The following is a 57,671-nucleotide window of genomic DNA, read 5'->3' as shown; positions in this document are numbered from 1 at the left end:
CAGATGATCCGCCGCGCTTCGGGCAGGAAGACCCGCCCCGCCGGGGTCAGCTTGACGCTGCGACTGGTGCGCTCGAACAACGGCACGCCGAGAATACGCTCCAATACCTGAATCTGCCGGCTGAGCGGCGGCTGGGTCATGTTCAGCCGCGCCGCTGCCCGTCCGAAGTGCAACTCTTCGGCAGCGGTGACGAAGCACCGTATCTGACTGAGTTCAAACATGTTTCCCTGTAGCGGCTTAACCGGCTGTATTTGTATTGAAGCTAACACGAGAAATGGCCTTTACCAATGAAAAGAGCCACGTCTGCGGTAGGGCAGCCGTGGCTTCGAGCGCATGCCAAAAAGTGCGAAGCGGTTTTTGGACATACATGCGCGACCAGATAAAATGAGCCCGTCCCGCTCGGATTGAGCGAGACGGGCTAAGTACGAACCTAGCCTCGGGGGGAAGGAGGTCAGGCCGTCTGGCGCAGTGACTACGCCGCACCTGTTCGTTCTGGGGGGAACAAACCGGCGTAAGAGGAAATTTTTAGTCGCGCATCTGATCCCAAAACCGCTTCACATTTTTGGGGTGCGCTGAGGGTTAGAAACTATATCGCGCGCTGACGAAGAACTGACGCCCCGTATGGCTGCGCACGTTCAGACGGTTGGTGGCGTCGACATACTGGTCGTTGAATTCGTCGGTCAGGTTGATGCCCTCAACGCTCAGCTTGAGTTTCGGCGTTAGATTATAGGAGGCCTGCATATCGAAGTTCAGCGTCTCGTTGGTGCCGGCGACCGTATTGCCGTCGTTGGACGGCACCGCGGTCAGATAGCCTTCGCGATAGGCGACCGAGCCGCGCACCGAGAACTTCTCGACTTCGTAATAGACAGTGAAGTTGGCGGCATTCTTCGACAGCCCGACCAGGGTTTCCGAAATGGTCGGCGCACCCGGCGTCGTCGAGGTCAGATAATCGATCGTCGAGTCGACATAGGTGTAGTTGGCCAGCACGCCGATATTCGACCAGAAGCCCGGCAGGAAGGTCAGTTGCTGCTGGACATTGACCTCGAAGCCCTTCAGATCGCCGCCGGGCGAATTGACCGGCTGGCTGACGGCGAAGATATCGCTGGTCGTGGCGGTCGTGCCGACCAGTAACGAGTCGGGCAGGCCCAGTTGGTTGAACGGAATGTCCTGACGCAGGGTCTGCACGAAGGTGTCGATCTTCTTGTAGAAGAACCCGAAGGCGTAGAGCGAATTGGGAGCCGGGTACCATTCGAGCGACAGGTCTAGATTTTTCGACTTGGTCGGATTGATGTCCGGATTGCCGCGCGAATAGGAGCGGTTGGCGCCCTGAATGCCGACGTCGCCGCCGGGGGTCAGGCTGGAGATCGACGGCCGCGCGATGGTCTCGGCGGCGCTGACGCGGAAGACGAGATCGTCGGTCAGGTCGGTCGCGATATTGAACGACGGCAGGGTCATGTCATAGGTGCGTTCCGCCGTCACGAGCTTGATCGTGGAGCCTACCGCCGCATAACCGCTGGAGCGCTGATTGGTCTTGAAATAGCGCAGGCCCGCATCGCCGCGCCAGTTCAGGCCCAGGGCCGAGAAGCGATAGTCGGCTTGCAGATAGCCGCCGCTGTCGGTTTCATCGACCGTGATCCACTGCCCGCGCGCCGACGAATTGTTGATGTCGGTCAGGGCATAGATGCCGCAATTGCAGTAGATATTGTACTTGGCGGCGAACTTGTTGAGATCGGGCGCCAGCCACGACGTGGCATTACCCGACGGTTGATCGAGATTGCGTCCGAAGCCGGTGAACACCTCGGATACCGCCGCCAGATCGGTGGCCGACAGGGTATCGACCTTGGTTTCGGTGGTGCGGTAATAGCCACGCGACTTGAAGCCGAATTCGCGGTTATCCAGCCCGCCTTTGATGGTCAGGTGTTCGTTGACGTCGAATTCAAGATAGGCCTTTACCGTGCTGAACGTGTTGGTGACGAAGTTCGGACGGATACGCACTTCGGAAGTGCCGTCGATCATCGACCAGTTGGCGGCGTTCGTGGCGTCGAAGTTCAGGCCGATGGCCGGCAGGCGCGAGCGGAAGTCGTAGCTGTAACCCTGCGAATTGGCGCGGTCGAAGGTGATGATGGTCGAGACCGGGTTCGAGAAATCCGACTTCGAGTGACCGGCGACCAGACCGCCGCGCAGCTTGTCCGAGAACCTGTGCGTCAGGGTCAGGGTCATCTGCGAGAACTCGGTCTCCATCTCGTCCCACGCCGTTTGGGTGCGCAGATCGACATTGTCGAAGACGCCCTGAACGATGTTCTTGCCCTCGACCGTGCCGCTCTTGATGATGGTCTGCGGCTTGCCGGTCCCGGCGCGGCTGAATCCGATGGCCTGAATCTGATGCTCGCCACGCGTGGTTTTGACGTCAGAATAGAGGACGTCGAGCGTGATCAGGGTCGCTTCGGACGGGCGCATCTGGAACGCGCCGGTCAGGCCCAGGCGCTCGGAATTGATGTCGTAGCTGACATAGGACGGAATGCGCGGGTGATAGAGCGCGGTGGCCGTATTGGTGTCGTTGATCTGGGCGATCGTATAACCGTTGATGGTCGAGGCCGCATTGAAACCGCTATTGGCGCCGCCATAGGTCCAGCGCGTGATATTGGCGCCTTCTTCGAGAATGTGGCGCTTTTCGTAGGCGAGCGAGAACAACGCACCGAGGCGCCCGTCGGCCCAGCGCTTGCTGGCCATCATCGTCACGCGCGGCGTAACTTCGCGCGCCAGATCGTTGTAGCTGGCCTGCGCCGACATGACGAGTTGATCGCTCTTGTAGTCGAACGGACGGGCGGTTTGCAGATCGACGGTCGCGCCGAGAGAACCTTCCTCGACTTCGGCGGACGCCGTCTTGCGCACGCTCAAGCTATTGAACAGTTCCGAGGCGAACATGTTGAAATCGAAGCCGCGCGTCCGATTGGTGCCGCCGGAATTGACCGTGCCGCCCGTGGTGGCGATAGCTTCCATGCCGTTAACGCGGACGCGGGTATATTCGGAGCCCAGACCGCGCACCGAAATCTGACGCCCTTCGCCGTTGGCGCGGGTGATGGTGACGCCGGGGATGCGTTGCAGGGATTCGGCGAGGTTCAGATCGGGAAAGTCGGCGATATCTTCGGCCTTGATGGCATCGACGACGCCGCTTTCGTTGCGTTTGGTGCGGATCGCGCTTTGCAGAGAGCCGCGAAAGCCGGTGACGACGACCTCGATCGGTTCGTCACTGGACGCCTGCGCGGCTTCCTGCGCCATTACCGGCGCGCTCAGCCCCAATAAGGCGAGCATCGATGCGCCGCACGTCAGGCTCCGACGAGCCCTCATCCCTGATTTCGTCATGGTGTTTTTCCTTGCCTGTTGAGACAGGATTCACTGCCGTTACGGCATCCCTGTCATCTTGTTATGCGAGGATCATAGGCCGATTAGAAAAGGACGCGAATTCCAATCCTGCATGAATCGATGCGCGAAGTGGAATGAAGCGCATGCCACCGCTGCGCCCAATTCTTAACAAAAAGCAACTTGACGCCTGCAAACGAAGGTGATGGTCTCAAACGAAACCGCGTTAAGCTTTTTGGGGGCTGAGCCGGTACCGAATTCACCCTAGTCATCCCTATTCCGGAGAGACGCCTTGCACAGACGAGACTTCCTTGCCTTGACCGGCTTCACCGCGGGCAGCGTGCTGATCCCGTCCCTGTACGGGCGCGCCATCGCCGCCGAAGACCTGCAATCGAGCCTCGACGTCAAGGTCAAGAAGACCCTTGCCGACGCGGCTTTAGGTGCCGCGACCGGGTCGGGCGCCACCTATTGCGACGTGCGCGTGGGCCGTTATCTGCGTCAGTTCGTCATCACCCGCGAAGACCGCGTCGAAAACGTCGTCAACACCGAATCGACCGGCGTCGGCATCCGCGTCATCGCCGACGGGGCGTGGGGCTTTGCCGCCACTAATGAACTGACGACCGATGCGGTGGCCAAGGCCGCCAAGCAGGCCGTCGCCATCGCCAAGGCCAATGCCACGATCCAGACCGCGCCGGTACAACTGGCGGCGGTCAAGGGCGTCGGCGAGGTGTCGTGGAAGACGCCGATCAAGAAAAACAGCATGACCGTGCCGATCAAGGAAAAGGCCGACATGCTGATCGACGTCAATACCTCGGCGCTGAAGGCCGGGGCCGATTACGTCAATTCGATCCTGTTCCTGGTCAACGAGCAGAAATATTTCGCCTCGACCGACGGCTCCTATATCGATCAGGACATCCACCGCATCTGGGCGCCGATGACGGCCACGGCCATCGACAAAACGACCGGCAAGTTCCGCACGCGCGACGGCCTGTCGGCCCCGATGGGCCTCGGCTACGAATATCTCGACGGCGACAAGGCGCAGAAGTTCACCTCGCCCAACGGCGTCGTCAATTACGGCCTCAGCTACGACCTCAAGGAAGACGCCATCGCTGCCGCCAAACAGGCGCGCGAAAAGCTGAAAGCCCCGTCGGTGAAGCCCGGCAAGTACGACCTCGTGCTCGATCCGTCGCACACCTGGCTGACCATCCACGAATCGGTCGGTCACCCGCTCGAACTCGACCGCGTGCTGGGTTACGAGGCCAATTACGCCGGGACGTCGTTCGCGACGCTCGACAAGCGCGAAGCCCACTTCCAGTATGGCTCTGAGAAGGTCAATATCGTCGCCGACAAGACCCAGTACGGCAGCCTCGGCGGCGTCGGCTACGACGACGAAGGTGTCAAGACCAAGGAATGGGACCTGATCAAGGACGGCAAACTGGTCGACTATCAGGCGATCCGCGATCAGGCGCACATCCTCGGCAAAAAGGAATCCGACGGCTGCTGCTACGCCGACTCGTGGTCCAGCGTGCAGTTCCAGCGCATGGCCAATATCTCGCTGAAACCCGGCAAGGAAAAGCTGTCCGTCGCCGACATGATCAGCAAGGTCGAAAACGGCATCTATATCGTCGGTGACGGCTCCTTCTCGATCGATCAGCAGCGCTATAACGCCCAGTTCGGCGGTCAGCTCTTTTACGAGATCAAGAACGGCAAGATCACCCAGATGATCGAGGACGTGGCCTATCAGATCCGCACGCCGGAGTTCTGGAACGCCTGTACGGCCATCTGCGACGAAAGCGATTACCGCATGGGCGGCTCGTTCTTCGACGGCAAGGGCCAGCCGGGGCAGGTTTCGACCGTCTCGCATGGGTCGTCCACCGCCCGTTTCAACGGCATCAACGTCATCAACACCGCCCGTTCCTTAGGCTGATTTCAGGAGATATAAACCCATGAGCATGCTCACTGAAGCCGAAGCCAAGGCGATTCTCGACAAGGTCATCAAGCTGTCGAAAGCCGACGAATGCACGGCGACGCTGGACGGTTCGGTCAACGGCAATATCCGTTTCGCGCTGAACAACGTCTCGACCAGCGGCATCATCACCAACACGCAACTGGGGGTGCAGGTCGCCTTCGGCAAGCGCGTCGGCATCGCCACGATCAACGAGTTCGATGACGCCGCCCTTGAACGCGTCGTTCGCCGCGCCGAAGACCTGGCCAAACTGGCGCCGGAAAACCCGGAATTCATGCCGGCGGTCGCCAAGCAGACCTATACGCCGACCAAGACCTTCTCGGAATCGACCGCCGCCGTGACGCCGGAGATGCGCGCCAAGGTCGCCGCTGCTTCGATTACGCCGTGCAAGCAGGCCAAGCTGATCGCGGCGGGCTTCCTGTCGGACGGCCAAAGCTTCGCCGCCTTTGCCAATTCCAACGGCAATTTCGGTTACCAGAAGTCGACCGGCATGGACTATACCTGCACGGTGCGCACCGAAGACGGTCGCGGATCGGGCTGGGTCGCGCGCAACCTTCAGGACGTCAGCGCCTTCAAGCCCGACACGGAAATCCAGATCGCCATGAAAAAGGCTGCGGAATCGGCCGAAGCCAAGGCGCTGGAGCCCGGCAAATATACGGTGGTCATGGAACCGGCGGCCTCGGCAGGCCTGATTTCGTTCATGATGGGCTATTTCGACGCCCGTCAGGCCGACGAAGGCCGCAGCTTCCTGTCGAAAAAGGGCGGTGGCAACAAGCTGGGTGAACAGGTCTACGACCCGCGCGTCACGCTCTATGCCGATCCGTCGCATCCGGAAGCCTCGGTTCTGCCGTGGGATGGCGAAGGCCTGCCGCGCAAACGTCTGCCGATCATCGACAAGGGCAAGATCGCCAATCTGCAATATTCGCGCTTCTGGGCGCAAAAGCAGGGCAAGACCGCCGATGCGTCGCCGGGTAACCTGATCATGGAAGGCGGCACCAAGTCGACCATGGACCTCGTCAAATCGACGCAGAAGGGCATTCTGGTCACGCGCACCTGGTACATCCGCATGGTCGATCCACAGACCGTGCTGCTGACCGGCCTGACGCGCGACGGCACCTTCTATATCGAAAACGGCGTCATCAAGCATCCGGTGAAGAACTTCCGCTTCAACGAGTCGCCGGTCATCATGCTCAACAATATCGAAGAGCTGGGCAAGCCGGTGCGCGTCGGTGACGACGAATCGCCGTTCGTCATGATGATCCCGGCGATGAAGCTGCGCGACTTTACGTTCACGTCGTTGTCGGATGCCGTCTGACGGCGCACCAGTTTCCCCCTCTCCCCGTGGGGGAGAGGGTTGGGCGCGGGCCTGCGAGGCTGAGGGGGGCGTAACCCGGTCGTCCCAGATATTGTCGCATAGTGTGCCCCCTCACCCGTCCCGAAGACTAAAGTCTCCGGGCCACCCTCTCCCCGATGGGGAGAGGGGATTGAATCGCGCCACATTTGTGCGTCTGTTGCTCGGTGGACTCTTGGGGACAACCCTCCCCGCCCGTGCCGCCGCCTACGATTTCTGGTTCACGCGCCTGAAATACGATTCCGGGGACTGGGACGTCGATCAACGCATGCCCGCCAACCTGATCACCTCTCTGATCGACTACACCACCCTGCGCGTCGATCCGAAGGAACACGTCCTCGACCTTTCGGACCCGAAGATGCTGACCGCGCCGTTTTGCTACCTCGCCGGACACAAGCTGGTCGAGTTCAATCCGGCGGAACGGCGCAATTTCGAGGCCTATATCCGCAACGGTGGCTTCGTCTTCGTCGATGACTGTAATCACGATATCGACGGCCTGTTCGCCAAATCCTTCGAGCGCCAGATGGCCTCGATTTTTGGTAATTCCGCGCTTAAGGTCCTGCCGAAAACCCATGGAATTTACAAAAGTTTCTTCACCTTCGACGGGCCGCCGAACACGTCTTTCGAACTGAACGGCTGGGGCGACGACCTGATACACGACTACCTGAAAGGGATCGAGATCAACGGTCGTCTGGGCATTCTCTATTCCAACAAGGATTATGGCTGCGAGTGGGACTACGACTGGCGCAACAAGCGCTTTCTCGCCGAAGACAACACCAAATTCGCCGTCAATATCGTTATTTATGCTTTGAGTAATTAAGGGGGCTTCCGTGTCGATCACCGAAAGCGAAATCAAAGAACTGCTGTCGCGGCTGGGTCATCTGCGTCAGGCCATCGCCCAAGCCATCGTCGGTCAGGCCGATGTCGTCGAACAATTGCTGATCGGTCTGTTGGCGGGCGGGCATTGCTTGCTCGAAGGCGTGCCGGGGCTCGGCAAGACGCTGCTCGTGCGGTCGCTCAGTCAGGCGCTGGAGCTGCAATTCCGCCGCGTGCAGTTCACCCCCGACCTGATGCCGAGCGATATTCTCGGCACCGAGTTGCTCGAAGAAGACCACGGCACCGGCCACCGCCATTTCCGTTTTCAGCCGGGGCCGGTCTTCACCAACCTGCTGCTGGCCGACGAACTGAACCGCACCCCGCCGAAAACGCAGGCCGCCCTGCTTGAGGCCATGCAGGAAAAGACGGTCTCCTACGCCGGCGTGACGCACACCCTGCCCGCGCCGTTTTTCGTGCTGGCGACGCAGAACCCGCTCGAACAGGCGGGCACCTATCCTTTGCCTGAAGCCCAGCTTGACCGCTTCCTGCTGCATATCCGCGTCGACTACCCGACCGAAGCCGAAGAGCACGACATCCTGAAACAAACGACGGGATCGGCGTCGGGCGTTGTGCCCAAGGTCATGCACGCCGAGGACATTCTCCTGCTGCAAAAGCTGGTCCGCGATGTGCATCTCGGCGAAGACCTGCTGATGTGGATCACGCGACTGGTCCGCGCCACGCGACCGTCGGACACGTCGCCGCAAGAAGTTAAAACCTATGTTAAATGGGGCGCCGGACCGCGTGCCGGGCAATCGCTGGTGCTGGCGGCCAAGGCGCGCGCCCTGTTGCAAGGCCGTCTGGCGGCGACGCGCGAGGATATCATCGCGCTCGCGGCACCCGTCATGCGTCACCGCCTGCTGCTGTCCTTCGCCGCCGAGGCCGAACAGGTCAGCGCCGATGCCGTCGTTGCGGCGCTTTTGCGGTCGGTAAAGCTGTAGTCCATGACGTTTGACCCGATCCCGCCCGACGTGCGCCACAGGCTGAAAGGCCTGCGCCTCACTGCGCGTCGGGCGTCGGGGGCGTCGGGGATCGGGTTGCACGCCAGCCGGTCGCGCGGCGCAGGGCTAGAGTTTGCGCAGTACCGCGCCTATGAGCCGGGCGACGAATTGCGGCAAATCGACTGGAAGCTCTATGGCCGGTCGGACAAGTTTTTCGTCCGCGAATCCGAGCGCGAAAGCCCCTTGGCGGTATGGATCATCGTCGACGCTTCGGCCTCGATGGGGCAATCGGACACGACCCGTGCGGACTATTCGCGCCTTGATGCCGCCAAGGCCATGGCGGCCTGTATCGCCGAACTGGCCCTGCGTCAGGGCGACCGGTTCGGCCTGATCAGTTTAAGCGACAAAGGTTTGCGCGTTGCCGATCCGGCCAACGGTTTGCGGCAACGCGACCGGCTGCGGCTGGAACTCTACGGCCTGAAACCGGCCGGCGAATTCCCGTCGGCCCCTGCCCTCGCCCCGGTGTGGGAGCGCATCCGGGCGCAGGATCTGGTCATCGTTATCAGCGACGGCTTCGACGAAGCGTGCATCGCCCTTATGGAACGGTTGTCCGCCGCAAGCCGCGAAGTTCTGTTCATTCAGACCTTTACCGCCGAAGAGCGCGACTTTCCTTTCGACGGTGGCTACCGCTTCGAAGACCCGGAATCGTGCACCGAGTTGCTGGGTGACGGCAAGGCTTTGCGTGCCGACTTCCTGCGCAAATTCGCCGCCGCCCGACAAACGCTGGAAGCGCGCCTGACCGCGTCCGGCATCCGCCACACGCACCACTGGCTCGATGAGGTCGTCGATGCGCCCTTGTGGCGTCTGTTCGGCGGAGGCGTCTGATGCCCGGTCTGCTGTTCCCGCTCGGTCTGGCCACGCTGGCCGCCGTCATCCTGCCGCTGGTCATCCACCTGATGCGCCGCGACGAGGCACGACCGGTCGTGTTCGCCGCCCTGCGCTGGTTGCAGGCCAAACCGAAACCGCGCCAGCGGATTCAGTTCAGCGAATGGCTGCTTTTGCTGACGCGGCTATTGCTGCTCATCCTGCTGGCGCTGTTTCTGGCGCAACCCGTTTTAAATCAAGCAGTTGATCAAACGCCCTATATCGCCGTCATGCCCGGACTTGATCCGAAGGCCGCCGTGTCGGACGACAAGGCGCGCGTCCACTGGCTGGCCGTAGACTTTCCCTCGACCGAGACATCCGCCCCCAAAGCGCCAACGGATTTTGCCAGCCTGATCCGGCAACTGGACGCCGACCTGCCAAAGGGCGTTAAACTCACCGTCGTCGTGCCGGAAACCCTGCAAGGGGCGGATGCGGAGCGCCTGACACTTTCGCGCAACGTCGAGTGGCGCGTTGTGCCGGGAGCCATGCCCGCCGCGCAACCGGTTGTCAGCCGCCCTCCAACCCTGTCTATCCGCGCCGCGCCGGATCAGCCGGGGGCCCGCTATTTCCGCGCCGTGGCCACGGCGTGGGAACGCGACGCGACAATCGCGGCTCCGACCGATGCCTTGCCGCCGAAAGATACGGCGCTGGTCTGGTTAAGTGCCGGCCCGCTGCCGGACAGTGTGACAAACTGGGTTAAAACCGGCGGCACGATCCTGCTGTCCAAAGACGTGCAAACGCCCATATCCGACACGCAAACCGTCCTGTGGCGTGATGATGTCGGTGCCCCTCTCATCGAAGGTGCATATCTAGGCAAAGGCCGCTGGCTGCGCTTCACGCGCGGGCTGGCACCGGCGCAGGTACCCGAACTGCTGGAAGCCGACTTTCCCGACCATCTGAAAGCCCTGCTCACCACCCCACCCGCTCCGTCGCGCGTTGCCGCGCGCGACTATGCCCCCCTGAGCGGTCGCGCGGCGTTCGCTCAAGCCGCGACAGAGCTTCAGCCGTGGTTGGCGGTATTGATGGCGCTGCTGTTCGGACTAGAGCGCTGGCTGGCGACATCCTCCCGGCGGAGGGCCGCACCATGAGGCTTTCCCGCTTCACCCGCGCGGCGCGGGGCCAAAGTTTTCTGAACAGTCTGCTGACGGGACTGCCGCTCGTCGCGGTAGCCGGATACATTGCCAAGCGATACGGCGGTCTGGTGTCGGGCCTGACTCTGGCCGGAATTGTCCTCGCCGTCACGGTATTGATCGGCCTGTGGCGGCTGCGCCGGTTTGACCGGGCGTGGGCGGTTCGACAACTGAATGCCCAGCGACCCGACCTCGACGACAGCGCCGATTTGCTGTTCACACCTGACGCGCACCTGAACCCCTTGCAACGTCTTCAGCGCGCCCGTGTTGCCGAACGGCTGGCCACAGGTCATACCGATCTGTGCGAACCATGGTCGGGGTTGCCGATTGCCTTCACAATCGGTCTGTCGGCGCTGTTGATGAGCGCTTACGCGTGGGTTTTGTTGGCCACGTCTCCGTCGCACGTGACACCCGCCGCCACGTCTCACAGCACCGGCGTTCCTGTGAAGTTCATCGCCACACAGATCGCCGTCACGCCGCCCGCCTATACCGGACAAAAACCACAAACGGAATCCGCGCTCGACCTCAAGGCCCCGCAAGGGACGCGTCTGGTCTGGCGGTTGCGGTTCGTGCCGGATACCGAAGGCGTCGAACTGGTCCTGCTCGACGGGCGCAAGATCGCCCTGACGCCAGATAAAGGCATATGGACGACGCAATTGACGCTCGACAAATCAATGCTTTACCGGATTGTGTTCAAAGGCCAGACCGGCACGGCGCCGCTGCACAAACTGGAAGCCACATCCGATCTGCCGCCGAAGATCGAGGTCGTGACCCCGGACCGGTCGCTGTCCATCGTCACGGAAAATCAGACCGTCTGGCCGCTGGTCTTTGCCGTCAGTGACGATTACGGCGTCAGCTCAAGCGCCGAACTGCACCTGACTCTGGCGCAGGGTGAAGGCGAAAACATCACCGTGCGCGAAAAGGTCGTGATCCTGACCAGTTCCGGCGGCGTGAGGGAAAAGCGCTTCGCCACGCAACTGGACCTCAAAAGCCTCGGTTTTGCCAAGGGCGACGACCTGATCGCGCAACTGAGCGTGCGCGACAATCGCGCGCCCTCACCGCAAGGTGTGCGCTCACCCAGCCTTATCCTGCGCTGGCCGTCGGATCTCGGCAACGAAAGCACCGGCCTCGAAGGTCTGGCGCGCAAGACCCTGCCCGCCTATTTCCGCAGCCAGCGTCAGATCATCATCGATATCGAAGCCCTGCTGAAGGAAAAGAAAAAACTGTCGCCGGAAGCCTATCTTGCGCGGTCGGATTCCATCGGCGTCGATCAGCGGCTGTTGCGCCTGCGCTACGGGCAGTTTCTCGGCGAAAGCGCCGAAGGCGAGCCCGAAAACCCGACGGGGGACGGCGATGAACACCACGAAAACGACGGGCATGACCATAGCAACGACAGCGCCACCGCCTTTGGTGACGGGGGTAATGTCGCCGCGACCTATGGCCACATCCACGACGAGGCCGAGGCGGCGACCCTGCTCGATCCGGAAACGCGCGCTCTGCTCAAAAAGGCGCTCGACGCCATGTGGCAGTCGGAACTGCACCTGCGTCAGGGGCGGCCCGATCTCGCCCTGCCCTACGCCTATACGGCGCTCAACTATATCAAGCAGGTGCAGCAGGCGACGCGCATCTTCCTGTCACGCGTCGGACCGGAACTGCCGCCGATCGACGATACCCGCCGTATGACCGGCAAACGCGAGGGCATAATCGGCAATCGTCTGGGCCTCGATCCCGCCCCCGGTCCCGATGCGCCGGTCGTTGCGGCGTGGAGCGCCCTGGCCGAAGTGCCGGGCCGTCCAGCTGACGTGCCGCTCGGCCCGCTGGAGGTGTGGCTACGCGAACACGAAGCGCGGGTCAGCGATCCCTTGAGCCTGTTCGCCGCCATCGACGCCGTGCGGGGCGATCCGGACTGCGCCAGGTGTCGCCATACCCTGCGCGGTCTGTTGTGGGGGGTGCTAACGCGGCCTCCGGCGCAGGTGGTGCGGCGTGACGGTGTAACGCCCTCCGGCGGGCGCTATCTGGATGCCCTGGAGCGACAGCCATGACCCCGTCGCTGATCACCGCGTCTGTTTTGAGCCTGATCGTCCTGATCGGAATGGGCCGCCTGTTGGGGTGGTGGCGAAAGACCCCGCGCGACCGCCGATCCGCTGGGCGGCTGGGCGTGTTGCTGATCGGGCAGCCGCTGTGCGCAGTATTGCTATATCTGACCCTGTTTCCGCCGCCGCTGGCCTCGGCCCCCGGCACGCTGATCGTGGCGACCCACGGCGCGCGGAATATTGCCGCCAAGGCCGGAGACCGGCTGATCGCCCTGCCTGAAGCGACCATCAGCGGCGCGGAGCGCGTGCCCGATCTGGCGACGGCGCTGCGCAAATACCCGGCCACGCGGTTGCTGATCGTCGGTGACGGGCTCACCGCGCGCGACCGGGATGCGGTCAAGGGCCTTAAGGTCGATTTTGACGCCACTCCCTTGCCGCGCGGCCTGATCCGGCTGGATTTACCCGCGCGTGTTTCGCCCGGAGGACGATTCCGCATCGGCGGACAGGCGCACGACCTCAGGGGCGGGACGGTGGAACTGCTCGACCCGGCGGGCCAACTTGTTGACACGCAAACCTTGGCCGCCGACGGAAATTTTGTCGTGAGCGGTACGGCGCGCGCCGGCGGTCCGGCCACCTTTACGCTGCGTCTGCGCGATGCCGGGAAATCGGTCGTGCAAACGCTTGAGGCCCCCGTATGGATCACCGACGGCCCTCCGCCACGCGTGCGCGTCATCGCTGGTGCGCCGGGGCCAGAAGTCAAATATCTGCGCCGCTGGGCGACCGATGCCGGGGTGGCGCTGCACGCTCAATTGACGCTGGGCGGCGGTGTGGAGGCGGGCGATCCGCCTTTGCCCGTCACGGCGGCGGCGTTGCGCGAGGTCGATCTGCTGGTGCTCGACGACCGTAGCTGGGAGGCGATCGGCGCGCCGGGTCGTGCGGCGGTATTGGAGGCCGTGCGCGGCGGCATGGGTCTGCTGTTGCGTCTGACCGCGCCGGTATCGGCGGAGACGCGCGGTCAGTGGGCGGCGCTGGGCCTGCGCCTGAACGGTGCGGGCGACGCGAAGACGGTTACCTTGCCGCAGACGGGGAAGGACACGAAACCCCTACCTCTGACGCGGCTCGATTACCGCATTGACGGCGGAGATACCGCCCCCTTTATCGCCGATGCCGCTCCGCTGGGTGTGTGGCGCGCCGAAGGCCGGGGGCGCGTCGGGGTGTGGACCGTGACCGACAGTTTTGGCCTGACGCTCAGCGGACAGGACGGCCACGATACCCTGTGGGCGGCGTTGTTCACCGCTCTGTCGCGGGCGCCAACCGATAGGCCGGTCCGTTTTTCGGGTCTGGCGAGGGTCGATGAACGGCTGAGCCTGTGCGGTCTTAACGGCACGCTGGAATGGCTGGATAGCGCGGGCGGTTCGGTGACGCCGGTGATCGATCAGGGAACCGGGCCCGAACGCTGCGCCGCCCTCTGGCCGCGTCAGGCGGGCTGGCATCTGTTGCGTCAGACGACCGAGGCCGGATCTTCGGTGCAACCGGTCTTCGTTCATACTGCGGACGCTCTGCCCGGTGTGAGGGCGCAGGAAACCCAGACCGCGACCCGTCGGTTGGTTGCCGACACTCCGGTGAAAGCCGCCGTCACGGTCGGGGCAAGCCGACGAGGTGCCTCATGGCCGTGGTTTATAGGCTGGCTGATCTTTGCGGGCGGTTTGTGGTGGTTCGAACGACGTCGGGCAAAGATAATTTTGAAATGAAAGTAATTTTTATAAAATAAAATATTGATTATTATAATTTAATATTAATTGCAAATCGCAATTTTTATGGAAATCATTATAACTTGCAAAACGCAAATAGCCCGGTCACTTTACGTGGCCGGGCTATGCTTTTCAGATCTTAGTTTTGCGCGGGTGTCTTGCGCGAGACGCTGGCCTTGCCGGAACCGCTGGCATTGGCCGAGACCTTGCCGTCCTTCGCCGAGGCGTCGCCGTTGCCTGAACCGCTTACCGAAGCGTCGATCGTCCCGGCGTCGTTGACGCGGTTCTTCGCCTTGGCCGCGGTGGAGGTGACGGTATCGCGACCCGCATCGGCGGTATTGCGGGCCTTCTGCGCGGCGTTACCTGCCGTTTGTTGGGCGGTCTGGGTCGTGCCGCGAACCTTGCTCTTCGCCGCATTGGTGGTTTGCGAGGCATCGATGGTGGCGTTGCCCCCCAGATCCCCGCTGCCTTCGCCCGAAGCGCTGTTGCCGAGTAGCGAGCCGTTCAGGCCGCCATTGCCCGACGCATTGCCGCCGATATTGCGCGGCTGGTTGGCCTGGTCTACGGCGGACGACCCCGTGCCTTTCACCTTGTTGATGCCATTTCCGGCGAGGGTTTTCGCGTCAGACGTCTTATCGCGCGCCTGTCCGTTCAGGTTTGAGGCCGCGTCGCGAGCCTTGCCCGCCGTCTGCGCACTATCAAAGGCCGCGCCGCCGGTCAGGTCGGCATTGCTCGAGCCCGTCAGAGAACCGGTCAGATTGCCACGTTCCGAAGCCTGATTGCGCAGGGTGTCCGATGCGCCACCCGCCTTTTCGCGGGTCTTTTCGGCGGCGCGGGCGGCCTTGTCGGTCTGACGCTGGGTGCGCTCGGCATCACGTTGCGCGCGTTGGGCGGCGCGATCCACGGTGCCGAGCGTATCCGGCGCACCGAAGGCACCATTCCCGCTGCCTTGCAGAGTGCCACCGATATTACCGGTACCCATGCCGTTACCGAGGCCACCGCCCAATCCACCGTTACCGGTCAGGCCGCCACCACCACCCAGCAACTGTGCATTGGCGCTAAAGGCAACGAAGGAAATGAGAGCGGTCGTGGTGAGGAAGGTCTTGATCTTCATGTCGGTATCTCCTGTGCGTTATGGCCCGCCCAAATCGGGCTATATTGGCGGCCTCACTGGAAACAACGATGCGGTCGCGGAGTTTTCTCCCGACGGTATGAAATTTTTTGAATTATTTTCTTAAACTATTATTTTTATTAAAAATATTTTCACCGACAAATCCGACGCCATAGGTCGTGTCGCGTCCTGCCTTGCCCAGATCGACGGCTTGCGCGCCCAGATCGTTGACGGCCTGTACCGCCTTCGCCGGGTCCGGGGCGGTCAATCGGCGCGACAACAGCCCGGCAACCAGCGGGGCGGCGAACGACGTGCCACGTACCGCGTCGATGCGTCCACCGGGAGCGGCGGCCCATATATCCGACCCCGGCGCGGCGAAATCGACCTGAGGCCCCCGTCCCGCCTCGATCAGCACCTTTTGCCGCGCATCGACGCCGGTCACGCCAATCACCCCGTCGAATGCGGCCGGATAGAGCGGCTTGGCCGCCGGACCGTCATTGCCGACCGCTGCCACGATCAGATGCCCGCGTTTGACCAGCGACCCGATCGCCGCCTTGAGCGGTCCGTTGGCCGGCCCGACGAGGCTGATGCTGATGACCGCCACTTTTTCCCGCGACATCCAGGCCAGCGCCCCTATGATCGCCTCGGTCGAGCCGCCGGTGGGGCGGTTGCCATAGACGTCGGCGACCCATAGTTCGCTGCCGGTGGCCGCGCCGCGGCCATCGGGCCGCGCGATCAGCAGCGCCGCCGTCGCCGTGCCATGCGGGCTGGGGACGGCATTGCCGCCGAAACCCTTCTGAGTCAGTTTGACGCCACGAAAGAGCGGATGGGCCGTATCGATCCCACCGTCGATCAGACCGACGCGACCGGCACCGGCACCACGCACCACACCGGGCGCGGGCGCGCCTGCACCGCCCGACCCCAGATAGATGTGGTTATAGTCATAGACGCCTTGCGGATCGATGCGCGTCAGGCGTTTCAAGGCCTCGCGACCCGACATCCCCTTCGGCGGTGACAGGACGACGACCTCGGCATCCAGATCTTCCAGCGGCGTGGTCCGCAGAAGCGTAAAGCCTTGCGCCTGCGCGGCCCTGATCGTTTCGGCCGACGGTGCCCAGACGACGACCTCGCCGCGCACGGCGACATCGCCTTGCGGCGTGCGCTCCAGCACGTCGGGGTGCTGACGCAATAATCCCCGCGCCAGATCGAGCCGTTGCTGCGTGAAATCCGCCACGCGATCGGTAACCTCGCCGACGCGACCGACGACGCCCTCCAGCGGTCTGACCACGGGCAGGTCGGCCCGCGGCACAGGCAAACCGCCCAACTGCGCCGAGGCCGATCCCGCCGCACCTAACAGCATCATAATCAACAGGCGTCGCATAACGTTACTCCGAGGGTTTCTCATTTAACGCCCGGACGCGGCAACTTGCTGCAATTTTTTTTACAGGTTACGAAGAAAAGTCCGTTGGCCGTTCGTTGATGTCACAGGAGCCCTGAGATCGATCCTCATGCCACCCGCGCCGGAATCGTTGCGCTGCTGCCGCGCCTGCGGCGGTTTGCGCGCGCCCTGACCGGCACTGTCGCCGACGCGGACGACCTTGTCCAGACCGGCGTCGAGCGGGCCTTGCGCCATATGGATCAGTATCAGGACGGCACGCGTCTCGACAGCTGGCTGTTCAGGATCGTCAAGAACAGCTGGATCGACGAGACGCGCAGTCGTCAGCGGCGCGGGCGTGTCTTCGCGCCGGAAGAGGAAGGCGAACATATCGCCGGAACGGGCGCTGCCGCCATCGAGGCGCGGCGCGAATTACAGGAGGTCGAGATCGCCATGCAAACCCTGCCCGAAGACCAGAGACTGGCCATCGCGCTCATCTGCGTGGAAGGTCTGTCCTACACCGAAGCCTCGGCGATTCTGGATGTGCCGATAGGCACCCTGTCCAGCCGCCTGACGCGCGGCCGCGAGGCGCTGATGGCGGCATTGGGAGGACGGCCATGACCTTACCCGAAAAAATCATCGCCTATGTCGATGGCGAACTGAACGACAGCGAACGCGCCGAAGTCGAGGCGCTGGCAACCGGCGATCCGGACATCGCGGCGCAGATCGAGGCGCACCGGGCCTTGTCGGCGCGCTTGTCGACCGCGTTTGGGCCGGTGGCGGATGAGCCCGTGCCCGCCGGTCTGGCCGCCCTGCTGGCCGCGCCGGAGGAACCCAAGGCCGATAATGTCGTCGCCTTTGCGCCGCGTAAGCTGCGTCCGGTCTATATGCAGGTCGCGGGCATGGCCGCCTGTCTGGTCGCCGGGGTCGCCATTACGCTGTTCCTGACGCCGCAGGGCGATTTCCGCCAGACGCATGACGGCCTGATCGCGCGTGGCGGGCTGGACAAGGCCCTGTCCACCCAGCTGGCCGCCGATGTGGATGGCCCGACGCGCATCGGCCTGACCTTTGCCGACAAGGGCGGCAGCCTGTGCCGGACCTTCGCCACCGCCGCCAACGAAGGCATGGCCTGTCGTCAGGACGGCAAATGGCATATCGAGGTCGCCGCCCGCGCCACGACACGTACCGAATTCACCCAGGCGGGTTCGCCCCTGATCCTTCAGGCGGTCGATGCCCGGCTGGAGGGCGATGTCTTCGACGCCGATCAGGAACGCAGCGCCCGCGACAGCGGGTGGAAGTAATATTGCGGGACGGCGAAGCTTTTATTGCGCGGCTGAAATTCTGTTAAGCTCGCGACATTTAAGCGTCCAACTTCCTTCCCACTCTGCCTTTACCAGCTTGACGACATTCATCCCCGCTGAAAGTCGATCATGCGCCCTTCCCGTCTACTCACGGCTACCGCTTTAGGTCTTATATTCGCCTACGCCCCGGCGTTTGCCGACACGACGATTTCCACCGCGACCACGACACCGGTCAAATCGGCGACGATCAACAGCGGCGCGGCGGACAATATCGACATGACCGCCGACGGCTCGATCACCCTGACCAGCGGTACGGCCATCACGGTCAATTCCGACAATACGCTCATCATGAACGGTACGATAGAGATGTCGGGGGCCGAAAGCGGCGCGACCGGCATCCTCATCGACGGCGCGCGCACGACGAAGCTGGAACTGGCCGGGACGATCACCGTCACCGACGACTATACGGCCTCCGATACCGACAGCGACAGCATCGTCGACGGCCCCTTCGCCGAAGGTACCGGCCGCTATGGCGTCCGTGCCACGGGCCGGCTCACCGGCGACGCCGAAATCAGCTCGACCATCACCGTCCACGGCAACCAGTCGAGCGCCATTGCCTTCGAAGGCGGTCAGGTCGGCGACTTCCTGTTCGACGGCACGATCAGCGTCCTGGGCGAAGACAGCACCGGCATCGCCCTGACCGGCCTTCAGACCGGGCAGGTCTATCTCAGCGGCACGATTGGCGTGTCGGGCAAGAATTCTCAGGCCGTGACCCTGTCGGGCGGCATCGACGGCGCCCTGATCATCGATGCATCTATTTCGGGCACAGGCTACCGTTATACCAGCATCGGCGACGACTATCTCGACCTGCTCGACGAGGACGATCTGTACCAGAACAAGGCCTTGGTCAGCGTCTCCGGCAATGTAACGCAGGGCATCCTCATCGGCGGGGCGGTGACCGGCGAAGACGACGATAATGACGACGAAAACGGCAACGGCATCGACGATTCCGAAGAAGGCACGGCGTCTCTGGTCCAGTACGGCAGCAATGCCGCCCTGCTGATCGGCTCGGACTCCAAGGCCATCACCATCGATCCCATCGTCGTCAACGACAGCGCCATCGATCCGGACGAGGTCAATCACGCCCTCGATATCCGCGGTTCCATCGCCAGCTACGGCTATTATGAAGGCGTCGACGCCACGGCGGTGCAGATCTCCGGACTTGGCTATACGACGACCCTGGTCAACGGAATCAGCCTGTCGGGCAGCATCGCGGCCTCGTCCTGGGAAGGCACGGCGCGCGGTCTGTCGCTGCTGAGCGGTGCGGAGGTCGGACGGCTGGACATGTCCGGTGCCCTGACCGCCAGCGTGACGACGACAGATTACGATACGGCCTACGGCCTCGATATTGCGTCGGGGGCCAATCTGTCGGCGCTGACGGTGCGGACGGGCGGTTCGCTGTCGGCCTATGGTTACGGTACGACCGCCAATGCCACGGCGGTGCGCGATCAGTCCAATACCCTGAGTCAGATCACCGTCAACGGCGCGATCTTCGCCAGCCTCACCGCCGGCGATGAGGACGAGGACGACGTCACCGACACCCTCATCAACCGCCCCATCGCCATCGACCTTAGCGGCAATACCATCGCCACGACGCTCGATCTGGTCGACCTCTATCCGGACGATGACGACTACGCGACGCCCTATATCAGCGGCGATATCAAATTCGGTTCCGGCAACGACGTCCTCAATCTGAGCGGCGGCTATATCTACGGCAATATCGATTTTGGCGCCGGTGCCAACAGCCTCAATATCGACGATGGCGGCATCATCATCGGCAAGCTGAGCGCCGCAGGCACCGTCGCCGTCGATGTCGAGGATGGCCGATTGGGTCTGGCCGCCGGGTCTCAGCTCAATGTCACCTCTCTGCATCTGGGCAGCGAGGCGGAACTCTACATGGTCGTGCAGACCGCCAGCCCGACCTCGGCCCTGCTGATCAATTCCGGTGCCACGACCTTCGATGACGGTGCCAGTGTTTACCTGTCGCTCGACAAGATCATCCAGACGCCGACGCGCTTTACGCTGATCACCGGCAGCAACATCGATTACGGTAATCTCGATCTCGATAATCTCGACGGCAATGTGCCGTGGATCTACAAGGCGACGCTGGCGACCGGCACCAACAATACCAATCTCTACGCCGATTTCCGCCTGCGCACGCAGGCTGAGTCAGGCCTGTCGGTCAATGAATATACCGCTTTGTCGGCCGTCCTGACGGCGGCAGCGACCAATAGCTATACCACGGCGACCATCCTCAATACGACGGTGCAGGCCGACTTCATTCAGGCCTATGCCGCCTTCCTGCCCGACTATTCCGGCGAAAACCTGCTCACCCTGTCGCGCGGCCATCAGGCCCTGGGGCGGACTCTGGAGCGTCAGGCCTATCTGCCGGTCAATGGTGAGACGCAGTACTGGCTTCAGGAATTTGGCTACAAGACGACGCGCGATCGCGGCGAGACGACCGGCTTCGACGCCACGGGCTTCAGCTTTGCCGGCGGAGCTGAACGGGCGGTCGGCGAACATCAGGCGGCAGGGGTGTTTATCTCCTATACCTCGACGGCGCCGAAGGACACCTACGCCACGGCTTACGAGACCACGACGGCGCAGGACATCACCTTGGGCGGCTACTGGCGCGTACAGGCCGGGGATTTCCGCGGCTGGGCCACCGCCGGGGCGGGCCGGACCTTCTTCAACAGCGACCGGCAATTGATTTCGTCATCGGTCGCGCTGATTTCCGAGTCCAAGTGGAACGGCTACAGCATCAACGGCAGTGTGGGGGCGTCATATCGGGTTGGCCTTGGTCCGATCAGCCTCAAGCCTCTGGTCTCGGTCGATTTTTACGGCCTCAAGGAAGACGCGCGGTCCGAGTCGGGCGGCGGTTCGGCCTTCGACCTGACGATAGAGGAGCGCACCAGCCACATCGCGACCAGCAGCGCCCTGCTCTATCTGGGGCGCGGCGACAAGACCGGCCTGTTCCAGCCCGAAGCCTGGGTGGGTTACAAGAACAACTTCTCGGTCAAGGCGGATGATACGACGGCCAGCTTCACGGGCGGAACGCCGTTCACGCTCACGGCAGGCAATCTGAAAGGCGGTGCGCCGGTGATCGGCCTGCGCATGTCGGCGGGCAACGAATATGGCTATCTGTCGCTTGAGGCCGAGGGCGAAAAATACAGCGAGTATTCAAACTATTCGCTGAGTTTGCGAACCGGATTCCGGTTCTAAATATGACGAAAGTTGGATGTACTCCCTCCTCCCTACGTAGTGGGGTATAGCGCCAGCGAAAGTATAGCTTTCGCAAGCGGTGGCCGAGACGCGGAGCGTTGAGGCGGAGGGGTATTGCTCCAGACTATTCAACGCGCTGAGACTTTCGGAGTCGCCCCCCTCCGTCACGCCTTCGGCGCGCCACCTCCCCATCTTCGCCCAGTGGCTCGATAGGGAGGAGGGAGTAAATTACTGATTTTTAACAGGACGCACCGCCCATCGCAGCGGCATCTTACGGGCGCAGCGCTATGATCCCCGGATTTCCCGAGGATAAAACATGGCCCTGCGTCCCTACTGGAGCGGCAATCTGCGCCTGTCGCTGGTCACCTTGCCGGTCAATGTCTATTCGGCGCTGAACCGCTCGCGCCAGATTCCGCTCAAGGAAATCTACCGCAAGACGGGCGAGCGCGTGCATCGGCTCAACGTCACCGAAGACGGGACCGAGGTCGATCGCGACGAGATCATCAAGGGCTACGAGGTCGAAAAAGGCGAATACGTCCTGCTGGAGCCCGACGAGATCAAGGATCTGAAAATCCCGTCGTCCAAGACATTGAATATCGTGCAGTTCGTCCCGGCCGAAGATATCGACGACATCTATTTCGACAGCCCCTATTTCGTCGCGCCGCAAAAGGATTCCGACGAGCAGACCTTTGCCGTCATCCGCGACGCTCTGCGCGGGTCGAAGACGACGGGGATCGGGCAACTGGCCATCGCCGGGCGCGAACGTCTGTGCGCGGTCAAGCCGTGCGGGTCGGGGCTGGTGCTGCAAACCCTGCGCTACGAGGACGAACTGCGCGACAGCGATCCCTATTTCGACGACATCACCAAAAAGGCGGCGGCGTCGGAAGAACTCGACCTCGCCAAGGAACTGATCAAGCGCAAGACGGCGGCCTTCGATCCGGGCAAGTTCCATGACCACTACCGTGAGGCCTTGCAGGAACTGATCGAGGCCAAGATCGAGGACCGCGAACCGGTGGCGATGGAGGAGGAGAAACCGACGGCCAAGGTCATCAACCTGATGGACGCCCTGCGCAAGAGCCTGAAAGACCCGGAACCGGCGCCACCTGAGAAGGATAATCCAGAAAAGAAAAAACCGACGGCCAAAAAGCCTGCCGCTAAGAAAGCCGCACCTCGCAAGAAGGCGAGTTAATTCATGGATAATCTTGATCTTTATAACCAAAAGCGTGATTTCACCAAGACCGCCGAGCCCGAAGGCAAGGTCGATCAAAATGGCGGATTTCGCTACCTGATCCAGAAACACGCGGCCACGCGGCTGCATTACGATTTCCGGCTGGAACTGGACGGCGTGCTGAAATCGTGGGCCGTGACGCGCGGCCCAAGTCTCAATCCCGACGACAAACGGTTGGCGGTCGAGGTCGAAGACCATCCGGTGTCATACGGCGGTTTCGAGGGCACCATCCCCAAGGGCCAGTACGGCGGCGGTACGGTCATGATGTGGGACGAAGGGACGTGGGAGCCGCTCGAAGACCCGCACAAGGGGCTGAAGGACGGCAATCTGAAGTTCCGGCTGCACGGCGCACGCCTGAGCGGCGACTGGGCGCTGGTGCGCATGAAGCCGCGCCCGCAGGATCGGGGGCGACACAACTGGCTGCTGATCAAGCACGAAGACGATGTCAGCACCGACGGCGATGCCGAGGCTTGGCTGGAGGATAACGCCGTCAGCATCACCACGGGCCGGACGATGGACGAGATCGCCGACAGCAAAAATTCCGTCTGGAATTCACGCCCGAAGGACGAACCCGCCAAAAAAAACGTGGCAAAACCCACGCTCGACTTTATCGAGCCCGAACTGGCGACGCTGGCGGTATCCCTGCCGACCGGCAAGACCTGGGTGCATGAAATCAAGTTCGACGGTTACCGCACTATGGTCCTGATCGAAAACGGTCAGGCGCGGTTACTGACGCGCACGGGGCTCGACTGGACGCACCGGTTTCGTCCTCTGCCCGATTTGCTGGCGCGTCTGCCGGTCGATAGCGCCATTCTCGACGGCGAAATCGTCACGGTAAACGACGAGGGTCGCGCCGATTTCAAGAGCCTTCAGGCGACCCTGAGCGGCGAGGCCGACGCCCCGCTGCAATATTATGCCTTCGATCTGCTGTACCTGAACGGCAAGGATCTGCGGCCCCTGCCGTTACTGGAGCGCAAGGCCGAACTGGAAAAGCTCTTAAGCGGTAAAAAGCTAGACGACAGAATACATTACAGCGAACATTTCACGCGCGATATCGTATCGTTCAAGGACCGTCTATGCGCGCTTGATCAGGAAGGTGTGATTTCCAAACGCGCCGATGCGCCTTACCAGTCTGGTCGCAACAAGATGTGGCTCAAGATCAAGTGCCATAAGCGGCAGGAGTTCGTCATCGGCGGCTTCACTCTGCCGAAAAAGGACAATCGCGGGCTCGGCGCCCTGCTCATCGGCTATTACGAGGGCGAGCGGTTCGTCTATGCCGGAAAGGTCGGGACGGGTTTCACGCACGATACGACGCTTGATCTGCGGCGGCGGCTGGATGTGATCGCCAACAAGACCAACCCCTTCCACGATATTCCATCGGAATACAAACGCGGCGCGCACTGGGTCGAGCCGAAACTGGTCGCCGAGGTGCAGTTCGGCGAATGGACCTCGGACGGACGGTTGCGCCATCCGTCGTTTCAAGGGTTACGTGAAGACAAACCGGCTCAGGACATCGAACGCGACGAAGCTATCCCCAAATCCGAGGTCAAGGCCGCGACCGAGGCGCCGGTCACCCCGCCTAAACGCGTCGCCAAGAAAACCGACAAGGAAGAGGTTGGCGGCGTGGCGATCTCCAGCCCCGATCGTGTGGTCTTTCCCGGCACCGACATCACCAAGAAGGACGTGGCCGAATATTACGACAGCGTCGCCGAATGGATATTACCGCACATCGCCGGACGGCCCATTTCGATGATCCGCTGCCCCGAAGGCATTGGCGGGCAATGCTTTTTCCAGCGCCATCTGGCGCAAAGTCACATCCCGCATCTCAAGGACACCGGCATACACGTCAACGGGCGTGACGAAGACTACGTCATGATCGAAGACGAAAAAGGCCTGATCAGCCTGACACAATGGGGCGTGATGGAAATCCACCCGTGGGGCTGTATGGCTGATAATCCCGATAAACCCGACCGGATGATCTTCGACCTCGATCCCGATCCGGAAGCGAAATGGGGCGACGTCATCGCCGGAGTCGAAGAGATCCGCTCGCGTATGAAAGAGTTCAAACTCGAAAGCTTCCTCAAGACGACCGGCGGTAAAGGCCTGCACGTCGTCATTCCCATCAAACCGCAACATAACTGGGACGCTATCAAGGCCTTTACGCGTGCCGTAGCGGATTCGATGGCGCATGACAGCCCGGACAAATTCGTCGCTCAGGCCTCCAAAGCCAAGCGCAAGGGCCGGATTTTCGTCGACTATCTGCGCAACGACCATACCGCGACCGCCGTCGCGCCCTATGCCTTGCGCGCACGGCCCGGTGCGCCCGTCGCCATGCCCCTGCCGTGGTCGAGCCTGTCGGACAAGTTAGATCCGGCGGGCTATACGCTTGAAAACGCCGTCGCCCATCTGCGTCAGCGCAAGCGCGATCCGTGGGCCGAGATGCTGACCTCGGATCAGGCCTTGTCGGGTAAAATCCTGACTGCCCTTGGCATCGCAAACGATTGAACTCGTGTTTTAGGCGACATAATCGCCCCATTTCGGCCTCATCTTGCCAGTAGAGGGCGAGGCGTGTTAGGCTCTCGTTAATAAACGAAGCCGTATAAAACCGGACCGCTACCTTCAACAGACGCATCAAAGGCATCAGACCTCCTTCCGGAGACCGTCTGACAGCCTGCGCAAACGCGGTGGCCAACCCCAGACTTAAAATCAGACTGCGCCTACCCTCATAGATTTCCTCCCGCGTTCCCGACAGACGCGGCCCACTCAGGAAAAGTAATGTATCCTTCGCGTATCAGAAGCCCTCGCCCGGCGATTGCCCGGCGTGTGTCGAACCTCCTTGTCATAGCCTCGCTCGTCCTGCTCAGCGCCTGTGGTGGCGGGGGTGGAGGCGGCGGCGGCAGTTCCGGCGGCAGTGGCACGACCCCGCCCCCGGTCGTCGTCAAACCGACCGCCGCCGAGGCCAGCCGGTTTCTGGCGCAGGCGACCTTTGGCGCCAATGACGCCGATATCGCGGCGGTAAGTAGCGCGGGCTATAGCGACTGGATCAACGCGCAGATGGCCCTGCCGATCGGTACGACGCACCTGGCGCAGATGGATACGCGCCTGATCGACCTGCGTACGACGACGCCGACGGCGACGCTGTCTTCCACACACTTCTACGAATCCTTCTGGATGCAGTCGGCGACCGCACCGGATCAGCTGCGTCAGCGCGTCAAGTTCGCCCTGTCGGAAATCTTCGTCGTCTCCTTCACCAGCAGCATCGATGCACGCGGGCTGGCCTCCTATTATGACATGCTGGGCCGCGATGCGTTCGGCAATTTCCGCACCCTTTTGGAAGACGTGACCTATCACCCGGCCATGGGCCTGTACCTGACCTATCTGGCCAACCAGAAGGAAAATACGGCGACCGGGCGCAATCCGGACGAAAACTACGCCCGCGAAGTCATGCAGTTGTTCACGCTGGGGCTTTATCAGCTCAACACCGACGGCACGGTCAAGACCGACCTGCTCGGTGCGACGACCCCGACCTATGCGACGTCTGATATTCAGGGCCTGGCCAAGGTCTTCACCGGCCTCAGCTATTATCACCCGACGCCCACCAACTCGACCTTCGGCGGCGGCAGCCGCGATGCCGAAGCCTATACCAAGCCCATGATCGGCTATAACAATTACCACTCGATCTCGGCCAAGAGCTTCCTTGGGACGACGATCCCCGCCTCGACGGTCGCCGACACCAATGGCGATGTGAAGGCCGCGCTCGACGCCCTGTTCAACCATCCGAACGTCGGACCGTTCATCGCCAAACAGCTGATCCAGCGTCTGGTCACCTCCAACCCGACCCCGGCCTATGTCGGGCGCGTGGCGGCGGTGTTCAACAATAACGGCTCGGGCGTGCGCGGCGATATGGGCGCGGTCGTTCGCGCCATACTGCTCGATTCCGAGGCCCGCACCGCCGCCGACGGCGACTACGGCAAGCTGCGCGAACCCGTCGTGCGTCTGGCCAACTGGATGCGGGCGTTTGAAGCGACCTCGACCAGCGGCAAATGGCTGATGGGCTCGACCAGCGCCAATACCTCGCTCAACCAGTCGCCCCTGACCTCGGGCTCGGTGTTCAACTTCTTCCGCCCCGGCTACGTGCCGCCCAACACCCTGATCGGCAACAAGAACAAGGTCGCGCCGGAAATGCAGATCACCGACGAGGTGACGACGGCCAGCTACATCAACACCATGAACACGACGATCAATACCGGGATCGGGACCAGTTCGGACATCAAGGCGACCTATCCCAAGGAACTAGCGCTGGCTACCGATCCGGCGGCTCTGGTCGATCGTCTGGACCTGCTGCTGTTCGGCGGAAGGATGTCAGCGACGCTGAAAGGCAAGATCGTCACGGCGGTCGGCACCGTCGCCATCCCCGGCGGCACGGCCACTCAGGCGCAGATCGATGCCGCCAAGCTCAATCGCGTAAAACTGGCCGTCCTGCTCAGCATGGCCTCCCCCGAATATATAGCCCAGCGTTAGTAGGAGTAAAACAATGACCGCTTCTCTCGACAGACGTCAGTTTCTCCGTTTTGGCGCGGGCCTCGCCGGCATGACCACAGCAGGCTCCTTCGGCCTGCAACTGGCCGCCGCCGGTTCCGCCGCCGGGCAAAGCGCCTCGGACTATAAGGCCATCGTTTGCGTCTTCCTGTTCGGTGGCAACGACGCCAACAATATGGTCATGGCCACCGACACGGATTCGTGGGGCCGCTATTTCTCGGCGCGTAATCAGGGCGCTGACCCCATCGCCCTGATGCCGGTCGGCACTCCCGCCACGGCCATCGGTGCGATCAATCCGGTCACCGGTCGCGCCTCGGCGCTCGGTAAGCCCGAACACTGGGGCGGTGTCCTGCCCATCGCGCCGAAAACCGCTCAGGCCATCCCGGCGGGGACCAGTGCGTCGAGCCGGACCTTCGCCCTGCATCCGCTGATGGCGCCGTGCAAGACGCTGTTCGATCAGGGCCGTCTGGCGGTCATGGCCAATGTCGGCACCCTGATCCAGCCGGTGACCAAGGCGCAGTACAATGCCCGCAGCGTCCCCCTGCCCGCCAGTCTATATTCGCACAACGACCAGCAATCGACCTGGCAGGCCGGGGCCGCCGAAGGTGCGCGCATCGGCTGGGGCGGTCAGATGGGCGACCTTCTGATGTCGATGAACGGGACCAATACCATCTTCACCGCCATCACGGCGGGCGGCACGGCGGTTTTCCTGTCGGGCCGCAATGTGGTGCAGTATCCGCTATCGACCAATAATTCTCCCGCGATCATGGTCAACGGCATCACCTCGACCTCGCTTTACGGTTCGACGGCGGCCCCGGCGGCGTTGAGTGACATCATCACCAACACGGCCGCCACCAGCGACTTCGCCAACGATTTCGGCAGCGTCGTCAACCGCTCGGTCGGTGCAGCCAGCGTGGTGAACGAGGTCTTCGGCCGGACCGTGGTGACCAGCGTGCCTTCGCCCGCCAACTATACCAACCCGGCGACCAATGCGGTGGAAACCAACAGTCTCGCCCTGCAATTGCGCACCGTCGCGCGGATGATCGCGGCGGGCCCCTCCTTCGGCCTCAAGCGTCAGGTGTTTATGGTGTCATTAGGCGGCTTCGACAGCCACGATACCCAGAACCGCGATCAGTCGAACAATCTGGCGAAAATCGCCCACGCCTTCGCCTATTTCGACCAGACGCTGAGCAATATCGGCGGCATCGATATGCGCAACAGCGTAACGACCTTTACCGCCTCGGACTTTTCGCGCACCTTCTCGACCAATGGCGACGGTACCGACCACGCCTGGGGCGGCCACCACCTGATCATGGGCGGCGCGGTCAAGGGCGGCGACATGTACGGACAATTTCCGACGGTCGGCATGGACGTCAGCGGTTTCAGCAACCCCGGCATGGTGGGCGCGTCGTTCATTCCGACGACCTCGGTCGATCAGTATGCCGCGACCATGGGCGCGTGGTTCGGTGTCGGAAACTCCGATCTCAACACCATCTTCCCCAATCTGCGCAACTTCTCGACACCCAATCTCGGCTTTGTCTAACCGGCGATTGAGTCCGTCGCCTTTAGGTTATATGACAGTCGGCTATGGGACTGTGGATCGAATCGCGAGCATAACATCCGTATTCGGATCACTGGCGTAGTAGCTGTAACAAATCTGACAACTTTAGCTGTTAGAGCCCCTGTGATTGTCATAAAACGGCGTCAGAACGGCGTGGTGGGAAAAGGAGTTACCCGTGCGGGTAGGCTTGAAGGCAGCGGCAACGATAGCGGCGATGATGACGCCGGGGCTTGCCGCCGCTCAGGTCATGGAACTGAGCGGCGATGGCGAATATCGCACGATCTGCACCTCTCTTGCCCCGGTAAGCGTGACCCTTCGCACGACGGCCAAGGTTCCCTATGAAAGCGCCATTCAGCGCGCCGCCGACACCTATGGCCTCAGCCCCGATTTGCTCATCAGCGTCATTCGTCAGGAATCGGGCTTCAACCCCAACGCTGTCTCGCCGCGCGGGGCCATCGGCCTGATGCAGCTCCTGCCGTCGACCGCCGCCGAACTGGGTGTTGATCCCTACGATCCCGCGGCCAATATCATGGGCGGTGCGGCCTATCTGCGCCGTCAGCTCGACCGTTTCGACGGGCGTATCGATCTGGCTCTGGCGGCCTATAATGCCGGGGCCGGGGCCGTCGCCCGTCACAAGGGCGTCCCGCCCTATACAGAGACCCGTACCTATGTCGCCCGCAACCTCGATCGCCTCAGCGACGGGGCGGGCGTACCCGCCGATCCCCCGCCGACCCAGACCTGTGGTTAAGGATAAAACCGAATGAAAACCGATCGTTTCACCGCATTCTTCGCGGCCCTGCCCGCCCTGTTCATCGCCGCCTCGGCCTCGGCCCAGACCGCCGGTCAGAACCCCGCCGGGTCCGGCCCCATCGTTAACGCCCTGAGCTGGATTCAAGGCACCCTGCTCGGCAATGTCGCCACTGCCGTCGCCGTCATCGCGGTGGCCTGTATCGGCTTCATGATGCTGTCGGGGCGCATGAACTGGCGCTTCGGCGCGACCGTCATCCTCGGCGTCTTCATTCTGTTCGGTGCCGCGACCATCGTCGCCGGCATCCAGTCGGCGGTCTAGGATATGGCCGAACTGGTCAAGGCTCCGGTGTTTCGCGCCCTGACCCAGCCGCAGATGCTGGGCGGCGTCACCTATTCGTATTTCATCCTCAACTTCATGATTACGACCGAAGCCTTCCTGATCACCCGCTCCTTCTGGGCGCTGGCGATCGCGCTTGTGGTACACGCGATAGGTTATCTGGCCTGTCTGCGTGAGCCGCGTCTGTTCGACCTGTGGTTCACCAAGGTGAGCCGCTGCCCCCGCATCCGGAACTATAAGTTCTGGCGCTGCAACTCCTACCAGCCGTAAGGGCGTTTATTGCATGAGTGGTTTCTTAGGCTTGGGTGCGAAAGAACAAAGGATCGGCGACCGCCTGCCCTATGCGCACCTGTATAATGACCACACGGTGACGCTGCGCGACGGCTCGCTGATGCAGGCCATCTATATCGACGGCTTCGGCTTCGAGACGGCGGACACGACGGACCTCAACAGCCTGCATGCCTTACGTGAGAGCGCCCTGCGCGCCATCGGCGACTCGCGTCTGGTCCTGCACCACCATATACTGCGCCGCAAGGTGTCGGTGTCTACCTCGGGCAGTTTCGACGACCCCGTCGCCACCCATATCGATGAACGCTGGCAGGCCCGTCTGTCGTCGCGCGAACTGTTCGTCAACGACCTGTTCATCACCATTCTGCGCCGTCCGGCGCGCGGCAAGGCCGGTCTGGCCGAAGCGCTCGGCAACCTGTTCGGCGGCAAGTCGGGCACCGACCGCGAAGGTCTGGGGGCGGAACTGCGCGAACTCGATGCCGCGCGCGACGCCCTGATGGCGGCGCTGGGCCGTTATGGTCCGCGTCTGCTCGGCGGTTACGACAGCCGTGACGGGCGTTGTTCGGAACCGCTGGAGCTTCTGTCGGCCCTGTTCCACGGCGAGATGCGCCCGGTCCTGCGCCCCGATCCCTTGGCCAGGGACGATGCCGGTCATTACATCCCCTATCAACGCCTGAGCGTTGGCGTCGATGCGCTGGAACTGAAAAGCGCGGGCGCATCAAAGTCCTTCGGGGCGATGATCTCGGTCAAGGAATACCCGCCGCAGGCCGCACCGGGGATGCTCGACGCCCTGCTGCACCTGCCCTATGAAATGACCCTGTCGCAGAGCTTTCAGTTCGTCGATCGTCAGATTGGTCTTGAACGCGTTAATCTGGCGCTGCGCCGCCTGCGCGCTGCCGACGACGACGGTATCACGCTGCGCGCCGGGCTGATGAACGCCAAGGACGAGCTGGCTTCGGGCCAGACGGCGCTGGGCGAACACCATCTGACCGTTCTGGTCCGTGCGCCGGGTCTCAGCCAGCTCGATCAGGCTGCCGCTCAGGTCGCCTCGACTCTGGCCGATACCGGCGCGGTATCGGTGCGCGAGGACATCAACCTCGAACCGGCTTTCTGGGCGCAGTTTCCCGGCAACGAGGCCTATATCGCGCGCAAGGCCCTTATCTCGGTCTCGGCCTTTGCCGGCATGGCCAGCCTGCACGGTTTCGCGCTCGGTCGCGCCACCGGCAACCATTGGGGCGAGGCGATTACGGTGCTGGAAACGACCGCCGCGACGCCGTACTTCTTCAACTTCCATTCCGGCGATCTCGGCAACTTCACCCTGATCGGACCGTCGGGTTCGGGCAAGACCGTGGTGCTCAACTTCCTCGCCGCTCAGGCGCAGAAGGCGAAGCCGCGCACCGTCATCTTCGACAAGGACCGCGGGTCCGAGTTGTTCGTGCGCGCCATCGGTGGCCACTATGCCGCCCTGCGCGCCGGGGAGCCTACCGGTTTCAACCCGCTGCAACTGCCCGACAACGCGATTAACCGCGCCTTCCTGCGCGACCTGATCAGCCGCCTGATTTCCGGCGACGGCCCCGCGCTCGCCCCCGAAGATGAGGCGATCCTGACCGAGGCCATCGACGCCATGTACGCGCAGGCCCCGGCCTATCGCCGCCTGCGTTATTTCCAGGAACTGCTCGGAGGCCTGCGCCGCCCCAGCCACACCGATCTTGCCGCGCGTCTGGCGCCGTGGTGCGGTCGCGGCGAATGGGCGTGGCTGTTCGATAACGAGGCCGATCAGCTCGACCTCTCGGCGCGCGTCCTCGGTTTCGACATGACGCAGTTCCTCGACACGCCGGTCCTGCGCACGCCGATCATGATGTACCTCTTCCACCGCATCGAAGAGCGTCTGGACGGCACCCCGGCCATGATCCTGATCGACGAGGGCTGGAAAGCGCTCGACGACGAATCCTTCTCGGCGCGCATCCGCGACTGGATGAAGACCCTGCGTAAACGCAACGCCATCCTCGGTTTCGGCACCCAAAGCGCCAGCGACGCGCTCGACAGCCGTATCGCGTCGGCGATCATCGAACAGGCCGCGACGCAGATATTCATGGCCAATCCGCGCGCCCGCATGGAAGATTACGGCGACGGCTTCGGCCTGAGCGAGCACGAGGTCGGCCTCGTCCGCGCCCTGCCGCCGCATGCCCACGCCTTCCTCGTCAAGCACGGCAACCATTCGGTCGTAGCCCGCCTCGACCTGTCGGCCATGCCGGATCTGCTCAATATCCTGTCGGGCCGCGAATCCAGCGTGCGCAAGCTGGACGAACTGCGCGCCACGGTCGGCGACGCCCCCGAAGCGTGGTGGCCGGAGATCGCCGGCACGCCGTGGCCGGGTAACGTCACCCGTCAGAAGCTCAAGGTGACCGCATGACGCCTTGCCCGTCCATGCCCCTCGACGGCAATTCCGGCATTTCCGGCGCGCTACTCAGCGTCGATTGCCAGATCAGCAACGTCGTGGAAGACAGCTTCGGCCGTCTGTTCGGTACGGGCGGCTATCTCGGCGTGGCCCTGACCATCTGCCTGACGCTGTATATCGCGTTTCTGGCGTTCGGTCTGATCACCGGGCGGACGCGCCTGACGCTCACCACCATGACGCCCAAGGTGCTTGCCATCGGGCTGGTCCTGACCTTCGTCACGGCGTGGCCCGCCTATCAGACGGTTGTCTATAACCTGCTGACCAAGGGTCCGGACGAGATCGCCGCCGCCTTGACCGGTTCTGGCGAAGGGGCCAGCGTCGCCTTCGCCAAACGTCTCGACACCCTGTTCGTCCACTTCGCCGATGCCGCCACCGCGTTTGAGAACACGACCGCGCAGGTCGCGCAAAACAACCAGGCCCAAAGCGTCGCCATGCCGATGCGCAATGGCAAGTCGTCGGCATCCGACATGTTGTGGAGTTCGGGTCTGATCCTGCTGCTGTCGACCGTCGGCGTGCTGGTCCTGTCGCGCCTGATCCTGACGCTTTTGCTGGCGCTGGGGCCGTTGTTCGTCGTCTTCGCCCTGTTTTCGCAGACACGCGGCCTGTTCGAAGGCTGGTTGCGCACGGCGATCGGTTTTGCCTTCATTCCCATGCTGGTGACCTTGGGCGGTTCGGCGGCGCTGGCGCTGCTGACCCCGCCTATTCTGGCCATTTCCGGCGATCCGCTGCAAACGGTGCGCGACATTCAACCGATCGTCATTTTGTTCATGGGTTCAGTCATTTACGCGGCTTTCCTCATCATGCTGATGGTCGTGGCGTTCAATATCGTCAAGAACTGGAACCCGCTCAAGGCTCGCCCTGACGCGCCCTCGACGGAGACTCAGGTCGCCGCCACCTCCGCCGCGCTTCTGGCCTCCAGCCGTAGCGTCACCACGGTTCAGGGCGGCAACGCCACGGCTTCGGCCAATGCCTCCGCCGCCCGCGACGGCCGCGCCCAGACGGTCGCCACGACCCTCAGCGCCGCCCCCTCCGCGCTCGGCGGCAACGCCCCCTCTTCTTCCGCCAATGCGCGCCGTCAGGGTCTGGGACAAAGGTTCCGAACCGCCGCTGCGCAACCGACGAAACCCCTGTCAAAGACCGTAGGTTCATGAAGTCCGTTCTGCTCACCACCCTGATGCTGGCTGCCTCTGGCTCGGCTATGGCCGATGGCCGTATCCGCACCATCGACTATACCGACGGCGCGGTCGTACGGCTCGACACCTGCCTCGGCTTCCAAACCATGATCACCTTCGGCGACAGCGAGAAGATCGAGAACGTCGCCATCGGTGACGCCGCCCAGTGGCAGGCAACGCCGAACAAGCGCGGCAATCTGATCTTCATCAAGCCGTTCACCAAAAGCGCCTATACAAACCTGTCGGTCGTCACCGACCGCCGCGCCTATGCGTTCGAGTTGAGCGCGAAGGACACGGCGGCGTGCAAGCGCGGCGAAGTGCTGTACGATCTGCGGTTCCGTTACCCGAACGACCCGGTCGAAAACCCGGCCCCGCCGCCGCCCGAAGACACCGCTTCGACCTTGCCGGAAAAGCGCAACACCGCCTACACCTATGCCGGTGAGCCCGCCCTTGTGCCGCTGCGCATGTTCGATGACGGCCAATCGACCTATCTGATGTGGGCCGAAGGCGTCGCCTTTCCGGCCATCTATGCCTTGGCCGACGGCAAGGAAAGCCTGATCAACTTCGGCTATCGCGAGGGCTTTATCGTCATCGAGCAGGTCGGCCCCGCCTTTATTCTGCGTCGCGGCGATCTCAAGGCGACCGTCTATAACGACGCCTTCGTGCCGCCCGCGCTCGACGCCTTGTCGCCGCAGCCGCGTCCGGCTGAGGAGCAACCGAAGCCCAAAAAATCCGGCTGGTTCGGCCGGAAGGAACAGTAAGATGCGTAACGCGCTCGACGCCGACCCGAAGTCGCAGAAAGACCCGCGCACCACTCTGCCGCCGTCCGATCTGGATGCCGCGACCACACGCGCCCTGCCCGCCGTCGCCGCCACCTCGACACTGAAAGACAGCCTCGTGCTGGCCGGCGGTATCATGGGCGCCGTGTTCCTCGGTGCCCTGACCCTGATCTTCATGGGCAACAGCCGCCGCGACGCTGCTCAAAACGCCACCAATTCGCCCCCGGTTCAACAACAGGTGCCGCCACCGGGGCAGAACCCGCCCGGCACGGTAATGGAACTGCCGCCGGTTGCCTTGCCCGAAGGCCCGATTCAGCCCGTGCCGCCGCAACCCGGTGCGCCGCCCCCGGTTGCCGCCCCCGACAACAGCACGCGCGCCAATGCGCTGGTTTACGACGTCAGCGCGCCGGACCCCGCCCCTGCTGACGCGGCCAATGCAGCCGCCGCTGCCGGAAAGGCCGCGCCGAAGGAAAACGTCTTCGACGGCAATAATCTGGCCGACGCCACAGGCTTCGATGCGAACCGTCAGGTCCGCGCCACCCGCATCGCCAACCCGGCCTCGACCGTATCGCAGGGCACCCTGATCCCCGCCGTGCTGGAAACCGCGCTCAATTCCGACCTGCCGGGCTATACCCGCGCTCTGGTCGCCCGCGACGTCAAGAGTTTCGACGGTCGCCGCGTCCTGATCCCGCGCGGTTCGCGCCTGATCGGCTCCTATCGTTCGGGCCTGCAAAGCGGCCAGAAGCGCCTGTTCATCACTTGGTCGCGCCTGATCCGTCCCGACGGCACCGCGATCACCCTCAGCGATCCGTCGACCGACAATCTCGGTCAGGCCGGTCAGACCGGCGAGGTCGACAGCCACTTCTTCAAGCGCTTCGGCTCGGCCATGCTGCTGTCGATCGTCGGCGGCCTGTCGAATTCGCTCGGCGACGGCAATAATTCGACCATCGTCATCGGTACGGCGGCGGGCGCCAACAGCGCCGCCACCGGGGCCTTGTCCAGCGACTCAAAAATCTCGCCGACCGTCAAGGTGGCGCAGGGCACGCCGATTCAGGTCTTCGTCTCCCGCGACCTCGATTTCTCGCTGTAAATCATGGCCGACCTGCTCCCCACCGAAGGCGTCTATCTCAAGGCCTATCTCCAGCCGTTCCGGCAATGGCTGGATCGCGCCGAGGTGACCGAGGTCATGGTCAACCGCCCCGGCGAGGTCTGGGTCGAGATCAGCGGTCAGGCCCATATGCAGCGCTTCGACGCGCCGGACATCAACGATGACCTGCTCAGCCGTCTGGCGGCGCAGATCGCCCGCATCAGCCATCAGGGCATCAACCGCGAAAACCCCCTGCTGGCCGCGACTCTGCCGACCGGCGAGCGGGTGCAGATCGTCGGCCCGCCCGCCACGCGCCGCCATTGGGCCATCGCCATTCGCCGCCACCTGATGGTCAATCGCCCGCTCGACTCCTACGACCGCGGTCCGATCGCCGCGCCCGCCTACGCCAATATGGCCGACGAACAGGCCGCCGCCCGCGCCAACCCGGTCGCCTTCCTTACGGCAGCGGTTGAGGCGCGTAAGACGATCCTGATTTCCGGCGGCACCTCGTCCGGCAAGACGACCTTCCTCAACGCGCTGCTGGGTGCCGTGCCGCAGCACGAGCGCGTCATCCTCGTCGAGGATACCCCCGAAATCGCCGTCACCCAGCCGAACGCGCTGGGCCTCGTCGCCGTCAAGGGCGAACTGGGCGAAGCCAAGGTGGCGGTCAACGACCTGTTGCAAGCATCCCTGCGCCTGCGCCCCGACCGCATCATCGTCGGCGAAATCCGGGGTGCCGAGGCCGTTACCTTCCTGCGCGCCATCAATACCGGCCATCCAGGCTCCTTCACGACGGTCCACGCCAACACGCCCCAAGGGGCGCTGGAGCAGATCGCCCTGATGGTCATGCAGTCGGGTATGAGCCTGTCGCGGCAGGAAACCATCGCCTATGCCTGCGGTCTGATCGACGTTGTCGTGCAACTTTCCAAGGCGGGCGGCGAACGCGGCATCAGCGACATCTGCCTGCCGCGCACCCTGCTCTGATTATTTCACTTCCGAAATACAGATAACGCGTCAGACATAACCGCGTTACGATATTCGCCGCATTCGGTCCCTACGTCTCGTCTTGTTCCCTCGATGAAGTGGCTTCAAGAGAAGCCCTTTCATCGGTTTATATCCTGTCGCGATATGATCGCCGAACTTCGTTTCGGCATATCGCTCGGGCAAGAAAGTGAGCGCGTATGACCCAGCCCCATTCCTCTGAAGAACCGTTCCACAAGGACGAAGGCAGCCTTCAGGACCTCATCGCCTCGCTGTCGCGACGCCGGACCCTGGCCATGCTGGGAACCATGGCCTTTGGATCGAGCTTTGTCGCGGCCTGCGGTGGCGGAGGCGGCGGCAGTTCCACAACGACTACCGTCGCCTCATCCTCTTCCAGTGCATCATCCTCAAGCAGCAGTGCATCATCGTCCAGTTCGTCGACCTCGTCGGCCTCGGGCACCTGCACCACCTACCCGACCGAAACCGAAGGCCCCTATCCCGGCGACGGCTCCAACACCGTGTCGGGCAGCGTGGTCAATGCCCTGACTCTGTCGGGAATCAACCGCTCGGATATCCGCGCCTCGGTCGGAAGCGCGTCGGCCACGGCGCCCGGCCTGCCGGTGCAACTGACCATCACGCTCGTCAATTCCGGCGCGGGCTGTACGCCCATGGCGGGCTATGTCATCTATCTCTGGCATTGTACCCGCGACGGGCTCTATTCGCTCTATTCCAGCGGCGTCACGGCGCAAAACTATCTGCGCGGTATTCAGGTCACCAATGCCAGCGGGCAGGTCACCTTCACGACGATCTTCCCCGGCTGCTATTCGGGCCGGATGCCGCACATTCACGTCGAGGTCTATCCCAGCCTGTCGAGCGCGACCAGTTACGCCAACAAGATCAAGACATCGCAGTTCGCGCTGGATCGCAGCATCTGTTCGACGGTTTACAGCACCGTCACCGGCTACAGTGCCTCGGTGTCCAATCTGGCGGCCATCAGCTTTGCCACAGATAATGTGTTCAGCGACAATACGTCGGCGCAACTGGCCGCCCAGACCATTGCCCTGACCGGCGACACGACCAACGGTTATACCGGAACCGTTACGCTGGGAATGACGCTTTAACGAAGCCTCACCTCACGTATCGCTTTTAAAGTGATGCGTGAGGTTCGGTTAAGAATCTCTTTTATTTAATTTAATTAAATTATTGATTTTAATCAATATATTTACATTCGTTTAAACTAGATTTTAAACCTCTCTATAGCGATAAATCATCAGGCCCGGCACCAACATGAATAGCGTCGACGCCAGTCCGAATAGTCCGGCACGCCACAGGTCTTCGCGAATAAAGAAGCTCAGGAACCCGACAATCATCCACCCGGCGGCAGGCCACAGCAGCCAGGTCCGCGCGCTCGAAGCTCCCATGACGGCGGTCACGAGGCTGAAAATCATGGCGCTGAACACGATATTATAGGTCGCATTGGCTTCACCGCTGAGGGCCGCGCCGACGCCGATAACCAGAAAGACCAGGCCGGCAAAGCCCCACGCCATCGAAATAGCGTGCGATCGCCAAGACTTGAGCAACGGCTGCGGGTTGAGCCAGCGGTCAATGGCGAAGCTGCCCACACACCCGAAAATCGTCGGCAGAGGCCCCAGCGTATCCGGCAACCACGACGGCAGCAGATTGCCGAGCAGCGCCACGTGCCAGTACGACATTATGCCCATCATCAGGCCCCACCACGCCAGCACCGGTCCGGCGGCAGCCGCCAGCACGTCGCCGCGCCGCGCCAGTTGTCTCAGCCGCGTCAGTTCATCATCCATCAGGCGGACATCCTCCGGCGTCACCGGCGGCAGGAGATCGTCGTATTTCACAGGCTGCCCCTTCCCTCGAACACGGCCTTCAACTGCGCATAGGGCGTCCGCCAGTCGACGCCGCGCGCTTTAAGCCATACGTCATCATAGTAGGTGTCGGCGTAACGCTCGCCGCCATCGCACAGGATGGTGACGATTGAGCCTGTTTCGTCGCGCGCCGCCATCTCCTGCATCAGGCTTGCGCAGGCCCAGATGCTGGTGCCGGTCGAACCGCCCACGCGACGTCCCAACCGCTCGGAAATCAGGCGCGCCCCGGCGATGGACTGGGCGTCGCTGATGGCCTCCATACGGTCGATCAGGGACGGCAGGAAGCTGGGTTCGACGCGCGGACGGCCGATGCCTTCGATGAACGACGCACAACGGTCCAGCGTGGTGACGGAGCGGTCGGCAAAATGGCGGTGAAAGACCGAGCCTTCCGGATCGGCAACGCACAGCCGCGTCGGCAAACGGCGATAGCGAATAAACCGCCCTAATGTCGCCGAGGTGCCGCCGGTCCCGGCCCCCGTGACGATCCATGCCGGGACCGGGTGTGGCTCGTCGGACATCTGCGCAAACAGGCTTTCGGCGATATTGTTATTGCCGCGCCAGTCGGTCGCTCGTTCGGCATAGGTGAATTGATCGAGATAGTGGCCGCCGGTTTCCGCCGCCAGCCGATGCGCGGCCGCATAGACGCTCGATGGGTCATCGACCGCGTGGATTTCACCGCCATGAAAGCGGATGGCATCGATCTTGGCCTGCGCTACGGACTTCGGCACGACGGCGATAAAGCGTAGGCCCAGCAGTTTGGCAAAATAGGCCTCCGAGACCGCCGTCGAGCCTGACGAGGCTTCGATCACGGTCGTCTCCGGCCCGATCCATTCGTTGCACAAGGCGTAGAGGAACAGCGAACGCGCCAGACGGTGCTTGAGACTACCTGTCGGGTGTGACGATTCATCCTTCAGATACAAAGGGATTCCGGGAAATCCTTCGACCTCGTGGTGGATGAGGTGCGTGTCGGACGAGCGGTTGAAATCCGCCTCGATACGGCGCACAGCCTCGATCAGCCAGCTACGGGGAACAGACGACATATAACACCTCAAACTCTTTACAGTCGCGATATTGATGCCGAAAACCGCTGACACTTTTCGGCATATCGCTTTCCCCGACAGAAACCGCCGGGGAGAGTCGAGTCAAGCTATTCCGCCTTTAGCGTGAAGCTGTAGGTCACCGGCTGCAATTTCACGCGGTATTTGGCCAGAGGCCGACCGTCGAGGCTCCAGCCCGTATCGCCGCCGACGCCCGCCTGAGCGATATCGATCAGCAGCGACCCGTCGCCATGCGGCGCGATCTCCGCTGTGGACCACGTGCCGCGCGGGCGGAGGTAGAGGTCTTCGTAGGGGAAGGCCAGCGCATTGACCGACAGCGGCTGTGCGCCGGTGACTTTCAGCGACGCGCCTTTGCCGTCCGACAGGGTCAGCCAGCGCACATCGGTTTTGTTGCCGGTCTCCTGCGGACGGGCATAGTCATGATACTGATCGGCGACGGATGAGCGATAGAGGCCGATGGCCGCGCCCGTTTGGCGGTCGACATAGGATTCATGCGGCCCGCGACCATACCATTCCACAAAGCCCAGAGACGGATCATTGTCGAAGCGCAGCCCCACACGCAGCGGATCGGGCAGGTCGTCCTTGAGCGGTGTAAAGGTCGCCGTAACGGCCACGGTGCCATCGCCCTGCATTGTATAGGTTGTCTGGAAATGAGCGTAACCGGCCCCGAAATTATACAGCACCGTCACGCTGTCTGCTGTTGATGAAACGGCGCGAACTTTTCTGGTTTCCGTGAAGTTTTTCCATATGTTGTGCGACTTGGCTACACCGGCACCTTCGTCATTGTCCATCAGGCCTCGCCAGAAGTTTGGTGCGCCACCTGAAAGGCGTTTTTTACCTTTAGAATCAAATTCAATAAGGCCAGTCTTTACGTTAAGTGTAAGCTTAGAATCGGCGGCTTGTAGCGTAACGGCTTCGGTGGATTTGGCCACGCTGACCTTGCCTTCGGCAACGGCCTCAGTAACTTGCGGTGCCGCGATGACGAACTGCGAGAAGCCCAGCACTTGACCTTCCGCAACGCCTTTGATGGCGTCCTTCTTGGCTTTGGCGCGGATCGTCAACAGAAGTTCCGACTCCGGACGTTTCTTGACGGCCGGAAGTGTTATAGCAACCTCTTGTGCTTTCCCAGCGGCCACACTCACGCCTTCCAATGCGCCCGTGGTCACCACCTGCCCTTCATTCGTCAGCACCCATTCGAAGTCGAATCCCGACAGATCGGCGAAGTCGTAACGGTTGACGACGGTAACCTTGCCCGTCGTCGGATCGCCCTCGAAGACGACCGGCGAATAGACCTTTTGCAGTTCCCAATATTCCGGATCGACCGTGCGGTCGGCCTGAATGACGCCGTCGCCCACGACGGAGTTATCGCCCCGCGCCGGATTGATATCGAAACCGGACCCCCAAAAGGTGCGCCCCTTGGCGTCTTTCGCCGTGACGAACTGATCGACCCAGTCCCAGACGAAACCGCCTTGCAGCTTCTTATGGGCACGGATCGTCTGCCAGTAGTCTTCCAGATTGCCAAGGCTGTTGCCCATGGCGTGGGCGTATTCGCACTGGATTAGCGGCTGGGTGTAGTTCGGGTCTTCGGCGTAGTCGGTGATGCGGTCCATGTCGTCGTACATCGGCGCATAGATATCGACATAGCTGTTCGGCTTATGCTCGCCGTACAGCGTCCCCTGCCCCAGATAAGATATCAGGCGGGTCGAATCGTTCTGACGAATCCACTTGGCGGCGTTTTCGAAGTTCGGCCCTGTCCCCGCCTCGTTCCCCAGCGACCAGAATATGATCGAAGGATGGTTCTTGTCGCGTTCGACCATTCGGCTGATGCGGTCGAGGTGAGCCACTTCCCAGTGCTTTTTGTAACCAAGCTGCATCTCTTCGCGCTTGGGGCTGCCGGCCTTGTCGGCCTTGTCCATATATTCATGGCTCTCGATATTGGCTTCGTCATAGACGTACAGGCCGTATTCGTCGGCCAGATCATACCAGCGCGGGTCGTTGGGATAGTGAGAGGTGCGCACGGCATTGATATTGGCCTGCTTCATCAGCTCGATGTCCTTGCGCATCGTCTCTTCCGAGATGACGCGGTAGGTGATCGGGTCGTGCTCATGGCGATTGACGCCCTTGATCATGACGCGCTTGCCGTTGACCTGTACCTCGCCGTTGCGGATTTCGACCGTGCGGAAGCCGATTTTGCGTGCCGTCACCGAGATCAGATTGCCCTTGGCGTCTTTGACCTCAATGACCAGCCGATAGAGGTTCGGCGCTTCCGCCGACCATTGTTTGACGCCCTTGATGGCGCCTGAGAGCTTCGCCGGTTTGCCGGTCGCGGCCTTGCCCGTGGCGGTCAGCACCGCCGTCTCGCCGTCATAGACTGTGGCGGTGATCGTCGCGGTACCCTTCGCTCCGGCCAGTTCGGCCTCCAGCGCGAAGACGCCGTCGGTGTAGGTCTTGTCCAGACCCGCCGTCACCGTATAGTCGCGCAACCGCGTCTTCGGTTCGGCATAGAGATAGACCGAGCGTTCGATGCCCGACAGCCTCCAGAAGTCCTGATCCTCAAGATACGCCCCGTCAGCGTAGCGATAGATTTCGATGGCGATGCTGTTGGTGCCCGGCTTGACGAACTTCGTCAGATCAAACTCTGACGGCAGTTTGGAATCTTCGGAATAGCCGACCTTCTCGCCATTGACCCAGATATAGTAGGCAGCGCCCGCCGCGCCGATATGCAGAAAGACGTCGCGACCGTCCCAATCAGTGGGGACGTCGAAATCGCGTTTGTACGAGCCCACCTCGATCATATCGTGCGGGACCAGCGGCTCGTTCATCGGGAACGGATATTTGATGTTCCAGAATTCGGGCAAACCGAACTTACCGTCACCCTGAGCCTGAATCATGCCGGGAACCTGAATCTTGTCCCAACCCGTCAGGTCGGCGCCTGCCTTGTAGAAATCCTTTGGTCGATTTTCGGTGCCTCTGGAAAATTTGAACTCCCACGTCCCGTCGAGCGAGCGGTAATATTTCGACGCCGCCATGTCGCCTTTCAGCGCCAGATCGCGGCTCTCGTAGTTGAAAAAGGTCGCCTTCATCGGTTCGCGGTTGACCGCCACGACCTCAGGCTGCTCCCATTCCGCAACGGGGGCTGTGACCGGTGGCGTTTGAGCCCCGACCGGCGCGATACCGGCGGACAGAATAAGCGCAAGCGCGGTGAGGCACGGACGGGTGCGAAACATGGTCGTCTCCCTGACGAATCTTATCGGCGTAATTGTCATACATTTTGCGCAGTTTTCACCGTTGCGCAAGCTTGTACCGGCAGGAAAACACCCCAGATAGGAGACACACCAAGGAGCCTCAGCATGACCCAGCCCAATGCCGCCCGATCGGGCACCTTCGCCATCGGCGGCGATCTCAGCGTCAACCGTCTCGGCTTCGGTGCCATGCGCGTCACGGGGCGCGGGGTATGGGGACCGCCCGCCGATGAGTCCGAGGCGCTACGCACCCTGGCCCGCCTGCCGGAACTGAGCGTCAACTTCATCGACACCGCCGATTCCTACGGCCCGGAGACTTCGGAAAACCTGATCCGAAAAGCGCTGCACCCTTATTCAAACGACCTCGTCATCGCCACCAAGGGTGGCCTGACGCGCCCCGGTCCCGATCAGTGGGTGAGTAACGGCAATCCCGACTATCTGATCCGACAGGCCCACCGCAGCCGCGAGCTTCTCGGCGTCGAACGCATCGATCTGTGGCAACTGCACCGCATCGACAGCCGCGTGCCGCGCGATGAACAGTTCGCGGCCATCCGCCAACTGCTGGACGAGGGCGTCATCCGCCACGCAGGCCTCAGCGAGGTGTCGGTGGCCGAAATCGAAGCCGCGTCGAAAGTCTTCCCGGTCGCCACTGTGCAAAATCGTTACAACTTGATCGATCGCGCCAGTGAAGCCGTGCTCGACTATTGCGAAGCCCATTCTATCGGTTTTATCCCGTGGTATCCACTGGCCGCTGGCGATCTGGCGCGGCCGGGCGGTTTGCTCGATCGGCTGGTGACGAAATACGAGGCATCGCCGTCGCAGATCGCGCTGGCCTGGGTGTTGAAACGCAGCCCGGTCATGCTGCCCATTCCGGGTACGGGTAAGGTCAGACATCTGGAAGACAATGTCGCCGCCGCCGATATAGACCTCAGCGATGAGGTTTTTGCGGCCTTGGATGTTGCCGCCCGCACCTGACCATAAAAAAGACCCGGGGCACCACTCCCGGGTCTTCTGGGCGATGCGTCGCAAAGCAACGTCACCGCATCAAACGCTGTCGTGTCACTGAGGGGGATAGGCCTCAGGCGACAGCGTTTAATCTCTTGTATTTTTCTTTTATATCCGCAGCTTCCGGCGCCTTGTTAAGAACATCGGTGCGCTGCCACGGGCGGAGTTCGACCGTCGCTTCGACCGCATGACGTGCTTTCAGCCAGTCGAGCAAGGCCTGAAGATCGTCGATCCGCCAGTCTTCTTCACCCAGCGCGGCACCTTCGGGAATCAGGTCGCCATAGGCTTCCGCCGCGTCAGGGACCTCGACCTTGCCTTCCAGCGCAATATGGTTGAGCGCTTCCTTTGGGAACTGCACCGCCCAGTCGGTTGCTGAGGTCAGTTGCTTCACCAGACGCGCCACCACGCCTTCATTGGCCTCAAGAAACGGATAGTCGACGGTCAGGGTGCGTAACTCGACCAACCCTGAAAGCGCCGGGTCGCGGCGGATGGCGTCGGGTGTAAAGGCGTGGATGACCTTCACCCCGGCGGCCCGCGCCAGTTCGAGGCCCTTGGCGCCGAAGAGCAGACCGGCATCGGCCTGACCGCTCAGGACGGCCTCGATCTCGCGCCGGGCGATGTCGCCGAACGGCGTCGAGGGATGATCGGCGACGATATTATGGAATTCGATGTCCGTGGCCTTGATGCCGACCGTGCCGAGAATCGTCTCCCATGCTCGCAGCGAGCGGACGCGCGCCGGCGAAAAGGCGCCGGCTTCGCGCGGCAGGGCCAGGGTGCGGCCTTTCAGGTCGCTAAGCTTTCCGATGCCGCTGCGGCCCGAGGCGATGACCAGCACCGTGTGCCAAGTATGGCCGACCGCCAGCAGGCGTGAGCGCTGGTTCAGACCGTAGGACCACAGGGCCGTCGCCGCATCGCCTTCACGAACGAGGTTAGGCAGGGAGTGGTCGAGATACCCCTGACGCACACTGGGCGTCGAATTTTCGCGCACCGAGACCAGATTGACAGGCTCGCGCAGGAATTCCCGTTGCAAGGCGCCCCTATTGGCCAAAAGGCCCATGGCCGTCAGGGTCGGGCACCGCGCATACCACACGAGTTGCGAAGGCATGTTCGCAGTCGCGGGGTCGGGGTGAATCCTGACGGTCATGGGAGGTAATCCTTCTGAGGGAGGATGGAAACAAGGACAGATGCACCGTTGGACGGGCGCCCTATATTCCTACTAAATAGATTTTATATTGTCCAAGCCGAATTCACCTGCGACGTGTGATTTATTCTCAACAGTCAAATCAGAAACGGTAATGAAAAAAGGCGCCGCTTTCGCGACGCCCTTTCATAGTCAACATTGTCGATGGATTTTAATGTGCGGCGCCCGACGCGGCCAGCATATTGCCGATGCCGATGATAACGGTCGAGCCGACCAGGGTCGCGATGCCGCCCCAGACATAGGCGCGGGTCTTGACCGACGTCCCGGCCCATTCCTTGAGCGCGAAACCCCACAGGGTCGAGAAGAGAATGATCGAGGCCATGTGCAGGGTCCACGACGAGAAGCCGTATTCGCCCATCTGACTTTCGCCCATAGTGTAGAAAAAGAACTGGAAGTACCACAGAGTGCCGCCCAGCGCCGCCAGAGCGTAGTTAAGCACCAGCGGAATCTTTCCCTTGGCCTCGTTGCCGGGTTTCGGCTTGCCGATCCATTCCGACGCTGACTTGTTTTTGAGGATCAGGTAACCGGACCAGAGCAAATTGGTCGTCAGACCGCCCAGCAGCACCATGCACAGGACCGGCAGACCGACCCACAGAGGGCCCGTACCCGCCGCTGCCGAGGCTTCGCGCACCGGCGCACCGGCGGCCAGGCCGAAGGCGAAGCACGACGACATGACCCCGCAGAAGATGGCCACGAGAATGCCCTTGGTCAGGTTGAATTCGGCGAGCGATTCCGAGACCTCGGTCACTTCCTTTTCCTTGGCATGACCGGCCTTGGCGACCAGGACGATACCGACCAGCACGACCAGAACCCCCACCAGCGTGATCTGCCCGCTCAGGGTCTGGATCAGTTGCACGATCTTACCGGTAAAGATCGGCTCACCCAACGTGCCGATGACCGTGGTCAGGCCCAGAGCCACGGCCATGCCGAGGCTGAGGCCCAGATAACGCATGGTCAGGCCGAAGGTCAGGCCGCCAAGTCCCCAGAGCAAACCCCAGAAGACGCACCAGAACCACACCGAACCCGACGCGCTGCCCAGAACGCCAAACAGGTCCGAGGTTTGGAAATAGGCGAAGATCCACGGCGCGATCAGCCACGAGAAAATCCCGCCGGTCAGCCAGAAGATTTCCCACGACCACAGTTTGATCTTTTTATAGGGCACATAGAACGAGGCCGAGGCGAGACCGCCCAGCCAGTGAAAAAAGACGCCGATCAGCGGGTTGGGGGTCATATGAAAGCGTTTCCCTGGATGTGATATGTATTTTCAATAGTGGTAGCCGCAATGCCGGGTTTGCGCAATCAGGTTTTATCCTGATCGTTTATGCGCAATTGCCTGCCGGGGGCCCTTACGGCGTGACCTTGAAAAACGCGAAATCGGCATAGCCCACGCGGGTGGCCGTATTTGACGGCGTCCCTGTCGGCGATTGGGCAAAGATACCGATCTGAGCCCCGACCCAGCGTCCGGGTTGCGACGTGAAGCCTGATCCGATCGGCGTGAAGGTCACGCCGTTGAGGCTGTAGCTGAACGTCACCCTGGCGTGGGTCGAACGCAGCATGGACGGCCAGTAAAATGGCTGATTCGGCGGGGCATCGGCGACGGTGACCGGTTCAAGGTGCGTGCGCACCCACACCGGACCGGTGATCTTTTCCGCGGCGGTGACGACCGTTTCTACACCGCCCATATTGGCTTTGGGGCGCGTAACCTGCACCAGCCTCACACCGTCGGCCGTGTTTTCCAGCCCGATCCAGCCATAGTCGTAGCCCAGAACCAGCAGCCCGGCGCGTTCGCCGATCAGGTTCGGCGTCAGGCTCAGCTTCGTCGTGGCGCTAAACGTCATGCCGGGGAGTTTCTGGGTCAGCAGGTTCCCCGCCTCCCACAGATTGACCGACGAAGACGACGATTTCAGGCGTAATTTACCCTTGATGCTGGCGTCGGCCCAGTCCTCGTTCGGATTGGCGCTCCATTGCCAGCCAAGATGATAACCGTCGACGAAATCGTCATCGACGACCGGCACGGCGACGGGCTGCGCGGCCACGTTCGGCTTCCTGTGTCGCCAGACGGGCTGCCCATAGACCTGTCCCTTCTGACGTTCGCCGATGATCGGCCAGCCGTCCTTGCCCCAAATCATCGGTTGCAGCATGACGCGGCGGCCATAGGAATCGGCGTCCTGAAAATGCAGGAACCAATCCTCGCCTTTCGGGGTATCGACCCACGCGCCCTGATGCGGGCCGTTCATCTCGGTTGCGCCCTGATCGATGACGCTGCGGCCTTCATAAGGACCATCAATGGCCTTCGAGCGAAACACACCCTGCCAGCCGCCTTTGACCGAGCCCGATGGCACGAAGACATAATAATAGCCGCCGCGCTTGTAGAGTTTCGGACCTTCGGTGGTGAACCACGACACCAGCCCCTGCGAGGTCTGCACCTTGGGCAACTTGTCGCCTTCGATGATATATTTGCCCTGATCGAGCGTCTTCGTGCCGTCCGGGCTCATCTTTTTGAGGGTGATGATGTTCTTGATCCCGGCGCGCGACCCGGCAAAGCCATGCACCAGCCAGGCCTGACCGTCATCGTCCCAGAACGGTGCCGGATCGATCGCGCCTTTCGTGTTGTCCACCAGCACCGGCTTGGTCCACGGCCCTTTTGGATCGGTGGCGGTAACGAGGAAAATCCCGAAATCCGGATCGGGGTAGTAGATCATGAACTTGCCGTCGTGATGACGGATCGCCGGCGCCCACACCCCGCCGCCGCGCCGGGGCGTCGCATGGTGGCCGTCCGGCACATTGCGCTCCAACGCGTAACCGATCAGGGTCCAGTTGACGAGATCCTTGGAATGCAGGATCGGCAGGCCGGGGATGTTGGTGAAGCTCGACGCCGTCAGATAGTAGTCGTCGCCGACCCTGACGGCGTCGGGATCGGAATAGTCGCCCTGAAGCACCGGATTGATATAGGTGCCGTCCTTCTGATCCGGAACCCAGATGCCCGACGGCATCGGCGCTTCGGCGGCAAACACGCTGGCAGGTAAAACCATCGTCGCGGCCAGAGCCAGCGACCGCATCATTATCAGGGCAGACATCAGGCATTTCTCTCTGTTCAGGGCTGGGACGCTCTCGGTTCACCGGGCGCCTCGTTTTGCCGCACTTAAGCAATTGATAGCGCTAACGTCAATTCCACACCGTGGCCCGACAAGGATTCACGACGAAAAGAACGTTGTCATTCGGCATTGTCATACCTTATACGCGCTTCTATACTCGTGGCAGGAGAATTCGGGGGATCAAGCGGCGTGGGCTCGTCCAATCGCATCGACGGGTGGAAGGCGATCGGCGGCCATTTCGGGCGCGATCGGACGACCGTTATGCGCTGGGCGCAGCAGCGCGGCCTTCCCGTGCGTCGTCTGCCCGGCGGCAAGACCGGCACGGTCTATGCGCTCAAGGACGAACTGGACCGCTGGGCCGCCAGCCAGACCAACCTCAACGAGGAGGCCCCGGAAACCGAAATTGCCCCGCCGCCGGTGCCCGAGAAACCAGGCTTTTGGGCGCGCAACTGGCGGCGGCTGGCCGTGGTCGGCCTCATGCTGCTCGGTCTTGGGTTTGCGGCTGGCAATATCATCACCTCGCAACCCCGCCGTACGCCGCCAAGTCCGGCCCTCCCCTCCGATCCGGCGGTCAGCGCGCTTTATCTTCAGGCGCGCGACGAATGGGCCCAACGCACGCCGGCGTCTCTGGCCCGCGCCATCGGCTTGTTTACGACGATTACCACCAAGGAACCCGGCTTCGCACCCGCCTGGGCCGGCCTGGCCGACGCCTATCTGCTGTCGCGCGAATTCGGCATCACGCCCGACGCCGAGGCCTTCCCCAAGGCGCGCGCCGCCGCCGAAGCCGCGCTTGACCGCGATCCCGGTCTGGGGGCAGCGCACCGGGCGCTGGGGTTCATCGCCTACTGGTGGGAAGACGATCCGCAAAAGGCCGGGCGGTCGTTCCGCAAGGCGCTGGCGCTGGCGCCGCGCGATGCACAGACGCACTTCTGGTACGGCAATATCCTGTCCGATAACGGGCAGCACGTGGCAGCGCTGCGCGAACTGAACACGGCGCGCCTGATCGAGCCCGGCTCGGTCGCCATCCAGACCGATCTCGCCTGGGCGCAGTGGTCGGCAGGCGACGACGCCAGCGCCCGTCAGGCCCTCAATCAGCTCATGCAGGTTCGCGCCGATTTCCCGGTCGTGCACGACTGCACCAGCCTGATCAAGCTCGCCGACGGCGACTATGTCGGTTACGTGCAGGATCTGGGGGAGTTCGCCCGTCTGCGCGGCGATTCTGCCCTGATTGCCCATGCCACGGCGCTGCGTGGCGACCTGAAAACCGGTGCCGCCGCCGTGCAAAAGCGGCTCATGAGCTATGCGCTGGGCGACGTCGCCGCCAAAACCCGACGCACCCACGTCTGGCCGGTGTTTCTGGCCTCGGTCGCCCAAGACCGTCAGCAGGTGGTCGCACTGCTGAAAACCGCCGACGCGCGCAACGAAAGCTGGGGCGAGGCCGGTCTGACCGCGCGCATCGCCCGCCTGTGGATGGACGACGTGGAAATCGGCGCCCTGCTGCGTCAGCGCAAGGCCCCGCCGGTCGAATAGGTTTCGCCGGAAAAAATGCGACATGCGCTGCGGCGCTATTCCACCCTTTGCAACAACTTGCGACATCGCCAAAAGCGCGAAAACCGCCATGCTTTCCGAACATTAAAGCGCATTCCGAAAAGTGTGAAACGGTTTTCGGAATCAAATGCGCGACAAAGCAAATGATTAGAGCACGGTCCCGCTTCTACCAGATCGGGACGTGCTTTAACGGCAGGGCCTGCTCCATAGGCACCGCCGCCGGTTCGGGACAGACATATGGCGACGCCATTGACACGACGATCACTATTCGCACTGACGGCGCTCTCTCTGAGTCTGCCGCGCGTCGCTGCCGCCGCCGGATTCACGCCGCACGGCGGGATCAAGACGCTGATGACCGCGCGCCAAAGCGCCGTCTGCAACATCGCCGATTATAACGGCGTACAGACCCTCGTCCTCCTGATCGGCGGCGCGCCCGTCGAAGCCCATGCCCGCCGCAATGGCCTCTACCAGACCAAGGACCTGCGCCGGTCGCGCTCGGTCAAGGCCATCACGCCCGTCGATTTCAACCGTTTGATCGCCGCATCCGGCGGTTTGGACAAGGGCGTTAATGGCACGGCCCGCGCTTCTGATTTTTACGCGCTTTACAACAGCCTGACCCCCGCTGTTACCGCGCCAGACCCCTGCCCGGCGGATTTCGCCCAGCGCAGTCCGGGCGAACGCACCATCATCCGCCAAGGCCTGAGTACGGCGGCGCATCAGCGCTACGCCCCCTGCTTCTCCCTGGGTGGCGACGCGACGCGGCTCGATTTCAGCCAAGATTCCTTTTTCGACGCCTGGACGTTCGAACGCGACGTTCAGGGGCATTTTTACGGCCTCAGCGCACCGGGCGTGCGGGCCATCTGGTCACTGGAGGCCTGAAGACCATGACGACATTTACATCCCTGTCGCGCGCGACGCTTATGACGGCGCTTCTGTGTACGGTTTCGGCCTGCGCCACCGCGCCCGCAAATCCGTCGACGGCACAGTTCAGCCCCGTCAATCGCCCGACCCTCAATCAGGCGGCGCAGGCCTTGCAAACCGGCGATCACGCCACAGCGCTGAAAGGCTTCGGCGACGCGGCGGCGCGCGATCCGTCCGATGCCGCGCATCAGACTCTGCTCGGCATGGCCTATCAGGCCGGGTCCGAAGGCAATCCGGAACAACTGGACCTTGCCATGGCCGGTTACGATCTGGCGCTGCGCAGCGGTCAGGACGCTTTCTGGGCGGCGGCGCTGGCGGGCAAGACCGCCTTCGACCGCGGGCGTTACGTGCAGGCACAAGGCTACTATGCCCGCGCCGTCATGATGCGCCCGGACGACGCCCGCGCCCTGCTCGGTCTGGCGGCCAGCGCCTATATGGCCGGCGACCCGCAACTGGCGGCTTTGAGCGCCGAACGCGCCGCCAGCCTGAGCCGCGATCAGGCGACGACGGCGGGTGCGCTGAAAATCGCCACCCTGTCCAACAGCGCCGCCGGACGCCGCGATCAGGCGACCCTTCAGTATCAGAAACTGGCTCTCATCGCACCGGAACAGACCGCCCCGCTCAAGCAGCGCATGGACGAACTGAATCGCACGCAGGACACCGATCCTGTTCCTGAAGACCACGAGGTGGACGATAACGCCCCCGATCAGGTCTCCGTCGACGTGGCGATCATCCTGTCGCAGAATGCCCAGCGCGACTCGATCGGGATGAACCTGCTCGACGGCCTGCAAATCCAGTACGGGCGGCAGGATCAGCAGACCCATTCCGGCGGCGACAGTGGCGTCTCGCGCACGATCACCGACACGATCACCCTGCCGCAGCTCACCTACAATCTGAACATCTTCAATCGTTTCGGACAATATTATCAGGTGGTGGCGCGTCCCATGCTGACCGCCTATCGCGGCGAGCCGTCGGACTTCTTCGTCGGTCGTTCGACCAAGGTCGCCGTCAAGGGCGTCAATTTCTCGCAGCTTGAAAACATCGACATCGGCACGCAGGTCAAGGTAACGCCGCTGGAGATTACCTCCGAAGGTACGAAACTGAAAATCGAGGTCACCCGCTCCTTCCTGTCCGGCGAACCGGCGGGGAATTTCAACGAAGCCCTGAACACGTGGCGGCAAACCGTGTCGACCACGGTCGAGGTCAAGTTCGGTACGACCCTGATCCTGTCCGGCCTGTCCGAAAGCGTGCGTGACTCGTCGATCACCAAGACGCCGTTCCTTGGCGACGCCCCTGTGATCGGCTCGGCCTTCAACCGCCGAACCACCAACGACCGCCGCGATGCCGTGCTGGTCCTAGTCACCCCGGCCCCGGCGCAGGCCTTCGACAGCCAGCCCTGGGCGCGTCCGCCGGAGGTTACGCGCCTGATCGGCCTGTGGGAAACGACGGTCGCGCCGGGCTCGGACCTCGGCGCCATCACCGGCAACCTGTCGCGCTCGCGCCTGTTCACCCGCGCCCGCAAATCCGACGCCCAGCTGTCGTGGCCCAGTCTGCCGCACGATCAGGGCGAAATCTTCAAAGACCTGATCCTGCCTTAAGGAAATCTCATCATGTTCAAACCCTTATCCATGTCTATTGTTCTGACGGGTGTGGCCGGTTCGGTCGCCGCCGTCTGTCCGGGCGACTATAACGGCGCGCCGCCCCTGCCCGCCGTCACCCACGTCGAATTCTATAATCCGGCAGCCCCTTCAAAGCCCTTGCCCGCTGTCGCCAATAATGAAACCGACCGGATGCAGGTGACCGGCGGCGTTGTCGGCAAGGGTAGCGTGACCCTTGTCGTGACCTTGTCGGCGGACATTGCGATGGATTGTGAACTCAATTTCCAGCTCTTCGATGCCGGTACGTCGATCAACGGACAGCGACAGGAAGAGACCGATATGGTCTTCCCTATGGGGCATCCCTCCGTCGGGGCGAGATGGTATCTTCGCGCGACGGCAACCGGTACCAACAAGGTAAAGGTAACGCTGCCGGTGGCGATCCGATTGGGCAATTCGGCCATTCATCGCCATCGCATAGGTCTGAGCTCCCTTCATGTCGGCCATACCCCCGAAACGCCGCAGACCTTCGAGTTCCGCAACAATCCGATCCGGATCAAGGAGATTCGTCGGATAAGCCCGGCAGGGGCCGCCGTGAGCGACGGTCAGCGGGTGGAACTGGCCGTCTATCTGGAAGAGCCGCTCGATACTATGACCTACGCGTACAAATTAAAGCGTCCGGGTAGCCGCGCAACGGAATACACCGACAACGCCCTGCGCATCCAATACACGATCAGCCCGTCGGACGCCGCCTATGTGCCCCCACGCGGTACCCCCGACTATCTTTATTTCCGTCCGGAATTCGCTGACGGCAGTTCACGGACAGGACTGATGATCGACCTGCCCGATGCGCCTGCGACGAAGGACCTTAAAAAGAAGGCCGAAACGCCGACGCCCGTGCCCGGACGCCTGATCCTCGCCAAACCCGCTCAATCGACCACGATCACCTTTACCGCGCAGCTATCGACCCATCACACGGGCCCCGGAGGCCCAACCCTCACCTTGCAAATTCCCGTCAATTGATCCTCGAAAGGAACCGTCATGCGTACAGTACCGTTGATTGCCGCTGCCCTGCTGCTGGCCGCTTCGCCGCTGGTGGCACAGGAATCGAAAACCGCCGCGAAACTGCCCGTCACCTCCGACATCACCAAGGAGCAGGAGGCCCGCGCCAAGGCGGCCTTCGCCGACTTCGACGCCAGGGTCATGGCCGGGTTCAAGGGCGACGAGAAGCTGGTGGCCGCCATGCAGGCCGACCTTAAGATCATCGACACTCAGAAAGACCCCAAGGCCCGCAGCGCCGCGATCGCCGCCTACCAGAAAAAATATGCCGAACCCTACAAGACGGCCATGAAGAAAGGTGGCGCCGATCTGAACGGTCTGGCCGCCACCCTGTCGCAAATCTTCAAGGGCCAGACCTTCAAGGTCGTCAACGGTACCCATCTGGTGGCGGTCACCGACTCCGGCGAGACGCCGCCAGCACCCCCGATGCCACCCGCCAAGCAGACGATCAATCTGGTCAGCAATGATTTCGCCTTTCAGGGCGATACCGATTGTGGCGGCGTCCGCGATTCCGACGCCAGCTACGGCAATTTCCGTCTGACCACCCGAACCTGGGCCGGGCTGGTCGGCGGATGCAAGGAAACCGGTACCATCGCTTACGGCTTCAATGGACTGGAAGGTCTCAGCCCGACCGCTCGTGTCAAATTCGACCTGACGGCCGATGCGTCGGCCATAGCCCTGACGGGGGCCGCGTGGTCGCGGACCTCTACCAGCCTGACGCTCCGCAGCGGCAATACTCTGGCGGTCAGCCGGAGCCTCACCGTCGATGTCGCCGCTGCTATACTGTGGGCCGCCGAGGACGACGGTATCCTGCAAAATGCCGTCATGACCCTGACCTCAGGAACGGGCAAACGCATGGATGTCCTCAGTTCCTCGATCAGCCGCGCCAATGCCATCGGCAGCGTCGTCACCGGCACGGAGGCGTCGAGCAGCCTTAAAATCCATGAAGCCTCTATCGTGGCCAACCCATAAAAGTGAAAAGGCCGGGAGCAATCCCGGCCTTTTGATCATTTGCCCTCTTTTCTGAGACGGCTGTGGGAGTGGCCGTAAAGGAAATAGACGACCAGACCGATCCCCATCCAGATCAGGGTGAACAACTGGCTCTCTTTCGGCAGGCTGGAGAAGATGAAGACGCACCCGGCAATCGCCAGCGGCCCGACCGCCCAGTAGAGCGGTACCTTGAAGGTGCGCGGCAGGTCCGGGAACCGGCGGCGCAGCACGATCATCGACAGGGCCACGGCGACGAAGGCGATCAGCGTTCCGGCGTTCGACAGTTCGGCGATGCGTTTCAACGGTACGAACCCGGCAACCAGCGCAATGACGACGCCGGTAATCAGGGTGATCAGGGCGGGCGAGCCCTTGGCATTGACCTTGGCGATAGCGCTCGGCAGCAGGCCATCGCGCGCCATGACGAAGAAGATACGGCTCTGGCCGTACATGAAGACAAGGATCACCGACGGCAGGGCAACGATAGCGGCCCAGGCAACCAATGTGGCGATCAGGTCGTGGCCCAGACCGCGCAGGACGTGCGGCAGGGGCTCACCCGACCCGGCGATGTCCTTGAAATTCAAGGCGCCGACGGCAACAGCGGCGACCAGCATATAGATGACGGTCGACACGGCCATCGAACCCAGAATACCGATGGTCAGGTCGCGGCCGGGGTTCTTGGCCTCCTCCGCCGAGGTCGAGACGGCGTCGAAACCGAAGAAGGCGAAGAAGACGATAGCCGCGGCGGCCATCACGCCGAACTTTTCGCCGCCGATCTCATGCGCGAAGAACCCGAACGGCAGGAACGGATCGTAATTGCCGGCCTGAATCGCGGGCAGGCCCAGCACGATGAACGCGCCCAGCGCTACCAGTTTGATGACGACGAGGATGATATTGATCGTGGCGCTTTCGCGCGCACCGATCAGCAGCAAACCCATGACGGCCAGAGCTACGACGACGGCGGGCAGATTGACCAGCCCGCCTGCATAGGGACCACTCAGCAGCAGCGCGGGCAGATGGATGCCCGCCGCCTCCAGCCAGCCGACGAGGTGCGCCGACCAGCCGACCGCCACGGTTGAACAGGCCAGCGAATATTCGAGGATCAGCGCCCAGCCGACGACCCAGGCCGCGACCTCGCCGATGGCCGAATAGGTGTAGGTATAGGCCGAGCCCGCCGCCGGGATCAGGGTCGACATCTCGGTATAGGCCAAGGCTGCAAAGGCGCAAACCAGCCCGGCAATCGCAAACGAGATGATCAGGCCCGGCCCGGCCAGTCCGGCACCGACACCGGTCAGGGTATAGATGCCCGTACCGATGATGCCACCGATACCCAGTGCCATCAGGTGCGGCCAGCTCAGCGTCTTGGCCAGGGTTTTACCCTCGTCTTCCGCGCGCGTCAGCGGCTTGAGCGGTCCGAACAGTCCCATATGCGTCACCCCAATAATCCGAAACCCAGATCCGAAACCCAGATACGAAGGTGAAACCGGGCGGCTGTCAATCCGTCGGCCAAAAATTGTCACACCCGCAACGACTTACAGCCAGATTTCAAAGGGCCCTTGCGTTTCCGGCGTCAAGCTCTGCCCCAGATAGAGCGCCATCAGCTTGTCGCTCAGGCGATCGGCGGGACCGGCCCTGAAGCGCGGCCCGCCGAAGGTCTCGATATTGTCGCGCAGTTTTTTCAGCGCATCGGCGTCCTGCTCGATGACCTTGAACAGGAACAGACGGATCAGGACTTCGGTCAGCCAGGCCGGGCCGCGATTTTTCGGTGTCGAAAAGCGGGCAAAGGGCCGCATCACGCGGTCGGCTTCCGGCACGAACCAGATGGTGACGCACAAAGTCAAGCCGGTCGGTCCTTCCCAGCGACCCTGAAAGGCCACGGGCGGATAATAGGTCCCGGTCGACCGCGCCCGCGGCCCTTCCAGAGCGCGCGACATCCAGCCGTGATCGGTATCCTGCACATAGACGGCTTCAAAACGGTCCTCGTGGATATGCAGGGTCTGCTCGACGCGCTGACGGCGCGATTTCACGCGGATATAGCCGTCATGGATGAAATTGGTGTGGAAGGGGTCGAGCACATTGTCGAGCGCGTCATAGATCCGCCCCGCCTGAGGCCGGATAGCCCACCAGAAGTGATGGTGATCCTGCGTATCCGGCATGGGCGGCAAGGCGGTGTCGAAATCGTCTTCGCCCGGCTTCAGACGCACGAAAACCACGCCGAAGGCTTCGCGAACATCGACGGTTTCCGCCTTCAGGCGCGAGGTGTCCGCATTGACGCAGCCCGGCACGTCGCGACACGCGCCTTCCGCATCGAAAGCCCAACCGTGATAGGGGCAGACCAGCCGCCCACCATCCACCTTGCCTTCTGAGAGCGGATAGTTGCGGTGCGGACAGCGGTCGCGGAAGGCGTTGACCTTGCCGTCGGCCCGCCACAGAACCACGGGCTGCCCGGCAACGATGCGTTTGAGCGGCCTGTGCCGCACCTGACGGCTCAGGGCGACGGGCAGCCACGAGCTTTCGATTCCGGCGGGCAGGCTCATACGGCACTCCTCAGCAGATAGGGTTCGGCGCGGCCGAGAACGAAGGCCAGCAGGCTGTAGCCCGCCCGCCGCCACCACGGCAGATGCGCGTCGAAGACGATCATATATTCGACATAGGGTCTGGCGCCGCGGTGCGCCTTGAAGCGTGAAGCGCCCGCCGACAGGTTGAGCGCTACGCCGCGTTCATGCGCGCTTTCGAAGGCAACCGTCATGATCGCGCGATAAAGCCCTTCATTGGTCGGTCGTGTCCGGTCGTAGCCCACCATCGGCACGCTCAGCATATCCGCCGTGCCGTGCAGAGCGCAAAAGGCGACAATGGCATCTCCGTCGGAAAGCGTATGAATTTCAATATCATGTCGCGCCACAAGCAACCGTATATATTCGGGTTCGTAGTCGGGATTGTACGGGCTATAGGCCTCTATATAGAGGCTGCGATAGAGCCTCAGGCATTGACGAAGCACCGCTTCCGGCATCTCACCCGAATAGGCTGCATGGCGTAAGCCGGACTGCGCCAGAAGCCCCCGGTCGCGTCGGGCATCGCGGCGGTTTCGCCACTCGGTTTCAAGGTCGCCGACGATCCAAACGACGCGGAACGGCCAGCGCTTGAAGGATTTGGCCACCATGTCCAGATGCGAAAAGGCGTTAACCGAGCGGATCAGCACCGCGTGATCGGGGTAAGCTTTCGCCAGATCCGTGTCCAGCAAGTTCGCAAGGCGGCTCGGCGCATAAAGGGAGGTACTGAGCAAGGCATGATCCGGATAGATTGCTCGGTCAATGTGCAACAGCCGCCCCAGACCTTCGAGCAAATAGCTTATCAGGCATCCGGCAAAAGCCGACGGGCCATGTAGGACACGCCGGATTTCCTCGCGTGCCACCGGCCCTATGGCCGTGGTCAGCGACGTCAGCCAGCAACGGTTCGGGGTTTCCGGGATTGCCAGACGGTCCTCAAA

The 57,671-nt window shown here is 62.3% G+C and carries 44 protein-coding genes (2 of these 44 cut by a window edge); 30 read left to right on the top strand and 14 right to left on the bottom strand.

Annotated elements, in window-relative coordinates:
• Both AEYBE204_RS34605 and AEYBE204_RS34600 read right to left on the bottom strand, forming a co-directional pair.
• Nucleotides 1-221 carry the start of a LysR family transcriptional regulator gene (locus tag AEYBE204_RS34605; protein ID WP_023463209.1) on the bottom strand. The gene continues 676 nt to the left of window position 1, outside the view, so 221 of the gene's 897 nt are visible here — the first part of the coding sequence; it begins with the start codon at nt 219-221; its stop codon lies beyond the left edge, outside the window.
• Between the two features lie 358 nt (nt 222-579).
• The gene (locus tag AEYBE204_RS34600) at nt 580-3,312 is read right to left on the bottom strand and encodes a TonB-dependent receptor (protein ID WP_023463208.1); all 2,733 of its coding nucleotides are present in this window, start codon (nt 3,310-3,312) and stop codon (nt 580-582) included.
• A 340-nt stretch (nt 3,313-3,652) separates the two neighbouring features.
• Here AEYBE204_RS34600 and AEYBE204_RS34595 point away from each other — a divergent pair, with 340 nt between their 5' ends.
• The 8 genes from AEYBE204_RS34595 (at nt 3,653) to AEYBE204_RS34560 (ending at nt 14,329) form a co-directional block, all read left to right on the top strand.
• On the top strand, nt 3,653-5,287 hold the full coding sequence (locus AEYBE204_RS34595) for a TldD/PmbA family protein (RefSeq protein ID WP_031231144.1): 1,635 nt from the start codon (nt 3,653-3,655) through the stop codon (nt 5,285-5,287).
• 19 nt (nt 5,288-5,306) lie between these two features.
• Nucleotides 5,307-6,641, top strand: coding sequence for a TldD/PmbA family protein (locus tag AEYBE204_RS34590; protein ID WP_023463206.1), 1,335 nt, complete (start codon nt 5,307-5,309; stop codon nt 6,639-6,641).
• Between the two features lie 169 nt (nt 6,642-6,810).
• Nucleotides 6,811-7,497 (top strand): DUF4159 domain-containing protein, encoded by a 687-nt coding sequence (locus AEYBE204_RS34585; protein WP_023463205.1) that lies wholly within the window; start codon nt 6,811-6,813, stop codon nt 7,495-7,497.
• A 10-nt stretch (nt 7,498-7,507) separates the two neighbouring features.
• On the top strand, nt 7,508-8,491 hold the full coding sequence (locus AEYBE204_RS34580) for a MoxR family ATPase (RefSeq protein WP_023463204.1): 984 nt from the start codon (nt 7,508-7,510) through the stop codon (nt 8,489-8,491).
• Between the two features lie 3 nt (nt 8,492-8,494).
• Entirely contained in the window at nt 8,495-9,376 is an 882-nt protein-coding gene (locus AEYBE204_RS34575; RefSeq protein ID WP_023463203.1) for a DUF58 domain-containing protein, read from the top strand.
• Nucleotides 9,376-10,503 carry a BatA domain-containing protein gene (locus AEYBE204_RS34570; protein WP_023463202.1) on the top strand — a complete coding sequence of 376 codons (1,128 nt, stop codon included), beginning with the start codon at nt 9,376-9,378 and terminating at the stop codon, nt 10,501-10,503. The genes AEYBE204_RS34575 and AEYBE204_RS34570 overlap by 1 nt, the downstream gene beginning before the upstream one ends.
• Nucleotides 10,500-12,587, top strand: a complete 2,088-nt coding sequence (locus AEYBE204_RS34565) for a DUF4175 family protein (RefSeq protein ID WP_023463201.1) — start codon at nt 10,500-10,502, stop codon at nt 12,585-12,587. Before AEYBE204_RS34570 ends, AEYBE204_RS34565 begins: the two co-directional genes overlap by 4 nt.
• The gene (locus AEYBE204_RS34560) at nt 12,584-14,329 is read left to right on the top strand and encodes a hypothetical protein (protein ID WP_023463200.1); all 1,746 of its coding nucleotides are present in this window, start codon (nt 12,584-12,586) and stop codon (nt 14,327-14,329) included. Before AEYBE204_RS34565 ends, AEYBE204_RS34560 begins: the two co-directional genes overlap by 4 nt.
• Before the next feature lie 139 nt (nt 14,330-14,468).
• Here AEYBE204_RS34560 and AEYBE204_RS34555 read toward each other — a convergent pair whose 3' ends face one another.
• The 3 genes from AEYBE204_RS34555 to AEYBE204_RS40895 form a co-directional block, all read right to left on the bottom strand.
• Nucleotides 14,469-15,443, bottom strand: a complete 975-nt coding sequence (locus AEYBE204_RS34555; RefSeq protein ID WP_023463199.1) for a hypothetical protein — start codon at nt 15,441-15,443, stop codon at nt 14,469-14,471.
• 112 nt (nt 15,444-15,555) lie between these two features.
• Complete coding sequence (locus AEYBE204_RS34550; RefSeq protein ID WP_023463198.1) at nt 15,556-16,821, bottom strand: S8 family serine peptidase; 1,266 nt, start codon at nt 16,819-16,821, stop codon at nt 15,556-15,558.
• A 60-nt stretch (nt 16,822-16,881) separates the two neighbouring features.
• Entirely contained in the window at nt 16,882-17,073 is a 192-nt protein-coding gene (locus tag AEYBE204_RS40895) for a hypothetical protein (protein ID WP_023463197.1), read from the bottom strand.
• On the opposite strand from AEYBE204_RS40895, the gene AEYBE204_RS0120610 reads away from it, so the two are divergent.
• From AEYBE204_RS0120610 to AEYBE204_RS0120595, 16 genes are all read left to right on the top strand, one after another.
• A complete protein-coding gene (locus AEYBE204_RS0120610) occupies nt 16,987-17,436 on the top strand; it encodes an RNA polymerase sigma factor (RefSeq protein ID WP_369751906.1) in 450 nt (149 codons plus the stop codon). The two genes, AEYBE204_RS40895 and AEYBE204_RS0120610, sit on opposite strands and share 87 nt — an antisense overlap.
• Nucleotides 17,433-18,116 (top strand): anti-sigma factor, encoded by a 684-nt coding sequence (locus tag AEYBE204_RS34545; RefSeq protein WP_023463195.1) that lies wholly within the window; start codon nt 17,433-17,435, stop codon nt 18,114-18,116. The genes AEYBE204_RS0120610 and AEYBE204_RS34545 overlap by 4 nt, the downstream gene beginning before the upstream one ends.
• Nucleotides 18,117-18,245: 129 nt before the next feature.
• On the top strand, nt 18,246-21,398 hold the full coding sequence (locus AEYBE204_RS34540; protein WP_023463194.1) for an autotransporter domain-containing protein: 3,153 nt from the start codon (nt 18,246-18,248) through the stop codon (nt 21,396-21,398).
• 316 nt (nt 21,399-21,714) lie between these two features.
• The gene (locus AEYBE204_RS34535) at nt 21,715-22,587 is read left to right on the top strand and encodes a Ku protein (protein ID WP_023463193.1); all 873 of its coding nucleotides are present in this window, start codon (nt 21,715-21,717) and stop codon (nt 22,585-22,587) included.
• 3 nt (nt 22,588-22,590) lie between these two features.
• Complete coding sequence (gene ligD / locus AEYBE204_RS34530) at nt 22,591-25,131, top strand: DNA ligase D (RefSeq protein ID WP_023463192.1); 2,541 nt, start codon at nt 22,591-22,593, stop codon at nt 25,129-25,131.
• 270 nt (nt 25,132-25,401) lie between these two features.
• Nucleotides 25,402-27,147, top strand: coding sequence for a DUF1800 family protein (locus tag AEYBE204_RS34525; RefSeq protein WP_023463191.1), 1,746 nt, complete (start codon nt 25,402-25,404; stop codon nt 27,145-27,147).
• A gap of 13 nt (nt 27,148-27,160) precedes the next feature.
• Nucleotides 27,161-28,708, top strand: a complete 1,548-nt coding sequence (locus tag AEYBE204_RS34520) for a DUF1501 domain-containing protein (RefSeq protein WP_023463190.1) — start codon at nt 27,161-27,163, stop codon at nt 28,706-28,708.
• 193 nt (nt 28,709-28,901) lie between these two features.
• The gene (locus AEYBE204_RS0120605) at nt 28,902-29,474 is read left to right on the top strand and encodes a lytic transglycosylase domain-containing protein (protein WP_235068229.1); all 573 of its coding nucleotides are present in this window, start codon (nt 28,902-28,904) and stop codon (nt 29,472-29,474) included.
• Between the two features lie 12 nt (nt 29,475-29,486).
• Nucleotides 29,487-29,795, top strand: coding sequence for a TrbC/VirB2 family protein (locus AEYBE204_RS34515; RefSeq protein ID WP_023463188.1), 309 nt, complete (start codon nt 29,487-29,489; stop codon nt 29,793-29,795).
• A gap of 3 nt (nt 29,796-29,798) precedes the next feature.
• Nucleotides 29,799-30,083 (top strand): type IV secretion system protein VirB3, encoded by a 285-nt coding sequence (locus tag AEYBE204_RS34510; RefSeq protein WP_023463187.1) that lies wholly within the window; start codon nt 29,799-29,801, stop codon nt 30,081-30,083.
• Nucleotides 30,084-30,096: 13 nt separating this feature from the next.
• Nucleotides 30,097-32,514 (top strand): VirB4 family type IV secretion/conjugal transfer ATPase, encoded by a 2,418-nt coding sequence (locus tag AEYBE204_RS34505; protein WP_023463186.1) that lies wholly within the window; start codon nt 30,097-30,099, stop codon nt 32,512-32,514.
• Nucleotides 32,511-33,710 carry a type IV secretion system protein gene (locus AEYBE204_RS0120600; RefSeq protein WP_081724724.1) on the top strand — a complete coding sequence of 400 codons (1,200 nt, stop codon included), beginning with the start codon at nt 32,511-32,513 and terminating at the stop codon, nt 33,708-33,710. Before AEYBE204_RS34505 ends, AEYBE204_RS0120600 begins: the two co-directional genes overlap by 4 nt.
• Complete coding sequence (locus AEYBE204_RS34500) at nt 33,707-34,492, top strand: TrbG/VirB9 family P-type conjugative transfer protein (RefSeq protein WP_023463184.1); 786 nt, start codon at nt 33,707-33,709, stop codon at nt 34,490-34,492. The genes AEYBE204_RS0120600 and AEYBE204_RS34500 overlap by 4 nt, the downstream gene beginning before the upstream one ends.
• 1 nt (nt 34,493) lies before the next feature.
• Nucleotides 34,494-35,600, top strand: a complete 1,107-nt coding sequence (locus AEYBE204_RS34495; protein WP_023463183.1) for a TrbI/VirB10 family protein — start codon at nt 34,494-34,496, stop codon at nt 35,598-35,600.
• Between the two features lie 3 nt (nt 35,601-35,603).
• Nucleotides 35,604-36,581, top strand: a complete 978-nt coding sequence (gene virB11 / locus AEYBE204_RS34490) for a P-type DNA transfer ATPase VirB11 (RefSeq protein WP_023463182.1) — start codon at nt 35,604-35,606, stop codon at nt 36,579-36,581.
• A 197-nt stretch (nt 36,582-36,778) separates the two neighbouring features.
• Nucleotides 36,779-37,699 (top strand): intradiol ring-cleavage dioxygenase, encoded by a 921-nt coding sequence (locus tag AEYBE204_RS0120595; RefSeq protein WP_031231128.1) that lies wholly within the window; start codon nt 36,779-36,781, stop codon nt 37,697-37,699.
• 123 nt (nt 37,700-37,822) lie between these two features.
• Here the strand turns inward: AEYBE204_RS0120595 and AEYBE204_RS34485 are convergent, their stop codons facing one another.
• The 3 genes from AEYBE204_RS34485 to AEYBE204_RS34475 form a co-directional block, all read right to left on the bottom strand.
• Nucleotides 37,823-38,446, bottom strand: coding sequence for a hypothetical protein (locus AEYBE204_RS34485; protein WP_023463179.1), 624 nt, complete (start codon nt 38,444-38,446; stop codon nt 37,823-37,825).
• Entirely contained in the window at nt 38,443-39,513 is a 1,071-nt protein-coding gene (locus AEYBE204_RS34480; RefSeq protein WP_023463178.1) for a PLP-dependent cysteine synthase family protein, read from the bottom strand. The genes AEYBE204_RS34485 and AEYBE204_RS34480 overlap by 4 nt, the downstream gene beginning before the upstream one ends.
• Before the next feature lie 107 nt (nt 39,514-39,620).
• Nucleotides 39,621-42,758: a glycoside hydrolase family 2 TIM barrel-domain containing protein gene (locus AEYBE204_RS34475; protein WP_023463177.1), complete on the bottom strand. Its 3,138-nt coding sequence runs from the start codon at nt 42,756-42,758 to the stop codon at nt 39,621-39,623.
• A 123-nt stretch (nt 42,759-42,881) separates the two neighbouring features.
• Here AEYBE204_RS34475 and AEYBE204_RS34470 point away from each other — a divergent pair, with 123 nt between their 5' ends.
• Complete coding sequence (locus tag AEYBE204_RS34470) at nt 42,882-43,748, top strand: aldo/keto reductase (protein ID WP_023463176.1); 867 nt, start codon at nt 42,882-42,884, stop codon at nt 43,746-43,748.
• A gap of 103 nt (nt 43,749-43,851) precedes the next feature.
• Here AEYBE204_RS34470 and AEYBE204_RS34465 read toward each other — a convergent pair whose 3' ends face one another.
• The 3 genes from AEYBE204_RS34465 to AEYBE204_RS34455 form a co-directional block, all read right to left on the bottom strand.
• Nucleotides 43,852-44,883, bottom strand: a complete 1,032-nt coding sequence (locus AEYBE204_RS34465) for an ABC transporter substrate-binding protein (protein ID WP_200862192.1) — start codon at nt 44,881-44,883, stop codon at nt 43,852-43,854.
• A 247-nt stretch (nt 44,884-45,130) separates the two neighbouring features.
• The gene (gene rhaT / locus AEYBE204_RS34460; RefSeq protein WP_023463174.1) at nt 45,131-46,210 is read right to left on the bottom strand and encodes an L-rhamnose/proton symporter RhaT; all 1,080 of its coding nucleotides are present in this window, start codon (nt 46,208-46,210) and stop codon (nt 45,131-45,133) included.
• A gap of 115 nt (nt 46,211-46,325) precedes the next feature.
• Nucleotides 46,326-48,056, bottom strand: a complete 1,731-nt coding sequence (locus AEYBE204_RS34455) for a glycoside hydrolase 43 family protein (protein ID WP_023463173.1) — start codon at nt 48,054-48,056, stop codon at nt 46,326-46,328.
• A gap of 207 nt (nt 48,057-48,263) precedes the next feature.
• On the opposite strand from AEYBE204_RS34455, the gene AEYBE204_RS34450 reads away from it, so the two are divergent.
• The 5 genes from AEYBE204_RS34450 to AEYBE204_RS34430 all read left to right on the top strand — a co-directional run bounded on the left by AEYBE204_RS34450 (nt 48,264) and on the right by AEYBE204_RS34430 (nt 54,169).
• Nucleotides 48,264-49,604, top strand: coding sequence for a tetratricopeptide repeat protein (locus tag AEYBE204_RS34450; RefSeq protein WP_023463172.1), 1,341 nt, complete (start codon nt 48,264-48,266; stop codon nt 49,602-49,604).
• Between the two features lie 255 nt (nt 49,605-49,859).
• Nucleotides 49,860-50,501 carry a hypothetical protein gene (locus AEYBE204_RS34445; protein ID WP_023463171.1) on the top strand — a complete coding sequence of 214 codons (642 nt, stop codon included), beginning with the start codon at nt 49,860-49,862 and terminating at the stop codon, nt 50,499-50,501.
• A gap of 5 nt (nt 50,502-50,506) precedes the next feature.
• Entirely contained in the window at nt 50,507-52,141 is a 1,635-nt protein-coding gene (locus AEYBE204_RS34440; protein ID WP_023463170.1) for a hypothetical protein, read from the top strand.
• Nucleotides 52,142-52,153: 12 nt separating this feature from the next.
• The gene (locus tag AEYBE204_RS34435; protein ID WP_023463169.1) at nt 52,154-53,161 is read left to right on the top strand and encodes a hypothetical protein; all 1,008 of its coding nucleotides are present in this window, start codon (nt 52,154-52,156) and stop codon (nt 53,159-53,161) included.
• A gap of 18 nt (nt 53,162-53,179) precedes the next feature.
• A complete protein-coding gene (locus tag AEYBE204_RS34430) occupies nt 53,180-54,169 on the top strand; it encodes a hypothetical protein (protein ID WP_023463168.1) in 990 nt (329 codons plus the stop codon).
• A gap of 35 nt (nt 54,170-54,204) precedes the next feature.
• Here the strand turns inward: AEYBE204_RS34430 and AEYBE204_RS34425 are convergent, their stop codons facing one another.
• The 3 genes from AEYBE204_RS34425 to AEYBE204_RS34415 form a co-directional block, all read right to left on the bottom strand.
• Complete coding sequence (locus AEYBE204_RS34425) at nt 54,205-55,611, bottom strand: amino acid permease (RefSeq protein ID WP_023463167.1); 1,407 nt, start codon at nt 55,609-55,611, stop codon at nt 54,205-54,207.
• A gap of 105 nt (nt 55,612-55,716) precedes the next feature.
• Nucleotides 55,717-56,721, bottom strand: coding sequence for an aromatic ring-hydroxylating dioxygenase subunit alpha (locus tag AEYBE204_RS34420; RefSeq protein WP_023463166.1), 1,005 nt, complete (start codon nt 56,719-56,721; stop codon nt 55,717-55,719).
• Nucleotides 56,718-57,671, bottom strand: the 3' portion of a protein-coding gene (locus AEYBE204_RS34415; RefSeq protein WP_081724723.1) for a GNAT family N-acetyltransferase. The gene runs 30 nt beyond the window's last position; 954 of the gene's 984 nt are visible here — the last part of the coding sequence; its start codon lies off the right edge, out of view — the gene reads right to left on this strand; the stop codon is at nt 56,718-56,720. The genes AEYBE204_RS34420 and AEYBE204_RS34415 overlap by 4 nt, the downstream gene beginning before the upstream one ends.

It is taken from the genome of Asticcacaulis sp. YBE204, from assembly GCF_000495855.1.
Classification (GTDB): domain Bacteria; phylum Pseudomonadota; class Alphaproteobacteria; order Caulobacterales; family Caulobacteraceae; genus Asticcacaulis.
This window is presented reverse-complemented; position numbering and strand designations above follow the sequence as displayed.

Excerpts from the sequence above, each read along its gene's own strand:
- virB11 (WP_023463182.1), top strand. The coding sequence starts at position 35,604 with ATGGCCGACCTGCTCCCCACCGAAGGCGTCTATCTCAAGGCCTATCTC.
- AEYBE204_RS34535 (WP_023463193.1), top strand. The coding sequence starts at position 21,715 with ATGGCCCTGCGTCCCTACTGGAGCGGCAATCTGCGCCTGTCGCTGGTC.
- AEYBE204_RS34560 (WP_023463200.1), top strand. The coding sequence starts at position 12,584 with ATGACCCCGTCGCTGATCACCGCGTCTGTTTTGAGCCTGATCGTCCTG.
- AEYBE204_RS34555 (WP_023463199.1), bottom strand. The coding sequence starts at position 15,443 with ATGAAGATCAAGACCTTCCTCACCACGACCGCTCTCATTTCCTTCGTT.
- AEYBE204_RS34565 (WP_023463201.1), top strand. The coding sequence starts at position 10,500 with ATGAGGCTTTCCCGCTTCACCCGCGCGGCGCGGGGCCAAAGTTTTCTG.
- AEYBE204_RS34590 (WP_023463206.1), top strand. The coding sequence starts at position 5,307 with ATGAGCATGCTCACTGAAGCCGAAGCCAAGGCGATTCTCGACAAGGTC.
- AEYBE204_RS40895 (WP_023463197.1), bottom strand. The coding sequence starts at position 17,073 with ATGGCGCAAGGCCCGCTCGACGCCGGTCTGGACAAGGTCGTCCGCGTC.
- ligD (WP_023463192.1), top strand. The coding sequence starts at position 22,591 with ATGGATAATCTTGATCTTTATAACCAAAAGCGTGATTTCACCAAGACC.
- AEYBE204_RS34465 (WP_200862192.1), bottom strand. The coding sequence starts at position 44,883 with ATGCCTTCGCAACTCGTGTGGTATGCGCGGTGCCCGACCCTGACGGCC.
- AEYBE204_RS34455 (WP_023463173.1), bottom strand. The coding sequence starts at position 48,056 with ATGTCTGCCCTGATAATGATGCGGTCGCTGGCTCTGGCCGCGACGATG.
- AEYBE204_RS34445 (WP_023463171.1), top strand. The coding sequence starts at position 49,860 with ATGGCGACGCCATTGACACGACGATCACTATTCGCACTGACGGCGCTC.
- AEYBE204_RS34575 (WP_023463203.1), top strand. The coding sequence starts at position 8,495 with ATGACGTTTGACCCGATCCCGCCCGACGTGCGCCACAGGCTGAAAGGC.
- AEYBE204_RS34570 (WP_023463202.1), top strand. The coding sequence starts at position 9,376 with ATGCCCGGTCTGCTGTTCCCGCTCGGTCTGGCCACGCTGGCCGCCGTC.
- AEYBE204_RS34495 (WP_023463183.1), top strand. The coding sequence starts at position 34,494 with ATGCGTAACGCGCTCGACGCCGACCCGAAGTCGCAGAAAGACCCGCGC.
- AEYBE204_RS34540 (WP_023463194.1), top strand. The coding sequence starts at position 18,246 with ATGCGCCCTTCCCGTCTACTCACGGCTACCGCTTTAGGTCTTATATTC.
- AEYBE204_RS34430 (WP_023463168.1), top strand. The coding sequence starts at position 53,180 with ATGCGTACAGTACCGTTGATTGCCGCTGCCCTGCTGCTGGCCGCTTCG.
- AEYBE204_RS34470 (WP_023463176.1), top strand. The coding sequence starts at position 42,882 with ATGACCCAGCCCAATGCCGCCCGATCGGGCACCTTCGCCATCGGCGGC.
- AEYBE204_RS34480 (WP_023463178.1), bottom strand. The coding sequence starts at position 39,513 with ATGTCGTCTGTTCCCCGTAGCTGGCTGATCGAGGCTGTGCGCCGTATC.
- AEYBE204_RS34500 (WP_023463184.1), top strand. The coding sequence starts at position 33,707 with ATGAAGTCCGTTCTGCTCACCACCCTGATGCTGGCTGCCTCTGGCTCG.
- rhaT (WP_023463174.1), bottom strand. The coding sequence starts at position 46,210 with ATGACCCCCAACCCGCTGATCGGCGTCTTTTTTCACTGGCTGGGCGGT.
- AEYBE204_RS34510 (WP_023463187.1), top strand. The coding sequence starts at position 29,799 with ATGGCCGAACTGGTCAAGGCTCCGGTGTTTCGCGCCCTGACCCAGCCG.
- AEYBE204_RS34520 (WP_023463190.1), top strand. The coding sequence starts at position 27,161 with ATGACCGCTTCTCTCGACAGACGTCAGTTTCTCCGTTTTGGCGCGGGC.
- AEYBE204_RS34440 (WP_023463170.1), top strand. The coding sequence starts at position 50,507 with ATGACGACATTTACATCCCTGTCGCGCGCGACGCTTATGACGGCGCTT.
- AEYBE204_RS0120595 (WP_031231128.1), top strand. The coding sequence starts at position 36,779 with ATGACCCAGCCCCATTCCTCTGAAGAACCGTTCCACAAGGACGAAGGC.
- AEYBE204_RS34515 (WP_023463188.1), top strand. The coding sequence starts at position 29,487 with ATGAAAACCGATCGTTTCACCGCATTCTTCGCGGCCCTGCCCGCCCTG.
- AEYBE204_RS34505 (WP_023463186.1), top strand. The coding sequence starts at position 30,097 with ATGAGTGGTTTCTTAGGCTTGGGTGCGAAAGAACAAAGGATCGGCGAC.
- AEYBE204_RS34545 (WP_023463195.1), top strand. The coding sequence starts at position 17,433 with ATGACCTTACCCGAAAAAATCATCGCCTATGTCGATGGCGAACTGAAC.
- AEYBE204_RS34420 (WP_023463166.1), bottom strand. The coding sequence starts at position 56,721 with ATGAGCCTGCCCGCCGGAATCGAAAGCTCGTGGCTGCCCGTCGCCCTG.
- AEYBE204_RS0120600 (WP_081724724.1), top strand. The coding sequence starts at position 32,511 with ATGACGCCTTGCCCGTCCATGCCCCTCGACGGCAATTCCGGCATTTCC.
- AEYBE204_RS34525 (WP_023463191.1), top strand. The coding sequence starts at position 25,402 with ATGTATCCTTCGCGTATCAGAAGCCCTCGCCCGGCGATTGCCCGGCGT.
- AEYBE204_RS34435 (WP_023463169.1), top strand. The coding sequence starts at position 52,154 with ATGTTCAAACCCTTATCCATGTCTATTGTTCTGACGGGTGTGGCCGGT.
- AEYBE204_RS34475 (WP_023463177.1), bottom strand. The coding sequence starts at position 42,758 with ATGTTTCGCACCCGTCCGTGCCTCACCGCGCTTGCGCTTATTCTGTCC.
- AEYBE204_RS34550 (WP_023463198.1), bottom strand. The coding sequence starts at position 16,821 with ATGCGACGCCTGTTGATTATGATGCTGTTAGGTGCGGCGGGATCGGCC.
- AEYBE204_RS34425 (WP_023463167.1), bottom strand. The coding sequence starts at position 55,611 with ATGGGACTGTTCGGACCGCTCAAGCCGCTGACGCGCGCGGAAGACGAG.
- AEYBE204_RS34600 (WP_023463208.1), bottom strand. The coding sequence starts at position 3,312 with ATGCTCGCCTTATTGGGGCTGAGCGCGCCGGTAATGGCGCAGGAAGCC.